This window comes from Paraburkholderia silviterrae (genome assembly GCF_004353915.1).
Classification (GTDB): Bacteria; Pseudomonadota; Gammaproteobacteria; order Burkholderiales; family Burkholderiaceae; genus Paraburkholderia; species Paraburkholderia silviterrae.
Map to the genome: position 1 here is coordinate 1 of NZ_SMRP01000013.1, position 57,671 is coordinate 57,671.

General features: G+C 65.3%; 46 protein-coding genes (1 of these 46 running past the window's edge). 19 read left to right on the forward strand and 27 right to left on the reverse strand.

Features of this window, described 5'->3' with window-relative positions; translation table 11 throughout:
* Positions 1–79 precede the first annotated feature (79 nt).
* Positions 80–2,977 (reverse strand): ATP-binding protein, encoded by a 2,898-nt coding sequence (locus EYW47_RS23480; RefSeq protein WP_133197236.1) that lies wholly within the window; start codon positions 2,975–2,977, stop codon positions 80–82.
* 175 nt (positions 2,978–3,152) lie between these two features.
* Positions 3,153–4,058 carry a LysR family transcriptional regulator gene (locus EYW47_RS23485; protein WP_133197394.1) on the reverse strand — a complete coding sequence of 302 codons (906 nt, stop codon included), beginning with the start codon at positions 4,056–4,058 and terminating at the stop codon, positions 3,153–3,155.
* A gap of 101 nt (positions 4,059–4,159) precedes the next feature.
* Here EYW47_RS23485 and EYW47_RS23490 point away from each other — a divergent pair, with 101 nt between their 5' ends.
* The gene (locus EYW47_RS23490; RefSeq protein WP_133197237.1) at positions 4,160–4,819 is read left to right on the forward strand and encodes a DsbA family oxidoreductase; all 660 of its coding nucleotides are present in this window, start codon (positions 4,160–4,162) and stop codon (positions 4,817–4,819) included.
* A 22-nt stretch (positions 4,820–4,841) separates the two neighbouring features.
* On the opposite strand, the gene EYW47_RS23495 is transcribed toward EYW47_RS23490, so the two are convergent.
* The 8 genes from EYW47_RS23495 to EYW47_RS23530 form a co-directional block, all read right to left on the reverse strand.
* The gene (locus tag EYW47_RS23495) at positions 4,842–5,279 is read right to left on the reverse strand and encodes a DUF3331 domain-containing protein (protein WP_165976658.1); all 438 of its coding nucleotides are present in this window, start codon (positions 5,277–5,279) and stop codon (positions 4,842–4,844) included.
* 268 nt (positions 5,280–5,547) lie between these two features.
* Positions 5,548–6,672 carry an alkene reductase gene (locus tag EYW47_RS23500; protein ID WP_133197239.1) on the reverse strand — a complete coding sequence of 375 codons (1,125 nt, stop codon included), beginning with the start codon at positions 6,670–6,672 and terminating at the stop codon, positions 5,548–5,550.
* Between the two features lie 139 nt (positions 6,673–6,811).
* A complete protein-coding gene (locus tag EYW47_RS23505) occupies positions 6,812–7,954 on the reverse strand; it encodes an FAD binding domain-containing protein (RefSeq protein WP_133197240.1) in 1,143 nt (380 codons plus the stop codon).
* Positions 7,955–8,086: 132 nt separating this feature from the next.
* Entirely contained in the window at positions 8,087–9,208 is a 1,122-nt protein-coding gene (locus EYW47_RS23510) for an amidohydrolase family protein (RefSeq protein WP_133197241.1), read from the reverse strand.
* A gap of 48 nt (positions 9,209–9,256) precedes the next feature.
* Entirely contained in the window at positions 9,257–10,903 is a 1,647-nt protein-coding gene (locus EYW47_RS23515; RefSeq protein WP_133197242.1) for a cation acetate symporter, read from the reverse strand.
* Entirely contained in the window at positions 10,900–11,262 is a 363-nt protein-coding gene (locus tag EYW47_RS23520) for a DUF485 domain-containing protein (protein ID WP_133197243.1), read from the reverse strand. The genes EYW47_RS23515 and EYW47_RS23520 overlap by 4 nt, the downstream gene beginning before the upstream one ends.
* Positions 11,263–11,375: 113 nt before the next feature.
* Entirely contained in the window at positions 11,376–12,599 is a 1,224-nt protein-coding gene (locus EYW47_RS23525) for an FAD binding domain-containing protein (RefSeq protein ID WP_133197244.1), read from the reverse strand.
* Position 12,600: 1 nt separating this feature from the next.
* On the reverse strand, positions 12,601–13,086 hold the full coding sequence (locus EYW47_RS23530; protein WP_133197245.1) for a VOC family protein: 486 nt from the start codon (positions 13,084–13,086) through the stop codon (positions 12,601–12,603).
* Positions 13,087–13,363: 277 nt separating this feature from the next.
* On the opposite strand from EYW47_RS23530, the gene EYW47_RS23535 reads away from it, so the two are divergent.
* Entirely contained in the window at positions 13,364–14,521 is a 1,158-nt protein-coding gene (locus EYW47_RS23535) for an FAD binding domain-containing protein (RefSeq protein ID WP_133197246.1), read from the forward strand.
* Between the two features lie 62 nt (positions 14,522–14,583).
* Here the strand turns inward: EYW47_RS23535 and EYW47_RS23540 are convergent, their stop codons facing one another.
* Complete coding sequence (locus EYW47_RS23540; protein ID WP_240763878.1) at positions 14,584–15,459, reverse strand: AraC family transcriptional regulator; 876 nt, start codon at positions 15,457–15,459, stop codon at positions 14,584–14,586.
* Positions 15,460–15,755: 296 nt separating this feature from the next.
* Between EYW47_RS23540 and EYW47_RS23545 the strand changes: the two genes are divergently transcribed.
* Together EYW47_RS23545 and EYW47_RS23550 are read left to right on the forward strand one after the other, a co-directional pair.
* Entirely contained in the window at positions 15,756–16,601 is an 846-nt protein-coding gene (locus tag EYW47_RS23545) for an alpha/beta fold hydrolase (protein WP_205710139.1), read from the forward strand.
* A 342-nt stretch (positions 16,602–16,943) separates the two neighbouring features.
* On the forward strand, positions 16,944–18,086 hold the full coding sequence (locus EYW47_RS23550) for a hypothetical protein (RefSeq protein WP_133197249.1): 1,143 nt from the start codon (positions 16,944–16,946) through the stop codon (positions 18,084–18,086).
* A 125-nt stretch (positions 18,087–18,211) separates the two neighbouring features.
* On the opposite strand, the gene EYW47_RS23555 is transcribed toward EYW47_RS23550, so the two are convergent.
* From EYW47_RS23555 to EYW47_RS23570, 4 genes are read right to left on the reverse strand one after another with little or no spacing between them, the layout of a single operon-like run.
* The gene (locus EYW47_RS23555; RefSeq protein WP_133197250.1) at positions 18,212–20,476 is read right to left on the reverse strand and encodes a xanthine dehydrogenase family protein molybdopterin-binding subunit; all 2,265 of its coding nucleotides are present in this window, start codon (positions 20,474–20,476) and stop codon (positions 18,212–18,214) included.
* The gene (locus EYW47_RS23560; protein WP_133197251.1) at positions 20,473–21,021 is read right to left on the reverse strand and encodes a (2Fe-2S)-binding protein; all 549 of its coding nucleotides are present in this window, start codon (positions 21,019–21,021) and stop codon (positions 20,473–20,475) included. Before EYW47_RS23560 ends, EYW47_RS23555 begins: the two co-directional genes overlap by 4 nt.
* Positions 21,018–22,361: a c-type cytochrome gene (locus EYW47_RS23565; RefSeq protein ID WP_133197252.1), complete on the reverse strand. Its 1,344-nt coding sequence runs from the start codon at positions 22,359–22,361 to the stop codon at positions 21,018–21,020. Before EYW47_RS23565 ends, EYW47_RS23560 begins: the two co-directional genes overlap by 4 nt.
* Positions 22,362–22,380: 19 nt before the next feature.
* Positions 22,381–23,595, reverse strand: a complete 1,215-nt coding sequence (locus EYW47_RS23570; RefSeq protein WP_133197253.1) for an MFS transporter — start codon at positions 23,593–23,595, stop codon at positions 22,381–22,383.
* A gap of 457 nt (positions 23,596–24,052) precedes the next feature.
* Here EYW47_RS23570 and EYW47_RS23575 point away from each other — a divergent pair, with 457 nt between their 5' ends.
* Entirely contained in the window at positions 24,053–24,970 is a 918-nt protein-coding gene (locus EYW47_RS23575; RefSeq protein WP_133197254.1) for a LysR family transcriptional regulator, read from the forward strand.
* Positions 24,971–25,128: 158 nt separating this feature from the next.
* Here the strand turns inward: EYW47_RS23575 and EYW47_RS23580 are convergent, their stop codons facing one another.
* On the reverse strand, positions 25,129–26,718 hold the full coding sequence (locus EYW47_RS23580) for an MFS transporter (protein WP_133197255.1): 1,590 nt from the start codon (positions 26,716–26,718) through the stop codon (positions 25,129–25,131).
* A 77-nt stretch (positions 26,719–26,795) separates the two neighbouring features.
* Here EYW47_RS23580 and EYW47_RS23585 point away from each other — a divergent pair, with 77 nt between their 5' ends.
* The 3 genes from EYW47_RS23585 to EYW47_RS23595 all read left to right on the forward strand — a co-directional run bounded on the left by EYW47_RS23585 (position 26,796) and on the right by EYW47_RS23595 (position 31,198).
* Positions 26,796–27,812: an HlyD family secretion protein gene (locus EYW47_RS23585; RefSeq protein ID WP_240763879.1), complete on the forward strand. Its 1,017-nt coding sequence runs from the start codon at positions 26,796–26,798 to the stop codon at positions 27,810–27,812.
* Complete coding sequence (locus tag EYW47_RS23590) at positions 27,809–29,269, forward strand: efflux transporter outer membrane subunit (RefSeq protein WP_133197256.1); 1,461 nt, start codon at positions 27,809–27,811, stop codon at positions 29,267–29,269. Before EYW47_RS23585 ends, EYW47_RS23590 begins: the two co-directional genes overlap by 4 nt.
* Before the next feature lie 234 nt (positions 29,270–29,503).
* Positions 29,504–31,198 (forward strand): FAD-dependent oxidoreductase, encoded by a 1,695-nt coding sequence (locus EYW47_RS23595; protein WP_133197396.1) that lies wholly within the window; start codon positions 29,504–29,506, stop codon positions 31,196–31,198.
* Positions 31,199–31,933: 735 nt separating this feature from the next.
* On the opposite strand, the gene EYW47_RS23600 is transcribed toward EYW47_RS23595, so the two are convergent.
* Positions 31,934–33,514 (reverse strand): Na+/H+ antiporter, encoded by a 1,581-nt coding sequence (locus EYW47_RS23600; protein ID WP_133197257.1) that lies wholly within the window; start codon positions 33,512–33,514, stop codon positions 31,934–31,936.
* A gap of 49 nt (positions 33,515–33,563) precedes the next feature.
* Positions 33,564–33,839: a XapX domain-containing protein gene (locus tag EYW47_RS23605; RefSeq protein WP_133197258.1), complete on the reverse strand. Its 276-nt coding sequence runs from the start codon at positions 33,837–33,839 to the stop codon at positions 33,564–33,566.
* Positions 33,840–34,133: 294 nt separating this feature from the next.
* Here EYW47_RS23605 and EYW47_RS23610 point away from each other — a divergent pair, with 294 nt between their 5' ends.
* A complete protein-coding gene (locus EYW47_RS23610; RefSeq protein WP_133197259.1) occupies positions 34,134–34,820 on the forward strand; it encodes a hydrolase in 687 nt (228 codons plus the stop codon).
* Positions 34,821–34,911: 91 nt separating this feature from the next.
* On the opposite strand, the gene EYW47_RS23615 is transcribed toward EYW47_RS23610, so the two are convergent.
* Positions 34,912–35,835 (reverse strand): LysR family transcriptional regulator, encoded by a 924-nt coding sequence (locus tag EYW47_RS23615; protein WP_133197260.1) that lies wholly within the window; start codon positions 35,833–35,835, stop codon positions 34,912–34,914.
* 143 nt (positions 35,836–35,978) lie between these two features.
* On the opposite strand from EYW47_RS23615, the gene EYW47_RS23620 reads away from it, so the two are divergent.
* The 7 genes from EYW47_RS23620 (at position 35,979) to EYW47_RS23650 (ending at position 47,233) form a co-directional block, all read left to right on the forward strand.
* The gene (locus EYW47_RS23620) at positions 35,979–36,146 is read left to right on the forward strand and encodes a DUF1427 family protein (protein WP_133197261.1); all 168 of its coding nucleotides are present in this window, start codon (positions 35,979–35,981) and stop codon (positions 36,144–36,146) included.
* A 53-nt stretch (positions 36,147–36,199) separates the two neighbouring features.
* Positions 36,200–38,092 carry an amidohydrolase gene (locus EYW47_RS23625; protein ID WP_133197262.1) on the forward strand — a complete coding sequence of 631 codons (1,893 nt, stop codon included), beginning with the start codon at positions 36,200–36,202 and terminating at the stop codon, positions 38,090–38,092.
* 84 nt (positions 38,093–38,176) lie between these two features.
* Complete coding sequence (locus tag EYW47_RS23630; protein ID WP_133197263.1) at positions 38,177–38,623, forward strand: DoxX family protein; 447 nt, start codon at positions 38,177–38,179, stop codon at positions 38,621–38,623.
* A gap of 43 nt (positions 38,624–38,666) precedes the next feature.
* Positions 38,667–39,581, forward strand: coding sequence for a VOC family protein (locus EYW47_RS23635; protein WP_133197264.1), 915 nt, complete (start codon positions 38,667–38,669; stop codon positions 39,579–39,581).
* Positions 39,578–40,273 carry a YoaK family protein gene (locus tag EYW47_RS23640; RefSeq protein ID WP_133197265.1) on the forward strand — a complete coding sequence of 232 codons (696 nt, stop codon included), beginning with the start codon at positions 39,578–39,580 and terminating at the stop codon, positions 40,271–40,273. Before EYW47_RS23635 ends, EYW47_RS23640 begins: the two co-directional genes overlap by 4 nt.
* 110 nt (positions 40,274–40,383) lie before the next feature.
* A complete protein-coding gene (locus EYW47_RS23645; RefSeq protein WP_240763892.1) occupies positions 40,384–42,003 on the forward strand; it encodes an alginate export family protein in 1,620 nt (539 codons plus the stop codon).
* A 25-nt stretch (positions 42,004–42,028) separates the two neighbouring features.
* Positions 42,029–47,233, forward strand: coding sequence for a trifunctional serine/threonine-protein kinase/ATP-binding protein/sensor histidine kinase (locus tag EYW47_RS23650; protein ID WP_165976659.1), 5,205 nt, complete (start codon positions 42,029–42,031; stop codon positions 47,231–47,233).
* Positions 47,234–47,289: 56 nt separating this feature from the next.
* On the opposite strand, the gene EYW47_RS23655 is transcribed toward EYW47_RS23650, so the two are convergent.
* On the reverse strand, positions 47,290–47,958 hold the full coding sequence (locus EYW47_RS23655) for a response regulator transcription factor (protein WP_133197267.1): 669 nt from the start codon (positions 47,956–47,958) through the stop codon (positions 47,290–47,292).
* A 348-nt stretch (positions 47,959–48,306) separates the two neighbouring features.
* Between EYW47_RS23655 and EYW47_RS23660 the strand changes: the two genes are divergently transcribed.
* Positions 48,307–49,005 carry a hydrolase gene (locus EYW47_RS23660; RefSeq protein ID WP_133197268.1) on the forward strand — a complete coding sequence of 233 codons (699 nt, stop codon included), beginning with the start codon at positions 48,307–48,309 and terminating at the stop codon, positions 49,003–49,005.
* A gap of 168 nt (positions 49,006–49,173) precedes the next feature.
* On the opposite strand, the gene EYW47_RS23665 is transcribed toward EYW47_RS23660, so the two are convergent.
* Positions 49,174–50,166 (reverse strand): hypothetical protein, encoded by a 993-nt coding sequence (locus tag EYW47_RS23665; RefSeq protein ID WP_133197269.1) that lies wholly within the window; start codon positions 50,164–50,166, stop codon positions 49,174–49,176.
* A gap of 124 nt (positions 50,167–50,290) precedes the next feature.
* A complete protein-coding gene (locus EYW47_RS23670) occupies positions 50,291–51,649 on the reverse strand; it encodes an MFS transporter (RefSeq protein WP_133197398.1) in 1,359 nt (452 codons plus the stop codon).
* 322 nt (positions 51,650–51,971) lie between these two features.
* Between EYW47_RS23670 and EYW47_RS23675 the strand changes: the two genes are divergently transcribed.
* Positions 51,972–52,511: a MarR family winged helix-turn-helix transcriptional regulator gene (locus EYW47_RS23675; RefSeq protein ID WP_133197270.1), complete on the forward strand. Its 540-nt coding sequence runs from the start codon at positions 51,972–51,974 to the stop codon at positions 52,509–52,511.
* Positions 52,512–52,555: 44 nt separating this feature from the next.
* Here the strand turns inward: EYW47_RS23675 and EYW47_RS23680 are convergent, their stop codons facing one another.
* Entirely contained in the window at positions 52,556–54,295 is a 1,740-nt protein-coding gene (locus EYW47_RS23680; protein WP_133197271.1) for an FAD-binding protein, read from the reverse strand.
* A gap of 299 nt (positions 54,296–54,594) precedes the next feature.
* Here EYW47_RS23680 and EYW47_RS23685 point away from each other — a divergent pair, with 299 nt between their 5' ends.
* A complete protein-coding gene (locus EYW47_RS23685; RefSeq protein ID WP_133197272.1) occupies positions 54,595–55,125 on the forward strand; it encodes a MarR family winged helix-turn-helix transcriptional regulator in 531 nt (176 codons plus the stop codon).
* Between the two features lie 45 nt (positions 55,126–55,170).
* On the opposite strand, the gene EYW47_RS23690 is transcribed toward EYW47_RS23685, so the two are convergent.
* The 4 genes from EYW47_RS23690 to EYW47_RS23705 form a co-directional block, all read right to left on the reverse strand.
* Positions 55,171–55,407 carry a hypothetical protein gene (locus EYW47_RS23690; protein WP_133197273.1) on the reverse strand — a complete coding sequence of 79 codons (237 nt, stop codon included), beginning with the start codon at positions 55,405–55,407 and terminating at the stop codon, positions 55,171–55,173.
* 95 nt (positions 55,408–55,502) lie between these two features.
* Positions 55,503–56,615 (reverse strand): Gfo/Idh/MocA family protein, encoded by a 1,113-nt coding sequence (locus EYW47_RS23695; RefSeq protein ID WP_133197274.1) that lies wholly within the window; start codon positions 56,613–56,615, stop codon positions 55,503–55,505.
* Positions 56,616–56,710: 95 nt separating this feature from the next.
* Complete coding sequence (locus EYW47_RS23700) at positions 56,711–57,220, reverse strand: nuclear transport factor 2 family protein (protein ID WP_133197275.1); 510 nt, start codon at positions 57,218–57,220, stop codon at positions 56,711–56,713.
* A gap of 132 nt (positions 57,221–57,352) precedes the next feature.
* A protein-coding gene (locus tag EYW47_RS23705) for a 3-keto-5-aminohexanoate cleavage protein (RefSeq protein WP_133197276.1) crosses the window boundary here: on the reverse strand, positions 57,353–57,671 show its final stretch. 629 nt of this gene lie beyond the right edge of the window; the window shows 319 of its 948 coding nt (coding positions 630–948); its start codon lies off the right edge, out of view — the gene reads right to left on this strand; it ends in the stop codon at positions 57,353–57,355.

Below are 57,671 nucleotides of genomic sequence, written 5' to 3' on the forward strand. Positions count from 1 at the left end.
TGCCGCCCCGCACAGGGGCAACACTCATATACCTACATGAAAACAAGGAAAGGCCAACACTCTACATAGAATCGCCACTCTAACCACTATGAACCGCACGCACACGCGCGGAGCACACAGCATTCACCCTGCGGCGCATACGAACAAGACGCTGGATATCAGGCGCTGACGAATTCAAATCAAACACACCTTCGAACCCCGAAATCATCATCGCGGCCTCGCTTGCCGCGTTCTTTCCGATAAGGTGCGCAGCCAGATCGAGCGTTGCTCGCAACCGCCATATCACGGCGCCGTGCCCACTTCCAAGCGCAATTGCGGCGCTCATAAATCGACGACCATCCGCCTCATACCAGGCCCGCACTTCAGCCCCCGCGCCGTCCTGCACGCGCGCACGTTGCAACGCCACCCATCCGCGTGCCCGCAGAAGTTCAGGCACAAAGCACTGTTCACCGTGCGTTTCACCGCGCTGTATCGCCTCGTCTAGTCTAGCGGCGGCGGCCTCGAATCGGCCTGCTTCGACGAGCAATTCGGCCCACGAGACGATAAACGGCGCGATCGCGCCACGAAAGCCACGCGCAACCAGGCGCAGCAATGCCGGCTCGAGCCGCGCGAGCGCCGCCGCGCCATCGCTATCGCTATCGCGCAGACCGCACTGAACCGCCAGACATTCCGCGTAATCCTCCCAGATAACGAATCGATGGGTCGCCACCTGCGAACGCAACAGCGCGAGATAGCGCGACGCCGCATGCGTGTCGCCACATTGCAGCGCGACAGGCACCGCGACCGTGGCAAGCAGATAACTGAGCGAAGGCTCCAGCATCTCGCGGCGCACGGGCGCGAGCGCTTGCTCGATGAGCTGCAAGGCGCGCGCGGGCTTACCCTCGAGCCACGCGATTCGCGCCAGCGCGCCATGACAGAAACTCAGCGGATCGACATCCGGCGTGGCGCACGAGCGCTCCGTGCAACCGGCCTCGCCCAGCGCCGCAACGGCATGCTCGAGACGCTCGCGGGCCTGCCCGTGCTCGCCGAATGCATGCAGCGAGACCGCCACCATCGCGCCGGCGAGCGGCTCGTGCCAGCGCGGTCCGGCGCGCCGCGCGGCCTGCTCGAAACGCGTGGCGTAGCGGATCGACGCGTGAATGTCGCCCGTGGCCAGCGCCGCGTTCCAGAGGCCGCATAAGGCGCGCGCAGCGAACGCGTCGTCCTGTGCCGACCGTGCGAGCCGCCATACGCGTTGCCAGAGCGACATCGCCCGCTCGACGTCGTCGCCCGCGTGCATGAGCGTCGACGCGTAGGCGCTGCACAGCCGCATTTCGCAGACGATGTCGATTGAGCCGGCGGGCAAGGTGTCGAGCACGGCGAGCGCGCGCTTTGCCCGCTCGCAGCATTCGCTCACGAGCGATGCGTCGAGCAGCGTGCCCACCAGCGCCCCGGCAAGCGCCACGCCCTGGGCGGGGTCGCCGTCGTCGGAGAACGCCCATTCGTAGGCGGTGCGCGCGTCGTCCAGCGAAAAGCGCGCTTGAACGTCGGCACCGGCACGGCTGTCGGGCGCGAGCACGAGGCCGCTTGCCTCGATCCGCGTTTGCATGTAGCGCATATGCCGCGCCGCGATCACATGGAGCTCGCCTTCCTCGCGCAGCTTGTCCAGCGCATAGGCGCGCGCGCATTCGGTCAGCCGGTACGTCGCGACAGGCCCGTGAAACTCGACATTGAGGAGCGACTTCGTCGCCAGATCGCCCAGGCTCGACACGATCACCGGGATCGACATGCCCGGCTCGGTGGCGACCGCGCAGACGGCGTCGAAGGTGAACGTGCCGGTAAAGCACCCAAGCCGCCGGAACAGCACACGCGAAGCCGCGTCGAGCAGCGCGTAGCTCCACTCGAAGGTCGCGCGCAAGCTCTGGTGCCGCGGCAGCGCCGAGCGCAATCCTCCGGCGAGCAGATCGAGCCGGTGATCGAGCCGCGCCGCGACGCCCTCGACACCGAGCGTCGCCACCCGCGCGGCGGCGAGCTCGATGGCGAGCGGCAGGCCATCGAGCCGGCGGCAGATATCGGCCACGAGCGCGATGCTGCTTTCGTCGCCCGCGCAATCGGTCGCGAACGATCGTGCGTGGCACAGGAACAGCTCGACCGCCGGATGCGCGAGCAGCGCTTGCGTCGACAGTCCGCTTGCGGGCACGCCAAGCGTTTCGAGGCGCAGCACCGATTCGGCGCGGATGTGCAGGGTTTCGCGGCTCGTCACGAGTATGCGTGCCGACGGGTTGCGCGCCGCCAGCGTCTCCACGAGCCCGGCCACGATGTCGATCACATGTTCGGCGTTATCGAGCACGAGGAGGCACCGCGATGCCGCCAGGGCCTCGGCTACGGCGCTCGGCTGCGCGTCCACCAGGCGAGGCGCGAGCGCGTGCGCCAGGGCCGCGAGGACTTCCTCGTGCGATGAGGCATTCGCCAGTTCTACGAAGTAAATCGGCAGGCCATAGCGGCTGTGCATCTCGCTCGCGACGTGCAGCGCGAGCGCGGTTTTGCCGATGCCGCCCGCGCCGACCACGGTGGTGACGGGCTCGCGTTCGAGCTGGGCGATGATCTGCTCGATCTCGGCGTGCCGTCCGATCAAGGGCGAGACGAGCGGGGGCAGTGCCGCATGCTGCGGCGAGGGTTCGGCGTGCGCAGGCGCTTCGACGGCGGGCGTGCGTTGCGCGACCAGAACATAGCCCCGGCCCGGCACGGTCTTGATCAGATCGCGCTCTGCGCCAAACAGCTTGCGCAGCGACGCAATATGCACTTGCAGGCGATTTTCCTCGACAATCAGACCCGGCCACACTTCATCCATGATCTGGTCTTTCGACAGGATGGCGCCATTGGCGCGATGCAGCACTTCGAGAATATCGAAGGCGCGCGCGCCAATGCGCAGCGAAACGCCGTTCCGCTGGATGTTTCGCTGATCGAAACTGACCTGCAACGAGCCTAACTGAACCATGGTCGTCTCCAGGGGCGTGGGCGGGATCGCAATGCCTGGAGTGTACGCAAACGACCTCGGGGCGTCTTGTACAAAAGTTCACAACGCCCGGCCAATGCGTGCTGGGAGACAGATGCAGCGGCGGCTGCCGGCTGGTACGAATGTCACTTTGAATGGGAGGCGAATCGAAGCCCGCCTAGGGCAGCAGGTCCGCCGCCTTCGTGACAAGCTCGATGAACGCACCTATGCGCCTCGACCCGCGCTGATTGGGCAGATAGAGCGCCGTGACCGCGGAGCGCGCGTGATTCGGATTCACCTCGTAGCCTTCGAAGAGCTTCGTCAAGCGTCCGCTTTGCACGTCGGGGGCCACGAGCCAGCTCGGGAGCAACGCGATGCCCGCGCCGCTCAAGGCTGCTTCGCGAAGAATATCGGAGTTGTTGGTCTTCAGTCTGCCCGTGACGGCAACCTCCGTCTGCACGCCGTCCTTGCTGAATGTCCAGACTTGCCGGTCGGCCCCGTATGAAAAACGCAGACTCCTATGCGCGCTCACGTCGGCGGGCTCGACGGGCGTGCCGAACTCGCTCAAATAGGCCTCGCTGGCAACGACGTATCGCTTGAAGGTGCCAATGTGCCGGCTGATCACACCGGCATCGGGCGGCGGCGTGCCGAGGCGTATGGCGAGGTCGATGCGCTCGGAGACCAGATCGGAGAACGTGTCGCTGAGCGTGAGGTCCAGGTCGAGCTTGGGGTAGCGCGAGAGAAACGCGCCCAGATGCGGGCTGATGCACTGGCGCGCGAATTCCACCGGCACCGAGACCCGCAGCGGCCCCGAGGGCTCCTCGCCGCGGTCGCAGACGGCCGCGTCGGCTTCGGCGAGGTCTTCGAGAATTTGCCTCGCGCGCGCGTAATAGGTCTTGCCGGCATCGGATAGCGTGACCTGGCGCGTCGTCCGGTTGAGCAGCGCCGTGCCGAGCGCTTCTTCGAGGCCGTCGACCGAGCGCGTGACCGACGAGGTCGCCAGTCCGAGTATTCTCGCCGCGCCCGAAAATCCGCCGCTCTCGGCCACTACTACGAATGCGCGAAGCGCCTGAAGCTTGTCCATTACGTTGCCTCCCATGCAATGCGCCATTGCGTGCCGTTGCCATTCTAGCTTTGGGCAAGCGGCCCTATCTTCGGTGCAGATCCCCCTGAAGGAGAAGTGTGATGGAACCGCTTGAAATTCGTATCACCCATGATTTCATTTGCCCGTGGTGCTGGATCGGCGAGACGAAACTCGATGAAGCCCTGCGCGAGGAAGGCACCAGCGTGCGCTACGTGTTCGTCCCGTACGAACTGAATCCGGATATGCCAAAGGAAGGGCTGGACCGCAAAGCGTATCGCACGGCCAAATTCGGCAGTTGGGCGCGCTCGCAAGCCATGGATTCTCACGTGGTGGACGAAGGCCGGCCGCACGGGCTGTCGTTCAACTACGACCGCGTGAAGCGCACGCCGAATACGCTGGCCGCTCACCGGCTCGTCTGGTTCGCTCAAAACGAGGGACGCGATGCGCGCGCGCTCGTCGACGCCATTTTCCGGGCCTACTTCTCGGAAGGGCGAGACATTGGCGACACGGGCGTATTGACGGACATCGCAATTGCGGCGGGCCTCGACGCGGCGCGGGTACGCGAGCTGTTCGCCTCGGCAAACGGGGGCGCCGAAGTTCGCACGCTTGAAGCGGCATCCGCACTCGAAGGGGTCAACGCGGTGCCGTTCGTCAAGATCGGCGCTGAAGCCGTGAGCGGTGCGCAGCCTGTCATCGTGTTTCGCCGTGCCTTGCGTGCGGCCGCGCGGGCGGAAATGGAAGCGCATGCGCTGACTGCTTGATGCTTCACGCGGGCCGCATGCGTTAGCCTTCGCCTTGCGCCTCGCGGGCTTCCAGGGCCGAGGCGAGAATCGAGCGGTCCGCGTTGGCCGGGCGTTGACGACGCCGTCCGCCCGGACGGTAGACGGCGTCGCCCCGGTTGATGGCCTTGCCCGTGAGGCTGCAGATGGACTTGCGGCGGGCATGCGTGCGCGTCCAGAGCTGATCCGAATAGTGCCCGGACGTGGCGTCATTCCAGCAGAGCGAAATGGCGGTGCTGGAGAGGCGTTCGAGGATCCGGATATAGCCGGAAAACGGGCCGTCCGGTTGCGCCCGCGAGGCGCGGCGCATAGCGAGCGCGGGGCACCCATCGAGCAGCACGCCTCTCGGGCCCGAGACCGGTGTATTCGCTGGCGGGCACGAAGCGCGCTCAAGCCAGTCGATGGTTTGTTGCCACGGTCCGTTGTTTGCAAAGCATTCCATCGCGCTGCTCCATGATGCATGCATGGGGGCGGCGCCGTGCGCCGTCATGCATGGGCGTTCGAGTGTCGGGCGTGGCGCGCAAGGGCGCCACGCTTCGCTGGGACTCAGGCTTGCATTGTGGAGCGTCGCGGCTAAAACGTCCTTGGCGGGGGCGTGAAAATTCCTGAAACGTTCGAAACCGGGAGGGATGAGCGAGCGCTGGCGCAAAGCAACGGGCGGCAGGCGAAATACGCCTGCCGCCCGTTGCACATTGCCCACTGCCGTGGCATCAGTCCGAAATGGAGGTGAAATCCGGATAGTCGGTGTAGCCTTCGGCGCCGCCGCCGAAGAACGTGCTGGCGTCGGCGTCGTTGAGCGGCAGCGCGTCGCGCAGCCGTGCGGGCAGGTCGGGGTTCGCAAGGAACGGGCGGCCGAAGGCGATGAGATCCGCGCGGCCCTTGTCGAGCGCCTGCCTCGCGGATTCGAGCGTATAGCCGCCCGCGAGCATCAGCACGCCCTTGAACTGCTTGCGCATGAGCTCGATGATGGCGTCCCAGCGCGGATCGAACTGCTCGTCCTTCACCGTGCCGACGATCGCGGGCTCGACGAGGTGCAGGTAGGCCAGATCCCAGTCGTTCAGGCGCTCGGCGATATGGCCGAAGGTGGCTTCGGGCGTATCGTCGCCCATGCCCATGAAGCGGCCCATCGGCGTGAGGCGCACGCCCACATTGATCGCGCCGACTTCGTCGCTGACCGCCTGCACGACTTCGAATAGCAGACGCGTGCGGTTTTCGATGCTGCCGCCATAGGCGTCAGTGCGGTGGTTGCTGTTGCTGTTGATGAACTGATCGAGCAGATAGCCGTTGCCGGCGTGAATCTCGACGCCGTCCATGCCCGCTTCCAGGGCGTTGCGCGCGGCGGCGCGAAAGTCGCTCACGACCTGCGCGATGCCTTCGAGCGTGAGCTCCTGCGGCACCGGTACCTCGGCCCACGCGCCGTTGCCGTTGTCGTCGATGATGAAGGTCTTGCCCGGTACCGCCATGGCAGTCGGCGCGACCGGCAGGCCGCCGTCGGGCTGGAACACCGGGTGCGAGACGCGCCCGACGTGCCAGAGCTGCAGGAAGATTTTTCCGCCCTCGGCGTGGACGGCTTCGCTCACGGCGCGCCATCCTTCGATTTGCTCCGCAGTATGGATGCCGGGCGTCCAGGCGTAGCCCTGGCCCTGCTGCGAGATTTGCGTCGCTTCGGTCACGATCAGCGCCGCGCTGGCACGCTGGCGGTAATACTCGACGTTCATGGGCGTCGGCACGTTGCCGGGCTGCCCGGCGCGCGAGCGGGTGAGCGGCGCCATGGCGACGCGATGCGCAAGCAGGAAGCGGCCGAGGCGAAGCGGTTTGAAGAGGGTGTCGGACATTGAAATCTCCGTTCAAGAGGGGAGTGGGATGGCTGCAACGATATCGATGACCGGCACGGGAGAGAATCCATCGCCTGCGCTATGCAGTTTTGCGTCGGACGCTACGACGCGCTTTGCCATGCTCGCGTTGCAGGACGTCTCAGAGCGGCTGGCCGAGGCCGAACGATGCGGCGAGTTGCGGGCCTCGCGCGAGGAGCGTTGCCACTTCCTCGCGCCGCTGCGCGGACCACTGCGCCAGCCGCTGGACGACATTGGCTGCATCGGTTGCATCGGCTGCGTCCGGCGTCAGCGCCTGGGCGAGCGAAACGGCGTCGTGCGCCGCCTTCGATGTGCCCGACGCCGTGTGCGGGCGCAGCGTGCAGGCCGCATCGCCGATCAGGGCCACGCGGCCGTGTGCGAAGCTGGGGCTCAGTGCGTCGAAGATGGCCTGAACAAAGGGCGCGCGCGTGGCCATAACCAGTTGTGAGAGGACCGCCGGCAGCCGCTCGCTGGCGAGCTGGCGCAGCGTTTCGACGGAGCGCTCTGAAAGCTCGCCTGGGTGGATCGACGCGTGATGGACGGTTCCCGCCCGATCGGTCAAATGGCGGCGCAATGATTCGGAGTCCGTTTCATTGCGATACCAGAGCCAGTTGAAACGCCGCGCGCCTTGTGCAAGCGAGCCGTCGAGCGCGGGAATCAGGAATGCCATGAAGAGCTCGCCAGGCGCCTTGTGCAGTGTCATATACTCGACCAGCGTGGCGATCGCGGCCGCGTCGAAATCGGCTTCGTCGACGATGCCGCGCCATGCGATGTAGCCCGCAAACGACGGCGCGTAGCCGGGGAAGATCTGCGCGCGCAGCGCCGAGCCCGTGCCGTCCGCGGCAACGAGCACGTCGGCGCGCTCGGTGTGCTCGCCGAAATGGACATCGACACCCTCGGCATCCTGCGAGAATCCCGTGACCTGACGGCCGTAGTGAATGCGCTGCGGCGGCAACATGCTGCACAGCGAGCGATAAACGGTATCCCAGGACGAGAACGGCAGGAGCTCCGGCTCGTCGCGCGCGAGCGCGCCGTCACGGTCGATCCAGTGGCGGCGGTGCGTGGGTACGCTGATCATGTCGCGGCAATGATGGCCATGCTGCTCGAGAAACGCCATCATGCGCCGCAATACCGCCACGCCGCCGCCCTGGCCGCGCAGCGGGGCAGCGGAGCGTTCGTGGATCTGCACATCGTGCCCGATGCAATCGAGCGTCAGTGCGGCCGCAAGACCGGCTATCGAGCCTCCGGCAATGATGATTTTCATGGTGGCTGACTCCCCTCGCTGGCAGGCGCGAAGCGTTCCCGATATTGCCTCGTTTCGCGCCTCAGGTGCGGCCGCTTCATAACATTTCAGATTTTCACGGCAAGGCACGGGGACGCCGCGCGCCGTGCCGCGCTAGATGCGAAGCAGCTTGCCTGCGTTGCCGCCAAGGATCATGGCGCGCTGCTCCGCGCTCAGGTCGAGACGGTCGAGGAAGCGCACCGGCTGCTCGTAGCCCATATCGAAGCAATAGTCGCTGCCTAGCACCAGACGATCGACGCCGATGTTCTGCATCAGGTAGTCGAGCACCGGGCCGGAATGGGAGACCGTGTCGTAGCTGAAGCGCCGCAGATAGCTGCTCGGCCTTTGCGCGAGGCGCCGCGTTTCGGGCCGCACGGTCCAGCCGGCGTCGAGACGGCCGATAAGGATCGGCAGCGCGCCACCCGCGTGCGGCAGCGTGACCTCCAGATTCGGATAGCGGTCGAGGACGCCGCCAAGGATCAGATGCGACCCGGCGATCGCCGTATCGAAAGGATTGCCAAGCAGGTTGCTCAGGTAATAGTCGCCGAGTCGCGCGCCGCCGACCGTCTGCTGCGGGTGCAGAAAGACGGGCAGATTCAGTTGCTCGATGCGCGCGAAGACGGGCGAGAACAGCGGGTCGTCGAGGTCGCGGTTGTCGATGTTCGTGCCCATGTAGACGCCGCGAACGCCCGGCAGTTGCGACGCGCGTTCGAGCTCGTCGATGGCGTCGTTGGCATTGAGCATCGGCAGCGTGGCAAGCACGACGAATCGTGACGGATGCTGCTGGTACACGCGCGACGCCTCCGAATTCCACTCGCGGGCGAGCTTCGCGTTGAACTTGCGCTCGCCCCAGTACGCCATCGGCACGCTCAGCGAGAGGGCTTGCACGTCGACGCCCGACGCGTCCATGTCCTTGAGCCGCTCGTCGACGTCGATGAACTTCATCGGCAGGGGACCGAGGCCGCCTGCGGGCGTCTTGAAGCTAAAGGTCTTGTCGTCGCAAACAAACGAGCCGCCGAACTGCTTGCCCTCGCCGCCCACCAGGTTGCAATAGCTCTCTGGATAGTAGTGGGCGTGAATGTCGATCGAGCGGACTTTACCGGGCAGCGAGCCGGTGGCCGCGCGCTGGGGCTCGCTTGCCGAGGCGGTGCCTCCGGCCACGACGGCGCCCGCCAGCGCGGTGAGCGCGCCCAGCATACGCCGGCGGCCGGGTGAGGTGCAGCACGAGCAATTCATGATTGATCTCCGGAGACTTTTATGGGTTGATTCGTAGTCTTGAGCGTTTTATCCACGGCGCGCCGTGCCCAGCTCGCACTCCACGAGCTGCGGATCGAACTGCGCACGCTCGCGCGCCGCGCGGGCCGAACTGTCGGTAAGGGAGAACACGACGATTCCTGCGAATGCGGCGGCCATGGAAAAGAGCGCGGGGTATTCATACGGATAGATCGCATGGGCGTGGCCGAGCACCTGCACCCAGACGGTGGGGCTCAACACGGTCAGCGTCACGGCGGTGCCGAGGCCGATCAGGCCGCCCGCGACCGCGCCGCGCGTGGTGAGGCCGCGCCAGTAGATGGAAAGCAGGAGCACGGGGAAGTTCGAGCTGGCCGCGATCGAGAACGTCAGGCTCACGATGAAGGCGATATTCTGCTTCTGGAACGCGATGCCGAGCAGGATCGCCAGCACGCCCAGAACGAGCGTGGTCACGCGCGCCACGCGCATTTCCTCGCGGTCCGACGCCTTGCCGCGGCGCAGAACGTTCGCATAGAGATCGTGCGAGATCGCGGAAGACCCGGCCAGCGTCAGGCCGGCGACCACGGCGAGGATGGTCGAGAACGCGACGGCGCAGATGAAGCCGAGGAAGATGTTGCCGCCGACGGCGTGCGCCAGATGGATCGCCACCATGTTCGCGCCGCCGATCAGGGCACCCGAGGCGGTGTGGTACTGCGGATCCGTGGCGACGAGGGCGATGGTCCCGAAGCCGATCACGATGATGACCGCATAGCCGGCGCCCACGATGCCCGTAGCGTAAAGAATGCTCTTGCGCGCGGCCTTGACGTCGCCGACGGTGAAGAAGCGCATCAGGATGTGGGGCAGGCCGGCCGTGCCGAAGATCAGCGCGAGACCGAGCGAGACCGCGGAAACGGGATCCGAAACGAGTCCGCCGGGGCTCATGATGGCGAGGTGCTTCGGATGCGCGAGGATTGCCTGGGCGAACAGCGCATTGAGGCTGAAGCCGAAATGGGCCAGCACCATGAACGCCATGAACGCGGCGCCGGCGAGCAGCAAGACGGCCTTGATGATCTGAATCCACGTGGTCGCGAGCATGCCGCCGAAAAACACGTAGACGACCATCAGCAAGCCAACGATCACGACGGCGAGCGTGTAGTTCAGGCCGAACAGCAATTCGACGAGCTTGCCCGCGCCGACCATCTGCGAGACGAGGTAGAGCAGGACGATGACGATCGAGCTCGATGCCGCGAAAGCGCGGATCGGCCGTTGCTCCAGCCGGTAGGACACCACGTCCGCCAGCGTGTACTTGCCGAGATTGCGCAGCGGTTCGGCGATCAGGAACAGGATGATCGGCCAGCTTGCGAGAAAGCCAACCGAATAGATCAGGCCGTCATAGCCGCTCGTGAACACGAGCGCGGAAATGCCGAGCAGCGAGGCCGCCGACATGTAATCGCCCGCGATCGCCCAGCCGTTCTGGAGCGCGGTGATCTTGCCGCCGGCGGCGTAGTGGTCGGCCACGCTGTGATTCTTGCGGGCGGCCCAGCGCGTGATGAACAGCGTCGAGGCGACGAAGAGCAGGAACATGCCGATGGCGATCGGGTTGTGTCCGTGCGCAATGGACGAGGGTGGCGACGAGACTTGCGCCGCGAGTGCGGGCACGGCGCCGAGCGCGAGCGCGGCCACTAACAGAAGGCGTTTCATTTGCCCGCTCCTTGCCGGATGGATTCGACGATGCCGTCGTGAACCGAGTTGGCGCGCCAGACATACACGGCGACCAGCGCGAACGTGACCACGAACATGCCGAAGCCGACGGGGATGCCCCACGTCATCGGCTCGCCGGCCACGATCGGCTGTCCGAGCAGTTGGGGCGAGAACGCGAGTGTGAGGATGAACGCGAAGTAGATCGCGAGCATGAGGAGGGTCAGCGCCCACGCAAATGTCCTGCGCTTTCTGACCAGATCGCGAAAGCGCGAGTCGTTGAGTAAAGGATGCGGTGCGATGGCGGATGCCGCCATGTTTTCCATGACGGCGCTGGCGGTTGCCGGGACGGGTTGTTCCACGATGTCTCCTTCGTGTCGAATGTCTCGAATGTGTCGGGTGTGTGGCGTCTGGGCGATGGGACTGGCGGGGGACGCCAGTGCCCATCCGTGAACCAGGCGCAAGCAAAGCGAGGTCAAAAATGGGGGGGCACGGCGGTTTCGCGCATCACGGCTTCCGGCGTGCGATACAGTTCGGCCATTTCGCGTTCGGTTTCGTCCTTGAGCTGCGCCTGCATATAGGCGCCGAGATGGCGCGCATGCTGGACGATGGCGGCGCCGAACTGCGTGCGCTCGTCGCTGTATTGCGCCAGGGCATCGAGCGGGTTGGCGTGTCGCGCGAGCGCCGCGACGAGCGCCATGGCGTCACCGGCCGCCTTGGTCACGCCCATGCCGCAATGCGGCCGCGCCACGAAGGCGGCGTCGCCGAGCAGCGCGATCCGGCCGAACGCCATCTGCGGGACTTCCAGATCGAAGATCGGCTGAAACAGCGGCTGCGTCGCGCGGGTGACGACCTCCGCGAACTGGGGCGCCAGCAGGGTGCGTGCGGACGCTTGCATGTCGGCGAGCACGTCGCGGCGGATCAGCGTCGGCGGGATGCCGCCGGACCAGCGCTTGCCCGTGTCGTCGGTCAACAGATTCGGCAGGTCCTCGTCTTCGCTGGTGGCCCGGTACCAGACGAAGTTGTAGCGCCGCTCGCCGGGCTTGGTGCTATTGCTCTCGCCCGCGACCGGATAGCCGATCATCTGCTCGCGGGGCGGTAGGCAGAAGGCGAACTTGTCGAACAGGGCGGCGTGCGTATCGCTCGAGAGCGCGAGCTCGTCGACAAGGCCGCGCCAGGCGACATAACCCGCGTACTGGAGCTGGACCTCGGGCAGGAACTTCTCGCGCACGGCCGAGCGGAATCCGTCCGCCGCGATCACGAGATCGGCATGCACGCGCGAGCCGTCGGAGAGCGTGATGGTGGCGTGTTGCGCGCCGTCCGCGATGTCGGTCACGACCGCGCCGCAGTGGTAGTGCTGATTCGGCAGGGCCGCGCGCAGCACGTGATACATCTTGCTCCACGCCGTGAGCGTCTGGGGCAGCTCGCGCGTGGAGAGCACGGCGCCATCCTGCGCTAACGTCACACGCGATTGCACCGGGACGCCAATCGATTCGTCGATGCGCACGCCCGCGGCCTGCATCACATCAAATAGTTCGGGATGCGTAACGATACCCGCGCCCCGGCCGGAGAGCTCCTCCGGCACGCGCTCGAATACGTCCACGTCCCAGCCGCTGCGCAGCAGGAGATTTGCGGCGAACAGGCCGCCAAGGGAGCCGCCGACGATGGCCGCTTTCCGGTGGGTCGTTGTGGGGTTCATGTCAGTCTCCGAAGGCTGCTGCGTTGTGCGTTTGGGCTGCGTCCGGGAGCGCGAGGCCGGCCACTTCGGCAGCGGGAAAATTGAGTTCGATCGTCACGCCGGACGGATCTTCGATAAAGATCTGGTGCAGACCGAGGCTGGGCACCGTGCGGTCGCGCCATGCGATGCTTTCGGCGCGCAGCGTGTCCCACATCGCTTGAACGCCGGTGGCAAGAAAGGCGATATGGTCGACCGTGCCTGTGCCCGTGGCGGGCAGTGCCTTGTCGCCCAGATAGGCGTTCAGGCCGTCCGGATTCTCGGGGTCGACGCCGATGATGTGGACCGTGCCGTAATCGCCTTCGTCGCCGCCCATGTAGAGCCATGCGCCTGGAAAATCGAACGGCGGGCGGTAGCCACGTTTGAAGCCGAGCACGCGCTCGTAGAACCGGCACGACCGCTCGAGATCGAGCGTGCGGATCGAGTAATGCGCGAGTTTGCTGACTGGCATGGTGCGCTCCTTGTATTTATCGAGTGATCATTGATCGGTTGATAAACTATAGAGGAAAGATTTCGCCCGGCAAAGCAGGCCCAAAACGGTGTTAACCCTGGAGCGGCACGGGCGCGAGCAGTGGCCAGGCCCGGGAAAGCCGCGCAAACAGGGGCTCCGCGCGGTTTGGCTAAGCGCCCTTGCTCGCGACGCAACGCTGATTTGCGTGCGGACCGTGTTCTGCATCGCCACGCGCGCGCATACGCTATGCACAAACCCGAACTCAAGGAGCAATGTCATGGCTGATCAAAAACCGCATCGCGCAATCGTCATCGGCGGGTCGCTGGGCGGCCTGTTTACCGCGGCGTCCTTGCGCGCAATTGGCTGGCAGGTCGATGTGTACGAGCGCTCGGTAAACGAGCTGGACAGCCGGGGCGGCGGCCTCGTCATGCAGCCCGATCTGCTCGAAGCCTTCCGCTTCGCCGGCATCGCGCATGCGCCGCAGCTTGGCGTGCCATCGCGCGACCGGCAGTTTCTCGACGCGAGCGGCGCCGTGCTGTTTCGCCAGCGCATGCCGCAGGCCCAGACGGCCTGGAGCGTGCTGTACAACACGTTGAGGGCCGGGCTGCCCGACGACATCGTTCACTCGGGCATTGCGCTTTCGGACTTCAAGCAGGACGGCGACATGGTCGAAGCGATCTTGTCGAACGGGCAGCGCGTGCGCGCCGACCTGCTGATTGGCGCGGACGGCCCGCATTCGGCGACGCGCTCGCTCGTGCTGCCCGACGACCATCCCGACTACGCGGGCTATGTGGCGTGGCGCGGACTCTTGCCGGAGCGCTCACTGGACGCGGCCGCCACGGCGCAGCTCGTGGACGCGTTCACGTTCCAGACCGGCGATGCGCACCAGCTGCTGACCTATCTGATACCGGGAGAGGACGGCTCGACGCAACCGGGCGAGCGGCGCTGGAACTGGGTCTGGTATCGGCCGCTGGCCGTGGGGGCGCCGCTCGACGCGGCGATGACCGACCGTGCAGGGGTGCAGCGCACGCTTTCGGTTCCCCCGGGCGCGCTCAGCGATGAGCACCGCGAGCGCCTGCGGGCGGACGCCAGCAAGCAGCTCGCGCCCGCGCTGGCGTCGCTCGTGCATGCAACCGACGACCCGTTCCTGCAGATCATCCAGGACTATCGCGCGCCGCGTCTCGTGTTCGGGCGGGTGGTGCTGCTTGGCGACGCGGCGTTTATCGCCAGACCCCACACCGGCGCGGGTGCTTCGAAGGCCGCCGCGAACGCAGTGGCCCTGGCGCGGCGGCTGCGCGAGGCGTCTGGGACCATAGACGAAGCGTTGGCGCAGTGGGAGGCACAGGAGTGGCGCAGCGGCACGCGCCTGGCCGAGATCGGGATCAGTCTCGGCGCGCAAATCATGGGCAACATCGGCCGCCACGCGGCCGCTTGAGTGCGGCTCGCGCCGTCGTCAAGGCGAGCGCGCGCGGTTGGCGGCGCGGCGGCCGTAGCGTTTCATCGCGGCGGCCGGCGCCGCCATGCGCCCGGCGGCGCGCCGACGAGCTTGAGAAATACACGGCTCAAGTGACTCTGGTCCGCGAAGCCGCAACTCTGCGCGATGGCCGAAAGCGTCATGTCCGTGTTCTCGACGAGCTGTCGCGCCTGCTCGGCGCGCTTTTCGAGCAACCATTGATGCGGCGTCTGCCCGGTGGCCTTGGCAAACGCGCGTATGAAATAGCCGCGCGAGAGGTTGCATTCGCGTGCAACGTCGGCAATCGAGAGGCCCTCGCGCGCGCGATCGAGCAGCATGTCTTTTGCGCGCGCCGCGCTGGCGGCGGACAGCGCGCCCTTGATGCGCTCGTCGGCGGGCCGCAGATCGCCGTAGCGGCGGGCGAGATGGGTGCCAATCGCGAGACCGAGCTGCTCGATCAACAGCGTGTCGAGCGGGCCGGATGCCTCGAGGCTGGCCGCGAGCGCGAGCGCGAGATGGCCGAGCACGGCGTCCTCCTGTTCGGCGCGGCAGGTCAAGCCCCGCACGGCGGGCACGTTGTGCTCGTCGGCGAGCCGGGTCAGGAACGCATGAGGCAGCTCGACCAGCAGAAAATCGAAATTGCCATACAAATCGGCCCGGTAGTCTTCGGAAAAGTCGCGAATGTAGATCGAATGGTCATGAAAGCGCCTGTCGATCGAGTGCGCGCCGCGAAAGATCTTGCGGCGGTGACCGCTATTCAACGAGACGCCCACCAGAAAGCCGCGTTCGCAAGCGGGCATGGCGATGCGCTCCAGCTCCGGCTGGTCCATGCATTTGCGATAGAACGTGATGTCGCTGCTCTCGACCTGAAGATCCTTGCGCAGCAGGTTAGAGGCACACCCTAACGAATCTTTCTTCATGGTTACGGGGTTCGGTGTGAAGACTGACGAAGCCATGAAAGCCCCTCGGGCCGGGCGCGGCCCAGCATGATATTTGCAAACACTTTACGCCAAGGCGTGCTGGGATAGACACGTGTGCAAGACCACTGGCTGAAACAATTAAGGTCTTTTAAGCGCTGGAACAGGACATTTTACCTTTCCCGCACTACGCTTGAGCACGATGCGAAGCACTGTTTTTTTTGCTTCGCAGAATACGGCAACGTGAGAACGCATCGCGCATCTTGCCGCGTATGAAAATGCCACGACGGAGATCAGGGATGAACGTGCAGCAAAACCACGGCGGCAACTACGTAGAGGCCAAAGACGGCAACGGAATTTACTTCAAGGACTGGGGCACGGGCACGCCGGTCGTCTTCTCGCACGGCTGGCCGCTGAGTGCGGACGCGTGGGATCCGCAGATGATCTTCCTCGTGAATCAGGGCTACCGCGTGATCGCGCACGACCGCCGCGGGCACGGGCGCTCGGGGCAGTCATCGGGCGGAAACGATATGGACACCTATGCGGACGATCTGGCCGCGGTGCTCGATGCGCTCGATGTGCGCAATGCGATGCTGGTTGGCCACTCCACGGGCGGTGGCGAGGTTGCGCATTATATTGGCCGCCACGGCTCGAAGCGGGTGGCCAAGGCCGTGCTGATCGGCGCGGTGCCGCCGCAGATGGTCAAGAGCGCGAACAATCCGGGCGGCCTGGCCATGTCGGTGTTCGACGGCATTCGCGACGGCGTGGCCGCCAACCGCTCGCAGTTCTACCTCGATCTCGCGACGCCGTTTTATGGCTTCAACCGTCCGGACGCGAAGGTGTCGCAAGGGCTGATTCAGGAGTTCTGGCGCGAGGGCATGCAAGGGTCGATCAAAGGCCAGTACGAGTGCATCAAGCAGTTCTCCGAGGTCGATTACACGGAAGACCTGAAGAAGATGGATGTGCCGACGCTGATCTTGCATGGCGATGATGACCAGATCGTGCCGATTGATGAGTCGGCGCGCCGGTCGGTGGAGATTGTGAAGAACGCCACGCTCAAGGTGTATCCTGGCGCGCCGCACGGCATGTGCAGCACGCATGCGGCTCAGGTGAACGCGGACTTGCTGGCGTTCCTGAAAGGGTAAGGCACTGCTGTGCGAGAAAGCCGCCCGGCGCCGATCAGGCGCCGGGCGGCTTTTATTTTGAGCCACGTGCCAGCGGTGCTGGGATATCGAATTCAGGCATTGGTTTCGTTGTTCACGCGCAGTGTCGTTTCCCAACCCACTTTCCACTTTGCGTCCACGCGAGACGTGGCTTTTGGGTTGCCCTATGCCTCTTGCATGAAACGCGTGCGGCAAGCGCTCGCTACGTGTTGCGCTCGATTCTGGGACGCAGTACGTCTTGGACCGTGTGAAAGTGCGCGTGATAGTCTAGACTGAGTGAACCTCGTCGCGCATTGAAACTCAGTTTTGCAAATCGGAGAGTTCATGTCAACAATCACAGGGATCAAACAAATCGCTTCCCGACTTGGTACGGGCATGGGCTATAAGGCGACCAAGAAGGTAAATAATCAACTTGCAAATCACGAAACGCTTTTAAAGCGGTTATTGGGTAATAAGTGGTCTCATTGTCCGCCTGGAAAATTCACTCCCGATTGGCTTGACAAATTGCCGACCCGTAATCTCCTGTTTTCCTTGAATCTGGATCCCGCAGGCGACGACGATATCGGTGCTGTGATGCCATCTTGTGTCGTGCAACGCACGCTTGCAATGATGTCGACTATCAATGACCTGTTTGCTATTCATTCCGCATCGACACCAATGGAATTCGACGGTTCCGTCGATTTATTGGCTCCGATCGATGTGGCGCCAAAGTATTGGAGCGATAGTCAGGTTTTGATACTCCCCCGTACCTATCGAAACCAGATCAACTCGGTTCCAGTGATGCAGCAGCAAGCCGCCTTGAACGTGGCGCTATTGGCTTATAGCCGCCTTCATCCGGAAAGCGAAATAGCACAATTGGCCAATGCTTATGGAATGGGAGTAGGTAAAAGGTGGGAAGACCTGAACAGCCTGGTTTTCGCTGGACCGGCACTGAATACCGTGTTCTCCCAAGCTGGGCTGGTACATCTGATGGGCGATGTCCCCGCTGTCGTGGTCGAAGAATTTGCTCCGTTGCTCACTCAACAGAAACGGCCGCTGGCGCCAGAGGAGATCATCAAGGGCATCGAGTTGGTTGGCGGTGCGGCCGCGCTTGCCGCGTCCGCAGCCAGGGGAGCGGCCAAGAGTAGCCGCGAATTCGCGATCTCAGTGGAAAAGAGCTTTTCCCCTCAGTACGGCTTGACCGGGATGCAGGCGGCGAAATGGTTCTTGAGTACCGAGGCCATCAATGGTGCGGTCGAACAGCGTGATAGGTATGTCGCCGATGCTCTTTATGAGTTTCTGCTTGCGCAGAAGACAAATGTGAGCCATCAAGACATCTTCGATTCGCTGCAACGTGGCAGTAAGGCAGCGGCGAGGGAGGCGAAAGACGTAGAAGCGCTCGCCCTCGCAACGACAGACCAGTTTGCCGAAGAAAACTTGGAGTTGGCCAGGAAGCGGGCGGATACCAGCGACCAACTGTTGAGTTGATTGACAGGGGCAATGAGCTTTCCCTGAAGCTTCGGCTTTCGGCAAGTCGCAAATGAACTCGACCCAGAGGAAGGAAAGCAGCACTGCCGCCACCCGCGCAAACCGGGCCGAAACCCGGTCCCTCGTCACGCTTCAATCAGCTTCCTCAGCGCATCGCCCGAGAGCGGCATGTCGCGCACGCGCTTGCCGGTGGCATCGAGAATGGCATTGCCGAGCGCGCCCGCCGTGGGCCCCATCGATCCCTCGGCCACGCCGAGGAACGGCGCGCCCGGCCGGTCGATCAAATGCACCTCGATGCTCCTGGGCACCGACGAATAGCGCAGGATCGGATACGTGCCCCAATCGAAACTGCGAATGCGGCTCGTGTCGTAGCGCAGCTCCTCGTGCAGGGTCCAACTCGCCGACTGCACAATGCCGCCTTCGATCTGGTTGCGCAAGCCGTCGGGATTCACGATCTGGCCTGAATCGACGGCGGCGACTGCGCGTTCGAGCGTAACCTGTCCCGTCTCCGGCTCGACCGAGATTTCCACGGCGAGGGCCACATAGGCCATCAGGTTCTTGTACTTCGCGAACGCGAAGCCCACGCCGCGGTTGCGCGTGCGCGGCGGCCGCGGCCAACCGAACTGTTTTGCCGCCAGCGCGATCACATCCTTCGCGCGCGGATCATCCATATGGCGCAGCCGGAACTCGACCGGGTCGATGCCGGCCATGTGCGCGAGATCGTCCATCGTGCTCTCGATCGCAAACACGTTGGTGTGCGCGCCGAGCGAGCGCATCGCCGAGGTCTGCAAGGGCATCGTCGGCGAGAAGTTGTTCATCACCTCGATGTTGGGCAGCGTGTAGAGCGGAATCCCGTTGCGGTCGCCGCCGCCCTCGGGTTGCGGCATCGGCGTGGAAGGCGCGGAAACGAAGGGCTTTTCGAGCATGCGCGCGGGCAAGAGGCGCCCCGCGTTGACGATGCGCTCGTTGTGCGAGCTGCTCCAGAGCGCGTATTGCCAGTCCACGATGCGCCCGCCCGCGTCGATCGATGCCTTCACCTCCGTCACCATCGCGGGCGTGAAGTGGTCCCACGTATGCTCCTGCTCGCGCATCCATTGCACGCGGACCGGATGCCCCGGCATGGCGGCGGCGATCAGCGCGGCGTGGGCGGCAACGTCATCGGCGCCGTTGTGGCCATAGCAGCCGGAACCCTCGGTGTGGATGCAGCGGACGTTTTCCTTCGGCATCGACAGCATTTCGGCCAGCGCGTCGCGCAGCGGGTAGACGCCCTGCGAGTGGGTCCAGACCGTGAGCTGGGCGCCGTCGAGGTGCGCGACCGAGCAGGACGGCCCGATCGAGCCGTGCATCAAATAGCGCTTGATGAACCGCGCGTTGAGCGTCTTCACGGCGGGCGCGGCAGGCGCATGGTGATCCGCGATCTTGATCTGCTGCGTGCAAAGCGGCTTGAGATCTCGATGCACGGTGGCGGGATCGGGCAGTGCGCGTCCCGGCGACCATTGACTGCTGGCCGCAAGCGCGCGCTGTGCGACCACGGCTTGCCATTCCCCTTGCGCCACCACGGCCAGCATGCTGCCGTCGCGCACGATCTTGAGCACGCCCGGCATCTTCATGATGGCGGCTTCGTCGTAGCCCTGGAGCTTCGCCTCGTACACGGGCGGCATGACAACGCGCGCGTGCAGCATGCCCGGCAACTGCATGTCATGCACATAGCTCACACCGCCCGTGACCTTCGAAGGGATGTCGAGGCGCGGCATCGGCGTGCCGATCGTGCGGAACGTCTTTGGGTCCTTGAGCGGCGAGCTGGGCGTCGCATTGCGATGGAGATCGACGAGGCCGACTGCCTCGCCGTAGCTCATCGTGCGGCCGTCCTGGGCGCGGATCACGGCGTCGTTGGCGCTGAGCGTGGCGGCGTCCACGCCGAAGTGCTGCGCGGCGGCATCGACGAGCAGCCCGCGCACCTGCGCGGCCGCGTTGAGCAGCGCGCTGCCGCTATCGGCGATGGTATGGCTGCCGGCCGTGAGCCCTTCGTCGGGCGAGGCGCCCGTGTCGGCGGTGAGGAAGGTGATGAGCGATGGCGCCATGTCCAGCTCTTCGGCCGCGACCTGAAGCAGCGCCGTACGCACGCCCGTGCCCAGCTCCACCTTGCCGGTGAAGACGGTGACCTTGCCTGCGGGCGTGATCTTGATCCACGCGTCGAGCAGCGGATTGGTCTTGAGGCTGCCGGCAAGCGTCTGGGTGGCCTTCGCTACGTGCACGGCCGCGCCTTCGTCGGCGATCACTTCCTGGGCCAGCGCGTCCGCGCCCTTGACCATGCTGAACGCCACGAACAGCGCGCCCGAGATCATGAAGCGCCGGCGGCCCTCGTCGATGAAATCGTCTTGTTCGCTCATGATGCGCTCTTTGCGGCGATGGCGGCGGCGTTGACGGGTTGCGCGGACGGCATAGCGGACGCCGCAGCGGCCACACTAGCGCCCTGCGGTGCGGGCATGCCCGCGACTTCGCGGATCGCCGCAAGAATGCGCATGTGCGTGCCGCAACGGCAAAGGTTGGGCTCCATGTGCGCGCGCAGCTCCTGCTCGGTGGGATGCGGGTTGTGGTCGAGCAGCGACTGCGCGCGCATGATCATGCCGGCGATGCAGTAGCCGCACTGAGCCGCTTGATGCTTGATGAACGACTGCTGCAGCGCGCCCGGATGCTGGGCGTTGCCGAGGCTCTCGAGCGTGCGCACGCGCCGCGCGCCAATCGCGCTCACCGGCACGAGGCAGGAGAACGTCGCTTCGCCGTCCACGATGACGGTGCAGGCGCCGCATTGGCCGAGCCCGCAACCGAACTTCGCGCCGTGCAGCTTGAGATCGTTGCGCAGCGCATAGAGCAGCGGCGTTGACGGATCGATGTCGAGCGCGTGCTGCACCCCGTTGACGTTCAGTGTGATCATTGCGCGCTGTCCTCCTTTCTGAGCGTGGCGACCAGTGGCTCTGCGTCGGGCCAGGCGGGTCTTGTCGAGTAGGCGCCGCGCACGTAGGCCACGAGGTCGGCGACGTCGCGGTCGTTGTAGATGCCGGAGAACGCGGGCATGTAGTTCATCGAATCTTCGCCGTGCCAGGTAATGCCGTTGAGGATCATCTGGACCGCGTTGCGTGGCGTTTGCCCGTTGACCGCCGTGCTGAACGCGAGCGTGGGACGCTCGCCGATCACCTGCATCGGCGAGCCGGTGCCGTGGCATTGCGCACACGACGCGTTGAACAGCACGGCGCCGCGCTGTTCGGCGGGCGTGGCTTCGCGCGCCGCGACGCGCTCGACAGCGGCGCTGGCCGGCGGAGCGCCCTCTGGCGACGCGCTCTTTGACGGCGCGCCCTGTGGCGGAGCGCCCTCTGGCGGCGTGGCCTTTTGCAGCGAGAGGATATAGGTGGCTATCGCCTCGACGTCTTCCACCGGGACTGTCGCGAGGTCGCGCGTGACCGGCAGCATCGGGCCTGCGGCGGCGCCATGCTCGGAGGCGCGTCCGGTGCGCAGGTAGGTGACGAGCTGCTCCTTCGTCCACGGCTTGGCCGCGGCGTCGAGCTGGTTCAGCGGCGGCGCTTCCCAGCCATCCACGACGCCGCCGTCGAACGCGTGTCCCGCCTTCTCGCCGCCGATCGCATTGAGCGGCGAATGGCACGACGCGCAGTGGCCGAGGCCATCGACGAGCAGCTTGCCGCGGCTCAACTGGGCGTCTTGCGAGGCGTCCGCTTCGCGCGGGCCCGAGCGCAGGAACAGCAGGTTCCAGAAGGCGAGCGGAGGCCTGAAGTTCAGCGGAAAGATCAACTGATTGGCCGGCGCGCTGGCGTGCACGGGCTCGCGGCTCATCAGGTACGCGTAGGCCGCAGAGATGTCGTGGTCGGAGATGCGCGTGAAATGCACGTAGGGAAACGCGGGGTAGAGCAGATGCCCATCGCGCGAGACGCCTTCGCGCACGGCGCGCGCGAAGGCCGCCTCGGACCAGGTGCCGATACCCGTCTGCGGGTCGGGCGTGATGTTGGTCGCGAAGATCGTGCCGAACGGCGTCTTGAGCGGCAAGCCGCCCGCGAACGGGCGCCCGTCCTTCGCGGTGTGGCACACGATGCAGTCGCCGAGCGCGACCACGCGCGCGCCTTCGCGTTTGAGATCGCCGTCGAAGCTGTCCGGCGACGGCGTTGCGATGGGCGCGATGGCGGGCTTGTAGATGAGGGCCGAGGCGACAGCGAGACCCGCGATGACAACCACCGCCGCGCCGATCCAGATACGTCTTCGATTCATGTGTGCTCCCGAGGCGGGATCAGGCCTTGCCGTGCGCGTGCGGCCGGCCGATCAACAGAAAATGTACGAACGAGATGAGCGGGAAGGCCAGCGCCACGCTCGCCACGAGCGTCCAGCCGCCGTGCTCGTAGAGCGTGCTCGCGAGCGCCGAGCCAATCGCGCCGCCCACGAAGATGCTCGTCATGTAGAGCGCATTGAGGCGGCCGCGGCTGGGCGCATGCAGTGCGTAGATCTCGCGCTGGCCGAGGACCATGTTCATCTGCACGGCGAAGTCCAGCACGATGCCCGTGACGACGAGGCCATACACGCCGAAGGCCGGATGGAGGAGCGCGGGTGCGAACGACAGCGCGCCGGCGAGCAGGGCGATGAAGGTGGCCCGCACGGAGTGGCCCGCATCCGCGAGACGGCCCGCGACCGGCGCGGACGTGGCGCCGATGGCGCCCACCAGCGCAAAGAGCGCGATGGCCGACTGCGACAGGCCGTAGTGGCGCGTGAGCTCGATGGGCACGGCGGTCCAGAACAGGCTGAACGAGCCGAACATCAGCCCTTGATAGAGCGCGCGATGGCGCAGCACCGGCATCGTGCGCACGAGATGCAGCAGCGAGCCGATCAGCTCGAAATAGGTCGCCTTGTGCTCGGGCTGGCGCGGCGGAATCGTCAGGGCGAGGATGCTCGTGACGAGCGCCATCAGCACGGCGGCGGCGGCGAACACGAAGCGCCAGCCGAAGTGGTCCGCGACGAGGCTCGAGATCGGGCGCGCGAGCAGGATGCCGAGCAGCAGGCCGCTCATGATCGTGCCGACGATGCGCCCGCGCGCATGGTCCGGCGCGAGGTGCGCGGCAAGCGGGATGAGGATCTGCACGGCCACGGAGCTAAAGCCGATCAGAAACGACAGCGCGAGAAACCAGCCCGGCCCATGCGCGAGCGAGGCGGCGCCGAGACTCGCGATCGACACGAGCGCGGTCGTGACCATGAGCTTGCGGTTTTCGAGCAGATCGCCGAGCGGCACGATGAAGAACAGGCCGAGCGCATAGCCGATCTGCGTGAGCGCGACGATCAGGCTCGCCGAGCCGGCGGACATGTGCAGCGACGGGCCGATCAATTCGGTGATCGGCTGCGCGTAGTACAGGTTCGCGACGATCGCGCCGCAACTGAACGCGAACAGCGCGATGAGGCCCTGGGTGAGCTTGACGGCGTGCTTCTTGCCGCCAACCGTGCTCGAGGGAGTGGACATGATGGCTCCTTGAACGATGAGGTCACTGTGGCGGGGTGGCCCGGCCGATGCTGCGGCGCGCCGGGTTGGTTCGGCTGCAACCGCGACCGGGGCCACGCCCCCGCGACACCGGTACGCCGGCCGCCGGACCGCCGGAAACGCTGGTGCGATGTCGATTGCGCAAAGCTTAGGCATCGTCGAGCGCGGGCGGAATCCATCCGTGGCGCAATCGCCCGTTGCCTGCTGCGCAACGTATTGAAGATCGCCCGCCCGCCCGCCCGTCCAGCCTGCCGGGCGCGAGCGCACGCCGTGGCCCCGTGGCGGCTCGCGTTGCCGCGCCAGGTTTTACGCCGCGCTTGCAGGTCCGCATGCATTCGCAATGCTGGAAGACTGTCATGGCGCGCCTGAAAAGTCTTGAATTCGGCCTTTAATTTTGGGGCGGTCTTCCCGCGCGGGCCGCGCTGGCATAATCGCGCTCATGGACAAGCTTCTCGCGCTCAATACGCTGCTCGAAGTCGCCGACGCGGGCGGCTTCGCCAAAGCCGCCCAGCGCCTGGGCGTGGCGACCTCGTCGGTCACGCGCCTGATGGACGCCCTCGAAGCCTCGCTCGGCACGGCGCTGCTCACACGCACGCCGCGCCGCGTCAGCCTGACCGACGCGGGGGCGGCCTACGTGGAGCAGATCTCCAAGGTGCTCGACGACCTCGCGCAAGCCGACGAAAGCGTGCTCGACAGCGGCGACGTCCCGGCCGGCGCATTGCGCATCACCGTGCCCTCCGTCTATAACCGCATCGTGCTCGCACCGCATCTCGCGGCGTATCTGCGCGAATACCCGCGCGTGGCCCTCGACGTCGTGGTCACGGATCACTTCGTGGACCTGGCCATCGAGCGCATCGACATTGCCGTGCGCATCGGACTGCCGGCGGGCGACCCCAATCTCATCGTGAAGAAGCTCGCCGACAACCCGCGTTGCGTCGTCGCGAGCCACGACTATCTCGAACGCGCGGGCATGCCGCGGCATCCCGCCGAGCTCGCGGAGCACGAATGCGTGCGCATCGCCTACGGCGGCAGCTATCGCGCGCGCCAGGTCTGGACGTTCGCGCGCGGTGAGATCGAGGAGAAGGTCAACGTGCGCGGCCGCCTCATCTCCAACAACCTCGACATGCTGCTGGAAGCGGTGCTGGCGGGCCAGGGGCTCGCGCTGCTGCCCGCCTGGCTCGTGAGCGCGCACGTCCAGTCGGGCCGCCTGATGCATTGCTTTGCCGATTGGCGGGTGACGCCGCATAACGCCGACGCCGTCGCCTATGCGGCGTATCTCCCCAACCGGCGCCATTCGACCAAGGTGCGTGCCCTGCTCCAGTTCCTCGAAGCGCGGGTGGGGCAGACGCTCGCCTAGGGCCTGTCATTTGCGTGTGCAAGCCCTAAGCCCGCGCGCGAATTCAGAACAATTCAGATGCGCTTAATGTGCACACGCGCCGCGTGCTGTCACTATGAAGGGCCGCGTTGCATGCGCGCATTGAATGATCCCATTGCACGACCCCATGTCGCGCGGCGTCAGCCGCCGGGCTTTCTGGCGAGCAGCAGCGCGAGCGCGATGCCGGCGAGCGCGCATGCCGCGGCCAGCCGGTAGTTGTCCGCGAGCGCAAGGGTAACCGCCTGGGTGCGCACGGCATGATCGAGCAGCGCGAGGCTGGCGGCGGGCGCGAGCGCTGGATTGCTCGCGAGCCAGGCGCCGCCCGCAGGCGGCAGTGCGAGCAGCCGCTCGAGCGTGAGCGGGTTGAGCGTATCGACATGCGCGCCGAGCAGGTTCGAATGCACGGCTTCGAAGATGCGTTGCGTCACCGCGAGCGAAGTCGTGCCGAGCTGGCCGCTGAAGAGCCGCGTCGTCTGCACCACGGCGCCGAAGGTCAGGGCGTGCTCGGCGGTGATGTGCCTGCCGAGGAAGTAGATGACCGAGGTGAGCACCATGGTCTGCCCGAGCGCCTGCAGCAGTTGCGAGGCAATGAAGTCGGGCTCGGCCCAGGCGCTCGTGATGGCGGTGCCGAGCGCGAAGGCGAGCGCCACGGCGGCAAAGCCGATCTTGATGAGGCGGCGCGCGTCCAAGCGCAGCAGCAAGAAGGCGACGGCGGGCGCGAACAGCGCTTGCGGCAAGGCGATCCAACGCAGCGTGTCGCCGACCTGGAGCGGCCGCAGGCCGTGAACGCTGGCGAGAAAGACGGACGGAATGAAGCTCGTATTCAGCACGCAGAAGCGCACGAGCCCGATCAGGACGATCAGGATCGTGATGTTGGGCTGCAGGAACCAGTCGAGGCGGATGGCGGGGCGCGCCGAGCGCAGCTGAATGGCAACCGAGCCGCCGAGCAGCATGGCGCCCGCCCCCAGCATGAAGACGATAAAGGGCGACTGAAGCCAGAACAGCCGCTCGCCCTGGTCGAGCGCGATCACGAGCGCCGTGAAGCCGCAGGCGCCCAGCAGCAGGCCCGCGTAGTCGGGCGGCGCCTCGCGCTCGTGGGTGGGCTCGTCCTGCATCGCGACGAGCAGGCAGAGCATGAACGGCACGCAAAGCAGCGCGTTTTGCCAGAACAGCCAGTGCCAGCTCAGGTGTTCGCTATACCAGCCTTCGAGCGTCGCGGAGAGGTTCAGCGAGGTTTCGAGGTTCATCGCATAGGCCGCTATGCCGAACGGAATCAGGCGCGGGGGCAGCGCGCGCACGATGAAGCTCACGGTGGTGGGCACGAAGGCGCCCGAGGAGAGTCCCGCGCAGGCTTGCAGCAGGATGAAGACGCGAAAATGCGTGGTGAGCGGCAGCAGGAGCTCGGTGACGAGAAAGATCGACGCGGCGACAAGCAGCACCCGGCGCACCCCGAAGACGAAGGCGGCCCACACGGCGATGGGCCCGACGAACATCTGCGCGGCGGTGAACGCGGTGTTGATCCACGAGCCGTCGTCGAAGCTCACGCCCAGCGCGCCGCGAATGTCGGCGAGGCCGAGCGAGGTGATGCGCGAGGTCAGCGTGGAGATCATGGCGCCGAGCAGCACCGCGCCGATGGCCGCGAACGAGCGCCACGTCGGGATGGGCGTGGCGCTCGCGGGAGCCGCAGCGGCCGGGGCGAGACAGGCGTGGGAGGAAGAGGTATCCGGCATCGCGGGAAAGAATCGAAGAATGGTAGTAGTACGAAGCAGATGACGATGGATTATAGCCAGCCTTGCCGGAGTGCGATGTGGAATCCGTAACGCCGAACGATAGCGCCCTGAAGAAAAAGCATCTGCTCGTCATCGTCGGCTTCGCCGTGTTTGCGTTGCTGGTCGCGGCGATGATGGTGCTCGCGTATTCGGAAGGCAGCCACAGCACGGACGATGCGTACGTCACCGGGCACGTCCATCTGATTTCGCCGCGCGTCAACGGCACGGTCGCGCGCGTGGTCGTGGACGACAACCAGTTCGTGCGCGCGGGACAGGTGCTCGTCGAACTCGATCCGCGCGATTTCGACGTGCGCATCGCGCTCGAGCGCGCGCGCATTCTGCAGGCGCAGGGGGCACAGCGCGGCGCACAAGCCGCGATTGCCGAAGCCGAGGCCGCCATCGTCGCCGCCACAGCCGACGCGCGCAAATCCACGCTCAACTACGAGCGCGCGAAGTCGCTCGTCTCGCAGACGCCGCGCGCGCTCTCGCAGCAGGAGTACGACAGTGCCAACGCCGCCTGGATTGCCGCGCGCTCGCAGGTGGACGCCGCCAACGCGCGTCTTGCGGCCGCGCGCGCCGCGCTGCTCGCGGCGCAGGCGCAGGAGGCCCAGGGCCACGCGAATCTGCGCGATGCGGACCTGCAGCGCGAGTATGCTTCGGTGGTCTCGCCCGTGGACGGCTATGTGGGGCGCAAGACCGTCGAGTCCGGGCAGCGCGTATCGCCGGGCCAGCCCTTGCTCGCCATCGTCGAGCCCAACGTGTGGGTCGTCGCGAACTTCCGCGAGACGCAGCTCGAGCGCATCGCCGCGGGCGACGCCGCCGACGTGACGGTGGACGCCGTGCCCGGCGTCACGCTGCACGGCCGCGTGGACAGCCTCTCGCCCGCCACCGGCGCGCAGTTCGCGCTGCTGCCGCCCGATAACGCCACCGGCAATTTCACCAAGGTCGTGCAGCGCCTGCCGGTCAAGATCGTCTTCGACCAGCCGCTGCCCGTGCGGCTCGCGCCGGGCTTGTCCGTGCACGCGAGCATCCGGCCCGCGGAGCACGCGCGATGAGCCGGGGCGCCAGGGCCGCGGCGCTGGGCGCGCTGCTGGCCGCGCTGCTTTGCGCGTGCAGCGTGACACGCCACGAGGATCTGTCTGTTCCGATGGCGCCTGGATCATTCCGGCACGCCGCCCAGGCGAGCGGCACGCAGGCGCTCGATAGCGGCTGGCCAGCCATGTTCGGCGACCCGGAATTGGCGCGGCTCGTAGCGAAGGCGCTCGAGCAGAACCTCGACATCAAGCAGGCCAACGCGCGCATCGATCTCGCGCGCGCCGCCGTGACCGCGAGCCGCGCGGACCTCATGCCATCGGTCGATGCGGGCGGCGGCTATTCGCGCAGCCGCGTTTCGGGCACCGTCGACAATGCGTTGCCCAAGCGCATGATGCGCACGTGGGCGGTGGCCGCCGACGTGACCTACACCGTGGACTGGACCGGCGCGCTGCGCGGCGAAGCGGCGGCGGCGGAATCGAACGCCGTGGCCGCCGAAGCGGACGCCGACGCCGCAAAGCTGCGCGTGGCCACGGAAGTCGCGGCCGACTACCTGACGGTGCACTACGTGGACGAGGACATCGCCGCGCTCGAACGCAACGTGACGCTGCGCGAGACTGCCTTGAAGCTTGTGGAGGCGCGCGCGCAAGTGGGCAGGTCGAGCGACCTCGACGTATTGCGTGCGCGCACGGAATGGCAGACGACGCGCGCCGAGCTCACGGAAAGCCGGCGCTTGCGCGAAAACCTCGTCGATGCGATGGCGGCATTGCTCGGTCAATCGGCGGCGTCGTTCGCGCTGACCCGCGCGAGCAGTGGCGTGCCTGCACCGGCGATGCCGGCCGTTCCCGTGGGCCTGCCGGCGGACGTGCTGGCGCGGCGCCCGGATCTCTACGCGGCGGAACGCCGTCTCGATGCGGCGGCGTGGACCGTCGGCGTGGCGCGCACGGCATGGCTGCCCCAGTTGACGCTAACGGCCGATGGCGGATTCGCGAGCCGCAGCCTCGCGGACTTTCTCGAACGCAACAGCTCGCTGTGGGGGCTGGCCGCATCCGTTGCGCTGCCGCTCTTCGACGGCGGACGGCGCGACGCGGCGCTGGCCTCCGCGCAGGCCCGCTACGCGCTGGCCGAAGCGTCGTACCGCAGCGTGGCGTACGATGCGCTGCGCGAAGTCCAGGACGCGCTCAACGATATCGCCGCCGAGCGCGAGCGCATTGCGGCCTACGACGACGCGGTCGCGACCTCGGATCAGGTCGCGCGCCTGTCACGCCGGCGCTATGCGCTGGGCTATGTCGACTACTTCGAAGTCGTCGATTCGGACCGCGATGCATTGTCGATCGAACGCGACGCCATCCATGCGCGCCAGGCGCTGGCGGTGGCCACCGTCGGCCTCGTGCGCGCGCTGGGCGGCGGCTGGATCGTGCCCGCCCGCGCCGGGACGGCCGAGGCTGACACGGTTTCCGCGCGCCGGACAATGGAGTGAGGGTACGCGCGAAGCCACCGCGGTAGAAGACGTTGCAAACGCAAGCGCGCCTTGCGCGGCACGCAACGAGAACGTGAGGAACCGGCGCTGTGCGCATCGTATCGAACGGGAGTTCTCTTCAGAACAATTCAGTCTTCGATAGCGCCTTTCGCGCATGACGTCGCTACCATCGAGACTCGAACTGAACATGGCCGGCGGGCACGAGCGTTACCCGCCCGGCAGGCGAGGTGTCAAATGATAGACCCAGGCAACACCGGCGTGAGCCCGCTTGAATCCGAAGCTCCGTTTTCGTCCCTCGAGCATCGGCAGCACCAGATGTTTCCGCGCCTCTCCCGCGCGGAGATAGAGAGCGCGACGCGCTTTGGGCGCCCGAAATCGTTCAAGGCCGGCGATTCGATATTTCAGACCGGGCGCGTTTCGGATGGACTGTTCATTCTGTTGCGCGGCTGCGTGCGCATTTATTCGCGCGACCCGCAAGGGCGCATGACGCTCGTGACCGAGCACCACGACGGGCATTTCATGGCCGAAATGGCCCAGCTCACGGGCAAGCCTTCGCTCGTGGACGCCATTGCCGTGACCGATTGCGAAACGCTGGTCCTGAAGCCGGACCAGTTGCGCTCGCTCATCATCGCCGACGCGCAGCTTGGCGAGCACATCATGCGCGCGTTGATCCTGCGGCGGCTCGGGCTCATCGAGCAGGGGCTCGGGCCCATCATCGTCGGACATGGCGACGACGCACGGCTGGTTCGACTGCAAGGGTTCTTGCGGCGCAACGCCTATCCGGCAGCGGTGATCGATGCCCGAAACGATTCGGAGGCCGTACGGTTGCTCGCGGGCTTGACCTCGAAGCCCGACGACTTTCCGCTGGTATTTTGCCCAGACGGGTCGATTTTGAGAGCGCCGGACGAAGCGGAACTTGCTACGCGGCTGGGCTTGATGCCGACCTTCTGCGCGTCGCAGTGCTATGACATCGCGATTATTGGAGCTGGCCCCGCGGGTCTCGCGGCGGCGGTTTACGCGGCATCGGAAGGGCTATCGGTTGTGGTGTTCGACCGGCGCGCACCTGGAGGCCAGGCGGGCGCGAGCGCGCGCATCGAGAACTACCTGGGATTTCCCACTGGGATATCGGGGCAGGCGCTGGCCGCGCGTGCGTTTCAGCAGGCATTGAAATTTGGCGCTCACGTGGCGATACCGACTGAGGTCGCCTGTATTGAGCGATCGGCGGACCGGTTTGTGCTGGAGCTTTCCGATGGGCAGCGCGTGCGTGCGCGCGCGGTTGTGGCTGCGAGCGGTGCGGCGTATCGGAGGCCCTCGGTGCCTGGATTCGAGCATTTCGAAGGGTGTGGGCTCTATTATTGGGCTTCGCCTATTGAGGCGCGGCTTGTGAAGGGCCGTGACATTGTGCTCGTGGGTGGCGGCAACTCGGCAGGGCAGGCTGTTGTGTTTCTCGCGAACTTCGCGAGGAGTGTGCGCGTGCTGATACGCGGGCCTGGCCTGGAGGCTACGATGTCGCGTTACTTGATCGATCGGATCAGTGCTCTGCACAATGTTTCGGTTTGTCCGGATTGCACGCTCGAGGCGCTTGAAGCTGATGAGGGCGGACTTGCCCGGATTCGGATCCGGCATCGGGAGACGGGTAGTGAGGTTGTTGAGACGCGGCATCTTTTTTTGTTTATCGGTGCGGATCCGAAAACCGACTGGTTGGCGTCGAGTGGTGTGCAGCTGGATGAGCGTGGGTTTGTGATTACGGGGGAGTCTGGTGAGATCGAGGGTGCCGGGCGCTTTCCGTTGGAGACTAGCGTGCCGGGGTTGTTTGCGATTGGGGATGTGAGGTCGGGGGCGCCGAAGCGCGTCGCCGCGGCTGTAGGTGATGGCGCTGCCGTGGTGGGGCAGATTCATGCATGGCTGGAGAAGGAAGAATGCATGTGAATCGGTATGGTGTGTCGTGAATGGGTGTCGTGGCGACGACTGCGCTATTTTTTTGCCAGGTTTTTTTGCGGCGTTGGCATTTCCTTGTTTTCATGTAGGTATATATGTGTTGCCCCTGTGCGGGGCGGCACCTACTTTTCTTTGCAGCGGCAAAGAAAAGTAGGCAAAAGAAAGCCGCTCAAACCGCCAGTGTGACGCAGTGGGCCACTAACCTTATATCGGAGCGGCTCCGGGGCGTCTGTCACCACTCGCCGTCACCCGGAGTGACTAAGGGCTCATCCATCCGGCGGCGCTACGCGCACCGTGGGGCATAACCAAAACCGGTGGGACGCACGCGTTTTCGTAGGACTCCCGTGTATTTGCTCGGCAGTACTACCGCGTATTCGCTGGCAGCACGCCCGATTTTCCTTGCAGACCCTTCCGCCCGCGCGTAGCGCGCAGCGGGAAGAATGAGTCCTTTGTCACTAAGGCAGAGTGTGCGAGGTGACGGATGCCCCGGAGCCGCTCCGATATAAGTCGAGTGGTGTACTGCGTCACACTGGCGGTTTGAGCCGCTTTCTTTTGCCTACTTTTCTTTGCGGCTGCAAAGAAAAGTAGGTGCCGCCCCGCACAGGGGCAACGCTAATATACCGACATGAAAACAAGGAAAGGCCAAGGCACTTGGCACTGCGCCAAAATCCACGGCGTAACACACCACCCCCCCCAAAAAAAACCCACCCAGCGGGCATCCAAAAATCAAGGCTCTAGCAACCTCAACAACCTCAACTCTTCAAAATCGAGCTCAGACTCAATACGATGCAGGACGGCATCGTCAACTTTCCCATCACGATGCAACCCAAGCAGCGCCTCCCTCGACACACCAACGAGCTCAAGCTCGACCCGCAAAAATCTAGCACGATGCTCGACCCGCTCGGCGCCCGACGCATGGGCGCCCTTATTAGCGGAGACACGAATCCGATACTCAGCGAATAGCCGCTCGAGCGTAGTGCGCTCGACCCCGGAAGCACGCTTGCCGATCTCCTCGAGCGCAGAAAGCGACGCCCCAAACGTATGCGCCCGCGCCTCATGCTCCGACATGGTGTCCCGCGCGGCGGGCCGCAACTTGAGCACCCTGATCAATGTCGCAAGACTACCGCCCTGCAACACAAGCGTAGCGATAATCAGCAAGAAGGTACTAAAGATAATCAGATCGCGCCCCGGAAAGCCAGCTGGCAACGCCAGCGCCGCAGCGAGACTCACGACGCCGCGCATGCCGGCCCATCCCAACACGACGGCCTCACCGAACGACCACACCCGCACCCCCGATCGTTTCGCCCTGAGGCGCCCCGGCAACCAGAGCGCCGCGAACACCCACACGAGCCGCGCAACAATCGCCGCCAGCGTAGCCGGCAACGCAACCCGCAAGCCCGCAATCAACACGGTGCTTTCATGATTGACGCGCGCAAGAATGCCGTGCAACGCAAGGCCGATCAAAATGAACACGAGCGCGTCGAGCACGAATACGATCGCCTCCCAGGTGGCCTTGGCCTTGATGCGCATGCCCGCATCGAACACGCGATGCTGCCGCACGCCGAGCACGAGCCCGCAGGTCACGACCGAGAGCACGCCCGACCCGCCAAGCGCCTCCGCGATGCCGTAGCTCGCCCACGCCATCACAAAGGTCACGACGATACCGAGCATCGCGTCGTGCAGGCGCGGCAGCACCCAGCACATCGCCTGGCCGCACACGAGGCCGAGCGCGACGCCAATCAGCGTCAGCGAGAAGAACAGCCCGGTCGCGCCCGTGACCGTGAGCGTGGTGGCAAGCGCCGCCGAGACCGCCATCTGGTAGAGCAGCAGGCCCGATGCGTCGTTGACGAGACTCTCGCCTTCCAGCACGGCCACGAGCCTCGCGGGCAGCGGATAGCGCTGCAAGATCGCCTTCGCGGCAACGGCATCGGGCGGCGAGACGATCGCGCCCAGCGCAAAGCAGGCGGCCCACGGCAAGCCCGGGTTAAAGGCATGCACGACAACGGCCACCGCGCCGGTCGTGAACGCCACCGCGCCCAGCACGAGCGAAACGATCGTGCCAAGCTCGTCGCGGAATTCCTTCCATGCCGTATAGAACGAACTCGACATCAACAGCGGCGGCAACACGGCCGCAAGCAGCAGGTTCGGGTCCATGTCGGGCACGCGCTTGCCCGCAACGGCAATCACGCAGCCGCCAAGCAGCAGCACGACCGCGGGCGGGATGGCAATGCGCTCGGCAAGCCAGGTCAACGCGCCCGCACCGCAGATCAACAGCAACAGGTAGTGAAACAGCTCGACGTTGCTCATCTGCGTGCGGGCAGAGTGTGCAACGCGCCAGCCGGTGATTGAGGATGCCTCACGATGATTGCTCGTCCCGTCGGGCGACATCGGGCACGTGCGCGCCCGGCAGCGAGCCGAACATGTGCTGGCTGCACTTGGCCTCGCGCCACGCCGCGCCGGGCTTCAGGCCCGATAGCATGCGCCGCGCGAGAGGCAGGATCTGCTCTCCGGCCAGCATGCCGAGCAGCCCCACCAGCGCAATGGTGGGCGGGGCCGGCGATTGCACGCTGATCGTGGCGTAGACGACGCCGGCAAGGATGCCGGCACAGAGCGAAAGAATATACGGTTTCATGGTGCGGGCTTCGTTGATGACCGACGGGTGACAGACACAACACGGCAATTTTGCCCAAAGCGTATCGGGTTTCGCTAATTAAGAAAAGGCTAATTAAGGTCTTTTAAGGCGATTTAACGGGCAACTTTTGGAATCGTATTAATTCCATTTCTTGGGTGTTCTTTCGCCGTGTTTCCGTGTCAAATGGCGGCAGCTGGATGAGCACCCCCCCCCCAGCGCAATGCACTATGGACCCAGCGTCGTCACTGCGACGAGGCGGTCTCATTTCTCTTCGATTCATAGGACATACGCGTCATGAGCAATCCGAAGCTTGAAGTACTCACCCCCCAAAACAGCCAGTTGATCATCATCGATCAGCAGCCGCAGATGGCCTTTGGCGTGCAGTCGATCGACCGCCAGGCGCTCAAGAATAATGTCGTCGGTCTGGCCAAGGCGGCCAAGGTGTTCGAGATCCCGACCACGATCACGACGGTCGAGTCGGAGAGCTTCTCGGGATTCACGTATCCCGAGCTGCTCGACGTGTTCCCGAACCAGAAGACGCTCGAGCGCACCTCGATGAACTCGTGGGACGACCAGAAGGTTCGCGACGCGCTAGCCGCGAATGGCCGCAAGAAGGTGGTCGTGGCGGGCCTGTGGACCGAGGTCTGCAATACGACGTTCGCGCTGTGCGCGATGCTCGAAGGCGGCTACGAGATCTACATGGTGGCCGATGCATCGGGCGGCACGTCCAAGGACGCGCACGACTACGCGATGCAGCGCATGATTCAGGCGGGCGTCGTGCCCGTCACGTGGCAGCAGGTCCTGCTCGAATGGCAGCGCGACTGGGCGCGCCGCGAGACCTATGACGCGGTCATGGCGATCGCCAAGGAGCACTCGGGCGCATACGGCATGGGCATCGACTATGCCTACACGATGGTCCACAAGTCGGCGCAGCGCACGGCCACGACCCATGAGTCGCAACCGCCGGTGCCCGCGCGCTAAGCGCGTGTCGCGCGTCTGCACGAGCCGTTGCGGCGTGTTCCTCGCGAGCGCGTCGCAACGGCAGCCCCATACGGCATGCCGCCGCGCGTTCTCAACGCTCGGACATGGCCCACGGCGCGTGGGCCAGATGCTCGACGAGGTAGTCGAGCAGCGCGGTCACGCGCGCGGTGCGCAACATGCCGGGCGGGGTGAGCAGGTGCACATCGATGTCGGCAATGGCCCAGTCGCGCATGACGTGCTCGAGCTCGCCACGCTGCAGCGCCTCCCACACGAGAAACTCCGGTTGCAGGGCGAGGCCGTGGCCGGCGATCAGCGCAGGCACGATGGCGTCCGCATTGTTGGAGCGGATGCGCCCGCGCACCGGCACGGCGTATTCGTCGCCCGAGGCCGCGTTGTGAAAGCGCCAGAACTCCGGCGTCGGCATGTTCGTATAAGTGAGGCTCGCATGGTGCTCGAGATCGCGCGGGTGAGCCGGACGTCCATGCCGTTCGAGGTAGGCGGGCGCCGCGACGAGTGGCCGGCGCACCGCGCACAGGCGGCGCGAGCGCAGCGTGGAATCGTCGAGCTCGGCAATGCGGATCGCCACGTCGAATCCGCCCGCCACGACGTCGATCAGCTGATCGGTGAGCGTGAGCTCGACGTCCACGCCAGGGAAGCGCTCGATAAAGGCCGGCAGCAGCGGCGAGAGATAGCGCAGGCCAAACGACATCGGCGCATTCACGCGGATGACACCGTGCGGCTCGATCGCCAGCGCGGACGCCTCGCTCTCGAACACCTCGGCATTCGCGAGCAGGTCGACCACGCGCTCGCGCAACAGCTCTCCGGTTGGCGTGAGCGAGAGCCTTCGCGTCGTGCGGTACAGCAGCATCGTGCCGAGCCGTTGCTCGAGGCGGGCAATGGCCTTGGAGACGGTTGGCTGCGAGATGCCGAGCAGCTCGGCGGCTTTCGCGAACGACCCGGTCTCGGCGACGCGCGAAAAGATGGCCCAGGCTTCAAGGTCAGGAAGATTTTGCATGTTGGCAATCGAGTCGACAGAACGTCTGATGGGCCTGCCGCGGCACTGGGGACAACCCCATGCCGGCGGGGGCGAGCAGATGGACCCGGAGGCGCAAACCGGGCTGCAATGACCTGCATTCTAATCGTTCGGAGACCGATCGTATGCAAGCGTATTTGGTATCACTCGGCGCGGGCGTGCTGATAGGCGTGATCTATAGCGTGATCAAGGTCCGCTCGCCCGCACCGCCACTGATTGCCCTCGTCGGCCTGTTCGGCATGCTGGTCGGCGCGCAGGCCGTTCCGCTAGCCAAACAGTGGCTCGGCTTTTAATCGAATTCAGAGAACGTGGCGAATTGAGCACATTTAGCCCAGTGAGGAAACACATGAGCGCACCCGGCACCCAACCCGATCTCATTCTGCACAACGGACGATTCACGACACTCGACCGTTCGAACCCGATCGCCTCAGCCGTGGCGATCGCCAATGGCCACTTCGTTGCCGTAGGCAGCGACGCCGACGTCATGCCGCTCGCGGGACGCGCGACCCGCGTCGTCGACCTGGGCGGCCGGTCCGCATTGCCCGGTCTGATCGACAATCACTTGCATTTGATCCGCGGCGGCCTGAACTACAACATGGAGCTGCGCTGGGACGGCGTGCGCTCGCTCGCAGTAGCGATGGAGATGCTCAAACAGCAGGTGGCCATCACGCCCGCGCCGCAATGGGTGCGCGTGGTGGGCGGCTTCACCGAGCATCAGTTCGAGGAGAAGCGCCTGCCGACCATCGAGGAGCTCAACGCGGTGGCGCCCGATACGCCCGTGTTCATCCTGCACCTCTACGATCGCGCGTTGCTCAACGCCGCCGCGCTGCGCGTGGTCGGCTATACGAAGGACACGCCGGAGCCTCCGGGCGGCAAGATTCTGCGCGACGGCTCGGGCAATCCCACGGGCCTCTTGCTCGCGAATCCGAATGCATCGATCCTGTACGCGACGCTCGCGAAAGGCCCGAAGCTGCCGTTCGAGTATCAGTACAACTCGACGCGCCACTTCATGCGCGAGCTGAACCGCCTGGGCGTGACCGGCGCGATCGATGCGGGTGGCGGCTCGCAGAATTACCCGGACGATTACGAAGTCATCCGCAAGCTGCACGAAGCGGACGAGATGACGGTGCGCATCGCGTACAACCTGTTTACGCAGAAGCCGAAGGCCGAGAAGGAAGACTTCCTGAACTGGACCAGCACCACCAAGTATCACGACGGCTCGGATTACTTCCGCCACAACGGCGCGGGCGAGATGCTGGTGTTTTCGGCGGCCGACTTCGAGGACTTCCGCGTCGCGCGTCCCGAGCTGCCGCCCGAGATGGAAGGCGAGCTCGAAGGCGTGATACGCGTGCTCGCGCAGAATCGCTGGCCGTGGCGTCTGCACGCGACCTATGACGAGACCATCAGCCGCGCGCTGGACGTGTACGAGAGGGTCAACAAGGACATCCCGCTCGAAGGGATCAACTGGTTCTTCGACCACGCGGAAACCATTTCCGAGCGCTCGATGGACCGCATCGCCGCGCTTGGCGGCGGCATCGCGGTCCAGCACCGGATGGCCTACCAGGGCGAGTACTTCGTCGAGCGCTATGGCGCCGAGGCGGCGCAAGCCACGCCGCCCGTCGCGAAGATGCTGGAGAAGGGCCTCAAGGTCTCGGCCGGCACCGACGCCACGCGCGTGGCCTCGTACAACCCGTGGGTTTCGCTCGCGTGGCTCGTGAGCGGCAAGACGGTCGCCGGCCTGCGCCTGTATCCGCAGCGCAACCTGCTCGACCGCGAGACGGCCCTGCGCATGTGGACCGAGTACGTCACCTGGTTCTCGAACGAAGAAGGCAAGAAAGGCCGCATCGCGGTCGGTCAGCTCGCCGACCTGATGGTGCCGGACCGCGACTTCTTCTCGTGCGCCGAGGACGATATCGCCCACACCACCGCATTGCTCACGGTGGTGGGCGGCAAGATCGTCTGGGGCGCGGGCCCGTTCTCGCAGCACGACGCGCCGATCCCGCCCGCGATGCCGGACTGGTCGCCGGTGCGCCAGTACGGCGGCTACGGCGGCTGGGGAGCGACTCAGCGCGAGGGCGCGCCGCTCCAGCGCGCCGCCGCGGCAGCAGCGATGTGCGGCTGCGCGAGCGCGTGCAACGTGCATGGCCACGCGCACGCAACCGCATGGAGCAGCGCGTTGCCGACTGCGGACGCGAAGGGCTTCTGGGGCGCCTTCGGCTGCGCCTGCTGGGCCGTTTGAGATGAAAGAGCCCCCACGCTCGCTGCGCTCACTGCCCCCCGAGGGGGCGCTCAGCCTCCTTGGGGCGGCCCGGCGGAGGCTGAGATGGCAGCATTGACTGGCCGCCGCGACCCGGCATGGGTCCGCGCGCTCCTCGCGCAGCCATGGGTCGCGCCACTCGTGCGCCTGGCGCTCGTGTCCGCCTGGTTGATCGGCGGCGTCGACAAGGCGCTGCACTTCGATGACGCGATCGCCGAGCAGGCGCGTTTCGGCCTGCATCCGCCCGCGCTCTGGGCGGCGTTGGCGGTCGCGGTCGAGATTGGCGGTTCGCTATGCGTCGTGTTGCGCCGCTTCACGTGGATCGGCGCGGGCGGCCTCGGTATGCTGACCGTCGTCGCGATGCTGGTCGCCAATGACTTCTGGAATCAAACCGGCGCCGCCCGCTTCATGGCGCTGAACAGCTTTTTCGAGCATCTGGGCTTGATCGCGGCACTCGTGCTTGCGACCATGCTCGGCAATGCTAACGGCGCGGCCGGCGACAGCCGCGCCTGATCGATCGAACAACACGATATTGAATCAACAAGGGAAACCCGCTATGAAAGCCATTCGCTCTGCATTGCTCGCCGTGATGATCGCGAGCGGTCTCGTCGCCGCGCCCGCGGCGTTCGCGAAGCCGCCGGTGCCGGCGGTCGAGGCGCCCTACGTCGCCGTTGGCGCGCAGTACGACACGACGCACGTGTACGTCGCACCCGAAGACTTCGACAAGTTCACGGACAGCTTCGTCGCGACGTTCGGCGGCAGCAAGTCGAAGGAGGGCGTATTCCAGGTCACGCCCACGCCTAGCCAGACCATGTCGCAACTCGTGTTCACGCCGTCGGGCACGATCTCCGTGTTCGGCTTCAAGACGCCCATTCCCTGGCCCTTCGGCGAGGAGCGCACGGGCTATCTCGTGACCGACATGGACGCGGCGGTGAAGTCGGCGCGCGCACTGGGCGCGGATGTGATCGTCGACACCTTCCCCGATCCGATCGGGCGCGACGCCATCGTCTCGTGGCCGGGCGGCCTCAAGATGCAGCTTTACTGGCATACCCAGGCGCCGCACTACGACGCGCTGCAGACCATTCCCGAGAATCGTGTCTACGTCTCGCCGCAGAACCTGCACAAGCTGGTTCATGCCTTCGTCAAGTTCTCGCACGGCAAGGTGGTGTCCGATGTGGCCAACGCGCCCGGCGTCGAAATCGGCCGGCCGGGCGACACCTATCGCCGCATTCGTATCGAGTCGGGCTTCGGCAAGATGACCGTGCTCGTGACGGATGGCCACCTGCCGTATCCGTTCGGGCGCGAAGTGACGGGCTACCAGGTCCCCGATCTCGCCGCGACGCTGCAAAAGGCGCAGGCCGCGGGTGTGAAGGTGCTCGTGCAGCCGTTCACGTCGGACGGGCGCGATGCGGCGATCGTCGAGTTCCCGGGCGGCTACATCGCCGAGATTCACGCCATCGCAGCGAAATGAAATCGGAGGATACGATCCTCGCCGCCATCGCCGGCTTCGTCGACACGCTGAGCTTCGTCGCGCTGTTCGGCTTGTTCACGGCGCACGTGACCGGCAACTTCGTGCTGATCGGCGCCGGCGTCGCGGGCTTTGGCCGCGGCGTGCTCCTGAAGCTCATCGTGTTTCCGGCCTTCATCGGCGGCGTGGTCCTCAGCAGTTTGCTGATTCGTTCGTTGTCCGTTCGACATGCGCGCCACGGCGCGCGCCTGCTCCACACGGTGCAGGCCGCGCTCATGTTCGGCTTTTGCCTCGCCGGTGTCTGGGCCGCGCCGGTTAGCGAGCCCGACAGCCTGCCGGTCATCGTGGCCGGCATCGTCGGCGCATTCGCGATGGGCGTGCAGAACGCACACCCGCGTCTGATCCAGCGACCGGGCGTGCCGAATACCGTGATGACGGGCAACGTCACGCAAGCGATCCTCGACGTGGTCGACATGCTGAGCGCCAGCGTTGCCGAGAGCGTGCGCGCGGCGGCGCGCGAGCGCTTCGCGAAGATGATGCCGGCCATTGCCGCATTCGCGCTCGGCGCGATAGCGGGGGCGCTGGGCTGGCGCTACGCGGGATTCTGGGCGCTGCTCGCGCCGGCTGGCGCGCTCGCGGGTCTCGCGCTGGGCACGGGAGAATGCGAGCGCGCGGCCCCTGCGGGGCACGTATGAAGCGCTGGGGCGGCAAAGGGGAGCGCGCGCGCCGCGCCCGCCACATGGGCAGGGCGCGCGCGGATAAACACAAGCCGATAACGGCCATTGCAAGGGAATACACGGTGTCGATGACGATACACGGGAGACGATTCGAAAAAGCGGCGCGCGTCACGGCCATCGCCGGATTGATGTGGACGGCCGCCGATGCGGCGTGCGCGGATACGCTTGCGCAAAGCACAACCGGAGTGAGTGTCGTGGCGGGTGCCGCGAATGGGCCCACGGATATGGCCACGAGCACGGCCACCAATGCGGCCACGAACACGGCCAGCAATGCGGCAACCGATACGGCCACGACTGCGGCCACCGGCACAGCTACGAATACAGCCGCCACCACGGCGGCGCCCGCGAGCGGCAGCACGGCGGCAAGCACCTGCAACGCCAAGCGCCCCGCCGTGATGTTCAACCGCTGGCAGGAAGACTGGTCGGTGCTCGCGAATCCGTGCGTGCCGCGCAAGCCGCTCGACAGCCTCAAGTACATCCCGCTCGGCGGCGATCCCTCGTCATACCTGTCGCTCGGCGTGAACCTGCGCGAGCGCATGGAAACCAATAATGCGCCGCTGTTCGGCATCGGCTCCGCGCAGTCGGATACGTATCTGATCCAGCGCGTCGAGGTCCATGCCGACGCGCATCTCGCCGAGCACTGGCAGTTCTTCTTCCAGCTCGAGGATGCGCGCGCGTGGGGCAAGAACGTCATCACGCCGGTGGACAAGAACCCGCTCGATATCGAGCAGGCGTTCGTCACCTACACGAACTCGCTCGGCGGCGGCACCGTCAAGTTCCGCGTGGGCCGCCAGGAGATGGCCTTCGACTTGCAGCGTTTCATCTCCGTGCGCGACGGCCCGAACGTGCGCCAGGCCTTCGACGCGCTCTGGGCCGACTACGAGTACCACAAGTGGCGCTTTATCGCCTACGCAACCCAGCCCGTGCAGTACCGCTATGCGACCCCGTTCGACGACGTGTCGAACCGCGATCTCACGTTCAGCGGCGTGCGCTTCGAGCGTCAGTCGGTGGGGCCCGGCGACTTGTCCGGCTACTGGTCGCGCTACAACCGCAGCAATGGGCAATACCTCGACGCGCACGGCCCCGAGCGGCGCGATGTCTGGGACCTGCGCTACAGCGGCACGCATGGGCGTTTCGATTGGGACGTCGAAGGCATGCTGCAGACGGGCACCGTCGGCAACAGCACGATTGCCGCGTGGGCAATGGGCTCGATCGCGGGCTACAAGCTCGACACGGCGTGGTCGCCGCGTGTTGCCGTGCAGATCGACGCGGCCTCGGGCGACCCGCATCCGCATGACGGCCGGGTGGAGACCTTCAATCCGCTGTTTCCGAACGGCTACTACTTCACGCTCGCGGGCTATACGGGCTATACGAACCTCATTCACATCAAGCCGTCCATCACGCTCAATCCGACCAGCAATCTCGCGCTGCTCGGGTCGCTGGGCTTCCAGTGGCGCGAGACGACCGGCGACGCCGTGTACCAGCAGGGCATGCAGGTCGTGCCGGGCACCGCGGGCAAGGGCAGTTTGTGGACGGGCATGTATGTGCAGTTGCGCGCCGACTGGACGATTGCGGCGAACCTGATCGGCTCGGTCGAAGCCGTGCACTTCCAGGTGGGGAACTCGCTGCGCCAGGCGGGTGGGCACAATGCCGACTACGCTGGCGTCGAGCTCAAGTACGGGTGGTAGCGAAGCATGTGACAGGTATCCGGCGATGGCGGAAAGCGAACACTATCGTGCTGAGGACGGCGCAGTCTGGAACGAAGCGCGCTATGCGCGGGCTCAGGCGCGCTTTCTCGGCGCGTCGGGCAACGTCGCGGAGTTCAGCCTGGTCGAGCCCGGGGCCGGTGCGCAGTGGCGCGCGCGGCAAACCACGTGGGCGTTCGGCGCCCGCTGCCGTCAGTTCGAGCTCGAGTACGGCCTGCGCAGCCGGCTAGGGCCGGACTGGGCCGTGAGGCCATGCGCGCTGATCCGCGCGAGCGACGGACCGGTGCTGATCTACGCCGAGCCCTTCGGCTCGACACTCGACGAACTCGCACGCGGCGGACTGTCGATTGCGCAAGTGCTGCGCTTCGCATCGGGCATGGCGCACGCGCTTGCGCAGCTGCACGCGCTTTCGTTCGTGCATGGCGACGTGCGGCCCGCCCAGTTCGTTCAGGCCGCGAATGGCGCCATTCGCATTCGTTCCTTCCTGAACACGCACTCGCCGCACGAGAACGTGCCGCCCGAGCAGCAGCTCGATGCCGTTGCGGCACCCTACGCCGCGCCCGAGCGCACGGGCACCGGGCAAGCCTACGTGGACGAGCGCAGCGATCTCTATTCGCTCGGCGTCGCGATCTTCGAGCTGCTTGCGGGGGCGCTGCCGTTCAAGGCCGACTCTGCAGCGCAATGGCTGCATGCCCATCTGGCGATCCAGCCCGCGCCGTCGTGGCAGTTCCGCGCGGGGGTGCCGGCCATGCTCGACGAAGTGATTGCCAGGCTGCTCGCGAAGGAGGCCTGCGAGCGCTACCAGACGGCCGAAGCGCTGCGCCAGGACCTGCTCCACATGCAGGCGCAATGGGATGCGTCGGGAACCATCGCGCGCTTCGAGGTCGCCCGTGGCGAGCGGCTCGTGCGCGCGGAGAACGAAACCTCGCTCATCGGCAGGCAGGACGAGCTCGCGCAACTGGTCAAGGCCTACCGTGCGGTCGCGCAGTCGGCCCAGGCGCGTATCGTGCTGATCGAAGGCGCGCCCGGGGCGGGCAAGACCGTGTTGGCAACGGAGTTCAGAAAGCGGTTGCTGCCCTCGTCATGGTGGGCGGCGGCGAAGGCGAATCCGTACCAGGCCGCGCAACCGTACGCGCCGGTCGTGCAGGCGTTGAAGTCGCTCTGCCTGAACGTGGTCGGCAAGGGCGGCGCCGCGCTTGCCGAGTGGAGCGCACGCCTGAGCCGCTACGCAGGCGATTACCTGAACCTGCTGGCGCGGCTCGTCCCCGAAGTGGAGCTCGTGGTGGGCCGTCGCAACGCCGGCGGCGATCCCGGCGACGATGCGCCGGCGCGCCGCGTTCAGCTCGCGCTGATTCAGGCGTTGCGCGCGTTCGCGTCCGAGGGCGCGCCGCTCGTCGTGATGCTCGACGACCTGCAATGGGCCGATGAAGCCACGCTCGACTTTATCGTGACCCTGGCCGCCGAACGGCCGCCGAATGTGCTGCTCGTTGCGATGTGCCGCAACGAAGATCCGACCCGCAGCGGCCCGTTCCGGGACTTCGTCGCGTGTGCCAAGAGCCGGTACTCGCTGGCCATCACGCTCGCGCCGATGACGGCGCAAGACGTCGCGCAGATGATTTCCGCGCTGATCGGCGAGCCGCAAGCGCGCGTCGAGCGCCTGGCCCGCATCGTCCGGGCGAGAACGGGCGGCAATCCGTTCCATGTCCGGCAGCTCATGCGCTCGCTGTTCGACGAGCGCCTCATCCGCTTCGACGGCATGCGGCGCGAATGGACGTGGGACGACGCGGGCATCGAAGCGCTGCGGCAAGCGCAGAGCGTCGTCGACCTGATCTCGGCGCGGCTCGATCGACTCGCGCCGGACGTGCGGGAGGTCCTGACGTGGCTGGCCTGCATGGGCGCCCAGACCGACGAAGCCCTGCTGCGCCGCGTGTGCGCGCTGCCGGCGGCGGAGCTGCACCATCGGCTCGATGTCGCGCGCCGCGCAGGCGTGCTCGAGCCGGGCGACGGCGGCTGGTCCTTCGTGCACGACCGCGTGCTCGAAGCGGTGCAGGCCCAGGCGGACCCTTGCGCCTCGCCCGCGCGGCATGCGGCGGTGGCGCTTGCGATGATCGATCTCCATGCCGATCGAATCGGGCCGGCCGCACTCGAGATCGCCGCGCAGATCGAGCTGGCCAAAGGGGCGCCGCTGAGCCGCGCACAGGCCCAGGCGTTTGCCGGCGTGCTGGCCGAGGCCGCCGGGCGAGCCATCGCGGCCGCCGCGCGCGATCGCGCGCTGGCCTTTCTCGCGCACGCCGCCGAGCTGCTCGGCGAGGGCCGCTGGGCCACGCACTACGAACTGGCGAGAAGGATTGCACTGTTGCGCTGCGAGAGCCTGCTCGCCGTGGGCTGTCTCGACCTCGCAGCACCCGAGATCGACGCGCTCATGGCGCACATGCGCTCGGACATCGATCAGGCGGAGGCGCATCGCCTCAAGGCGGCCATGTTCACCGTGCGCTCGGACTACGCGGCAGCGGTGGACGTCGCGCTCGCGGGACTCGCGCGTCTGGGCGTGCATCTTCCGCTGCGGCCCACGGCGGACGACCTGCTCGCGGCGCGCGACGCGGTCAGGCAAGCACTCGATGGCCGCCCGATCGCGGATCTCGTTCATCTGCCGCGGATGGAGGATGCGCGCATCGAAGCCGTGATGGCCTTGCTGACGGCACTGGAAGCCGCGATGTTCGAGCCGAGCGGCCTCGCGTTGCTGCATTTCGCCACCGTGGTCCGGCTGACGTTGCAGCACGGCGTGACCGGCGCTTCCGTGCAGGGCTTGTCGTGGTTCGGCGTCTATATTGCGCAGACCTACGGAGACTACGAGGAGGGTTTCGAGTACGCGCAGGTGGCCTTGGCGCTTGTGAGCCATCACGGCTTCGAACGCTATCGCGCCGCGACGCTGATCGCGCTGGACCAGGTGAGCGTGTGGACGCGGCCGCTTTCCTGGGCGCTGGCGAGGGCGCGCGAGGCGAAGGCTGCGGGCAACCTCAGCGCCGAGCTGCGCTGGATGTGCTACAGCTGCAACCACATCGTGTCGGATCTGATCGCCTCGGGCGAACCGTTGCCGATAATCCGTGAGGAGATCAAACCGCTTCTGGACGTGGCGCGCGGCGCAGCGTATCGCGACATCGTCGATCTGCTGGCGACGCAAGCGGAATTCGTCGCGTCGCTCTGCAAGGGCAAGGGCACGCCGGTCGGCTCATGGCAGCTTGCGGACGGCGACGGCCGGGCCGCATCGAGCGTTGCAGACGCATCGGCCCCATCGGTTCCATCGGCTTCATCGGCACAAGCGCCGGCGCGCATGCCCGTGCTCGCCTTCTGGACGCTCGTGCTGCGCGGTCAGTCCGCATTCCTGTTCGAAGACCTCGAGGTGGCGCACGCCTCGTTCCGGGAGGCGAGGGCGTTCGCATGGTCGACGCCGGCGCACATCATGCTCTCCGATTACCGGCTCTATGGCGCGCTCACGCTCATCTACGCCCATCCGGACTCGGCAGGCGAGGCGCCTTTGGCGGCCGCGCTCGAGGACCATCGCGACCAACTCGCCATTTGGGCCGCGCTCAACCCCGGCACGTTCCAGAACAAACTCACGCTGATCGATGCCGAGTTCGCGCGCATCGCGGGCAATCATCTGGAGGCCATGAAGCAGTACGAAGCATCGGCGAACATGGCCGCGGCGGCGGGCTTCGTTCACGAACAGGCGCTGGCGCACGAGCTGGCGGGACGCCATGCGGTCGGCCTCGAATTGACGGGAGTGGCGCGCTACCACTTGCGGCTCGCCAACGCCTGCTACAAACGCTGGGGCGCGCTCGCCAAGGCCGCCCAGCTCGAACAGAAGTACGCATTTCTCGCCATCGACGACGTCACCGCACCGCGCTTGCATACCGCTTACGGCAGGGACGACCTCGATTTCATGGCCGCGATGCATACGGCGCAGTCGCTCTCCGAGGAGATCATTCTCGAGCGGCTGATCCAGAACCTGATGAAGGGCATGATCGTGCATGCGGGCGCCCGCTATGGGCTGCTCCTGCTGATGCGCCGGGACGCATTGCAAATCGAAGCGACGGGCAGGGTGGTGAACGGCGAAGTGCTCGTCGATATCGGCACGGCGCCGCCGACCGACCGGCATATTCCGCTCTCGATCTTGAATACGGTCGTGCATACGAAGAAGCCGCTGGTGTTCGACGATGCGCAAACGGAGGGCGAGGCCGCGCATGCCGGGAGCCTGGCCCTGCACCCGGCGCGCTCGGTGTTCTGCTTGCCGCTCCTGAAGCAGGGCACGCTGATTGGCGTGCTCTACCTGGAGAACGCCCTCGTGCATCGCGTGTTCACGCCCGCGAAGACGGCCATGCTCGAAGTGCTCGCGCCGCAGGCGGCCAACTCGCTCGAAGCCGCGCGGCTCTATGCCGAGCTCGTGGAGGAAAACGCGCGCCGGCAGGAGACCGAGGCGGCGCTGGGCCGTGCGCGGGCGACACTGGCGCGCACGGCGCAGATGACGGTGCTCGGCGAAATGGCGGCCTCGATCGCCCATGAGATCAATCAGCCGCTCACCAGCATTATCTCGAGCGTGGGCGCCGGTGTCCGCTGGCTCAAAAGCGGCAAGCCGGATTGTCTGGAGGCGGTGCTGTCGAACCTGGAGGACATCCGCACCGCGGGCCTGCGCGCCGCCGACATCGTGCGCGCCTTGCGATCGCTCGCCAAGCAGGCGCCGGTGACGCTCGTGCCCGTGAGGATAGACGACGTGCTGCGCGAAATGCTCGAGCTGACCGCGATGGAAATCGACACGAAGCGCGTGGTGCTGCACACGGAACTCAACGCGGATCTGCTGGAGGTGCTCGCCGACCGCACGCAGATCCAGCAGGTGGTCTTGAATCTGATCACCAACGCGCTCGATGCGATGGACGGCGCGAAAGTCACGAAGGGTGTGCGCAAACTGCAAGTGACGTCGCAATGCGAAGGCAGCTGGGTCGTCGTAAGCATTTCCGATAGCGGTAGCGGCATTGCCCCCGACATTGCCGAAGCCATTTTCGAGCCGTTTTTCTCGACCAAGGAGCGCGGCATGGGCATGGGTCTCGCCATCTGCCAATCGATCATGGAGGCGCATGGCGGCACGCTGCATGTCCGCGACCATGTACCCGCCGGGTCGACCTTCGTGTTCAGGCTGCCGATCGCGTACTCGGGTTAGTGCGCTGAATTGAGGCGCTGGCGGGCGCGGCGCGCGCAACGCCAGGCGGACGGCGCTTACGCGCCGTGGGGCTTGATCCCAAGGGCTTCGGCCTGGCGAACGAGGTCGGGGAGCGTGCGCGCCTGCATTTTGCGCATCACTTGAGCGCGGTGCACTTTCACCGTGATCTCGTGAATATTCAAGTCTGCCGCGATCTGCTTGTTCATCATGCCGGTGATGACGAATTCCATCACTTCGCGCTCACGGGCGGTCAGCAGTGCGTATGCACTGCGCAGGCCGGCCAGCGAACGTTGTGCGTCCAGACGCTTTGCGTCGGCACGCAGCGCTTCGGTGACGGCATCGACCATGTCCTCCTCGCGATACGGCTTGGTGAGGAAATCCACGGCGCCGCGCTTCATGGCCTTGACCGACATCTGCACGTCGCCATAGCCCGTCATGAACAGAATGGGGATCGAAAGGCCGACGCGCGCGGCTTCCTCCTGAAACGCGAGGCCGCTCTCGCCGCGCAGGCGCACATCGAGAACGAGACAACTCGGAATCTCGGGCCGTGCGAACGCGAGGAACTCACGCGGTGATGCAAACGCCTCGACCCGCAGCCCCTCGGAGCGCAGCAGCGATCCGAGCGAGCGGCGCAGCAATTCGTCGTCGTCCACCACGTAGACGATGGACGCGCCCTCGCCGGGCTGCGAGCCGTTTGCCGGGTGCGATGGGCTTGCGCCATTCATGTTTGTTTCCTTCGCCAGGGCCCAGCTGGGCCCTATCACGTTGACCTTGTGGAATTCTAAGTCAGTTCCGTGAAGCGCGGATGCATGCGCTCGTGGAATTCGGTAAGGGCTTTAAGCGATTTACCGTGGTTTAAGCCTGTTAAGCGCATTAAACGATCTGGTCATCGACATATTATTGGCCTGAATTAAGAACGATTTACTACTGGATTCGGGATGCGGCTTCCTAAACTCAGCGTTACGGTGGACACGCGCTTCGCGCAACTCCAACCCGCCGAGTACCGCGCGACGCCACGATGGGTGGCATCGTCTGGTTCCCACGTGAATGAATCCTTGAAGAGGGGTTGAGTCATGCGCAATCCGAAACTGGAAGTTTTGACGCCGCAAAACAGTCAGATGATCTTTATCGATCAGCAGCCACAGATGGCGATGTGCGTGCAATCGATCGACCGCCAGACGCTAAAGAACAACGTCGTCGGGCTTGCCAAGGCCGCGAAGGTATTCAATATTCCGACCACGCTCACCACGGTCGAAACCTTGAGCTTTTCCGGCTATGCATTTCCGGAGCTACTCGATGTGTTTCCCAATCATCCGCTGCTCGAACGCTCGTCCATGAATTCGTGGGACGATCAGAAGGTGCGCGACGCGCTCGCGAAGAATGGCCGCAACAAAGTGGTGGTGGCCGGCCTGTGGACGGAAGTGTGCAATGACACGTTCGCACTCTGCGCCATGGACGAAGGCGGGTACGAGATCTACATGGTCGCCGACGCCTCAGGGGGCACGTCGAAGGACGCTCACGAGTTCGCGATGCAGCGAATGATCCAGGCCGGCGTCGTTCCCGTGACCTGGCAGCAGGTGATGCTCGAATGGCAGCGCGACTGGGCACGCCAGGAGACCTATGCTCCGGTGATGGATATTGTCCGCGAGCACTCGGGCGCGTACGGCATGGGTGTCGACTACGCGTACACGATGGTCCACAAGCGAGATCAGCGCACCAAAGTAAAGCATGAAATGCTCGCCCCCGTGCCGGCACCGATTACGAAGAAATAGCCGGCCCGGCGCGCAATGCACGAAACCCGCGTTGGCGTCAGGCCGCGCGGGTTTTTTGTTTCTGGGGTGGGCCTCTTCAATGGCTCAATGACGCCGCCTCACTTGAAACCGCATGAATGACGTTGGGCCGTGCCGCCTCAAGTGCGCGCCGCCTTCGTCACGCGACGCTCAGTAGTACACCCACCGGCCATACTGCGGCGACCAGTACACCCAGCGAGCTTGCCGCTGTGGCTGATACCGTGCGTCCCATGGCGCGGGTGGCGCATAGTAGGCGGGCCGGGGCGGCGCGTACACCGGTTGTTGCGCATACACGGGCTGCTGCGCATAGTCGGGCCGTTGTCGCGCATACGCCGGCTGCTGGGAATCGCCATACTGCAGGGCATACGCCGGCTGCTGGGAGTCGCCATACTGCTGGGCATACGCCGGCTGCTGGGAGTCGCCATACTGCTGCGCATCGCGATACTGCTGGGCATCGCCATACTGCTGCGCATCGCGATACTGCTGCGCATCGCGATACTGCTGGGCATCGCCGTACTGCTGCGCATCGCCGTCCTGCTGGGCACCGCGGTACTGCTGGGCATCGCCATACTGCTGGGGCGGCGGCCGCGATGCCACCGCTGGCGGCGCGTACTGGCCCTGTGGCTGGGCGTATTGCAGATCCTGTGTCGAATACGCCTGTGCAGCGCGGGGCGGCGGCGCGTCGTCGACGGCTTCGTTGTCCGCCATGGACTCCTGCGGAGCAACCGCCTCCTGCGCAGGCGGCAAGGCCCGCGCCCCGGCGGTGGCGGGCACGGGTGCGCTCTGGGCGTCAGGTAGCGGCTTGACCGTGATCGGCAACGTCATGACCTGCTGGACATCCCCTGCATCGCTATAGACGTGCTTGACGTCAAGGATGGGCTGGGGAGCGGCCGGGCCGGCAGCCTTCTTCTTCGCGGTGCCTGACGCACCCGCGGGCGCGTTGGCTGCAACCGTGGCGCTCGCCGCCGCTGTGCGCGCCATCTCCTCCCTGGCGGCCTGATAGCCGCGGTCGTAGGCCGCTTTGACTTCCTGGTCCTGTGCCTCGGCGTCTTCTGCCGTGCCATAGGCGTGAGACGCGGCCGAAAATCCACAGCCCACCGTGAGCAGTGCGATGGCCGTCGCGTGCCGTACGCTCGTGTCCATGGGGCTACCTCAATTCCTGTTGATCCATGCTGTGATCGTACACCGCAAGCCGTGACATTCAAGCGGCGGCATAGCCGATTGGTTTGCCGGCGAACGCAAGCAGGGATCGGGAATGGGGAGCCCCTCAATGACTCAACGACGTTACCTCACTGGAAACCGTATGCACGACATCGGGCCGCGCCGCATGCTTGATCAAGAGCGCGACGCATGCCAGTCCCCCCGCCACAGCGATCACGGTGAAGATTTGGGAGAACGTGAAATGCCTGCGTACCAGCTCGGCGACAAGAAACGAACCCGCGATGCCGCCAAAGCGGCCCACCCCAAGCATCCATGCCACGCCGGAGCCCCGTCCCTCTGTTGGGTAGAACGTGGCCGCGAGCGCGTTCATGGATGATTGCGCGGTGTTCGCGAGCACGCCGGATATCAGCACGATGGGGACGAGCAACGCGACTTTGCCCTCCGTTTGCCCAATAAAAAACAGGCTGATGGCGGCAAGCGCATAGCAGCCCGCGATGACGAGATTGGCGTTGAACCGGTCCATGAGCGCTCCGCAAAACACCGCGCCGATACCGCCGAGCGGGAACAGGGCGGAGATCAACGCCGCCCGGCTCGCACTGAGCCCCGCGTCCTTGAGGAGCACGGGCATCCAGTTGATGGATGCATAGCAGATCACGAGGCCCATGAGCGCAGCGAGCCACAGCATGAGCGTGCCGACAATGTAGGTGCGCGACATGACGAGGCCCAGCCCGCTCAGCTCGGTCTGCCGCTCGCCTTCGACCAGCGCGAACCCGCGCGCCTGGTTTGCGTCGTGCGAAATGCGCAGCAGAACCGCACGAATCTGCGCAACGGGTCTGCCCTTATTGACAAGAAAGCGCACCGATTCCGGCAGCCTGAAAAACAGCAAGGCGCCGTGCAGGATCGGCATCGCGCCGCCGAGCAGAAGGACGGCGCGCCAGCCCGCGTGCGGAATCAGCCACGCCGCAATGAGGCCGCCCAGGGCGGCGCCGAGTGGAAATCCACAGCACATGAGGCTGGTGACCGTTGCCCGGCGCGAGGTCGGGCAGAACTCGTCGATCATCGTCACCGCATTGGCCATGGCCGCGCCGAGTCCGACACCCGTGACGAAGCGCAACAAGCTCAGTTGCCCGACGCTCGATGAGAACGCCGACACCGTGCAGGCCGCACCGAGGACAAAGACGGATCCCACCACGAGGGGCCGCCGTCCGATGCGGTCGGACAAGGGACCAAACAGGAGGGCGCCAAACGCAATGCCGAACAGCGCGGCGCTCAGGACCGGTGCGAGGGCGGGCTTGGCCAGATGCCATTCGGTCAGCAGCGACGGCGCGATATAGCCGATCGCCGCGGTGTCGAAGCCATCGAGCAGCACTATCACGAAGCACATGAAGAAAACAAACTTCTGGAACCGTCCGAACGGGTGCTCATTGATGAACGCCTGGACATCGGCAATGGGGTGATCTTGCATCGGTCGTCTCCTGCCATGGATGAAGCGGCATATCACGGAGGGGAATCCATCCCTTGCGAACTTCCCGGGGAATCCCCTGGCATCCCTACCATATCGATTCGATATGGCATGAATTGATGACGTATGATTTGCGATAAAATCATATAAGTCAAGCGCGCGTTGTCCCGATGCGATGGACCGGATCATCAATGCAATGGCGGCGCTCGGCCGCCCGCCGTCCATAGAGGACATGCAAAGACTGCGGTATCATTTCACTTTGGCTAATTCGATTTGCACCGATAGTACCGACCGATGGCCCGGTCCCATGCCAAGGAATGAGTGAATGCCCAAACCCAATTCGTCTGCAGTCAAGGCAGCCGCCGCCGCTCCGAAGTTAGCGGAAGCCTCGGAGCAGCGGCTATCGGATGTATTTGATGATCGCGGCAGAACCGTTCCGTGGATCGCGCGAACCATACACCGGCTCTACGACGCGCAAGGGCAAAAGCTCCTCGACAAGGAGAGCATTCCCATCGCGTACTGGTACTACCTGCGCGTGCTGGCCGAGCGCGGCGAGATCAACCAGCTCGAGCTCAGCAAGCGCGTGGGCATCGCATCGACGACCGCGGTGCCCGCGCTCGACTATCTGGAGAAGCGCGGCCTCGTGAAAAGGGTGCGCGATCCCAACGACCGGCGCAAGTACTTCGTCCAGCTGCTGGATGAAGGCAAGCGCCTCGTCGACGAATTGCTGCCCGAGCTCACCGACATGATTTCGGCATCGCTCGACGGCATCTCGCAGAAGGACATGCGCGTGTTCTGGAAGGTCATGCACCGGATCGAAACCAACCTGGTGCAGATCGCTCAGGGCGACACGGTCGTCGACTGATTCGTCCACGGCTTGATCGCGCGCGTCGACGGCCGCGTCCTCCGCTACGTCGAAGAGGCGGTTGAAGAAGCGGCCACGCGAGCATGACTCGCCTGCGGCTGACTGCTGCCCTTTGCCAGCGCCATCGCCGCCAGGTAACCAAACGTGATCGCCGGTCCCAGCGTGATGCCCGCGCCAATGTAGTGACCGCCAACGGGCGAGTTCATGTCGTTGCCGCAGGCAAAGATGCCGGGAATCGGATGGTCGTTGCTGTCCAGGACTTCGCCGTTGGGGCCCGTCACGAGACCGCGGCTGGTGCCGAAGTCGCCCGGCATCAGCTTGACTGCATAGAAAGGTCCCTGCGCAATCGGACCGATGCATGGGTTCGGTGTGTGAGCGGGATCGCCCTTATAGATGTTGTAGGCCGATGAGCCCTTGCCGAAGTCCTCGTCGACGCCAGTTTGCGCGAACTGGTTATTGCGCATGACGCTGCGAGCGAGGCCGGCGGCATCGATCCCTGCCTTGGCGGCGAGCTCCGCGAGCGTCTTGCCGCTCAAGAGGTAGCCGGACGCCTCATAGCGACGCAGCGACATGCCCGGCAGGATCACGCCAATGCCGTACTTCTTCACGGCCGCTGCGTCGGCGACCAGAAACGCGGGGATCGCGCCGGCATCGAACATCCCTTGAGTGAAGGCGTGATATGACGCGGCTTCATTGGTGAAGCGGTTGCCTTCCTTGTTCACGGCAATGAAGCCGGGCTTGGGCCGATCGAGCATGAAGTGGCCCCACAGCGTATTGCCTTTCTCATTCTTGTACTGCGAAATCGGCACGTAGTAGCCCGTGTCGAGCCCGTTATGGTCGAGCCGGCCACCGGCTGCAAGGCCGAGTCGAATGCCTTCGCCCACATTGCTCGGCAAGCCAAGGCCGAGTTCGACCGTTGGCTGACGCGAATGGTCGCGCCGCATTTCAAGGTTGCCGTTGTAGCCGCCCGTCGCGATAACGACGCCACGGTGCGCGCGTACGCGAAACGTGCTGCCATCGCGCGTGACTTCGGCGCCGACCACTGCGCCGTTTTCGGTGATGAGCTGCGTTGCGTGAGCGCGTCGCCAAACCGGAATCTGCGCATCGAGGATCGTCTTGTACAGACGCCCGATGAGCGCATTGCCGCCCACGAGGCGGGTGCCGCGATGATAGCTGAGGCGGTCTTTGCCGTAGCGCGCGAAACGCTTCACGACGTGTGCGAACGACTTGAACGAGCGCGTGAAGGCCAGGAAGTGATTCAAGTCAAGCAGGTCGAGCATCATGCCGCCAAAGGGCGCGAATGCCGGCAGCGGTGCGCGCAGGTCCCTGAAGTGCGTACCGAGCTCGCGCCCATCGAATTCGAGCGGGGCGTGAGCACGGCCGAACATGCCGCCATCGGACTCCGGATAATAGTCTGGATAATGGACCGCCATGACCTCGAGCTCCGAATGGCGGACCAGGTAATCGAGGGCAACCCGCCCCTGGGTGATGTAGCTTTCCTGGAGCGGGCTACCCACGCTGGCGCCAACGGTCGCCGTAAAGTATCGACGCGCTTTTTCGAAGGAATCCTGAAAGCCTGCCTCCTGCATCGGCGCGCTATCGACGAACCACATCATGCCGACCGACCAGGCGGATGTGCCACCAACCTGGTCCGTTTTTTCGAGGAGGAGCGGCTTGAGGCCTTCGTTCTTCGCCACAATGGCCGCCGACATGCCGCCTGCACCGGCCCCCAGAATAATCACGTCGACTTCGAGATCCCAGCCTGCCGTCGTATCAGTGCCCATAGCGCTTGTCCTGTTTGAGAAGTCCGGGAAGACAGGCCGGGAAATGGCCGCTCCGGCATGCAAAAAATTCCGCTCGCTCCGCCATGGTTGCGTTCGGCGGGGTGCTTGCACATCCATTTTTCACATGCTGTATGATCGTCACGAAACGGATTATCTTTCAAGAGATGATTCCGATTAAGATCGATTCATGTAGGATGATGTGTTGTGGGATAAACAATGTCAAGCGTTGCGGGGAATTTCCTGTATCGAGCGCCTGGCCCGTGTGCTGGCGGCTGGACGACCCCAGTTGAGGAATGGTCATGTCAAAGTTGAGTTCGAATCAAGTGAGCGATGCGGTCGAGGAGCTGGCGGCGGAGGATAGCCGCCGCGCAGCCGTTTTTGACGACCGCGGCCGCACCGTGCCATGGATGACACGCACGCTGTATCGCCTCTACGAGACCGAAGCCCAGAAGGTGCTGGACAAGGAGGGGATTTCGGCTGCGCACTGGTTCTATCTGCGGGTGCTGGCCGAACGTGGCGAGATGAACCAGCTCGAACTCAGCAAGCGGGTGGGCATTGCGTCGACCACGGCCGTGCCGGCGCTCGACAGCATGGAAAAGCGCAAGCTCGTGCAGCGCACGCGCGACCCCATGGACAGAAGAAAATATTACGTCAGCTTGCAGGACGAAGGACGACGCGTTGTCGACGCATTGCTGCCCGGGCTCACCGAGATGATTGTGGCTTCGCTCGAGGGCATCTCGGAGAAGGACCTCCAGGTTTTCTGGAAAGTCATGCACCAGATCGAAGCGAACCTGACCCTGATGTCCAAGGGCGACGCCGCGATCGACTAGGCGCCGGCCGGCTGTCGCCAGGACGCCGCCAGCGCCGGGTCGCGCTCACACCACGCGCATGGCCGGGCGCTCCCGGCGCGGCGGGAAAATAGACCAGAGTCCGTCCGTGTGACGAAAGAAGAACATGGCTGCGGTTCCGGCGGCCCTGCGTGCTTCGACGCATACGTAGCATTGCCGCCTCGCACGCTGGTTCTTGAATTCGACCACATGCACCGTGTCCATCGAGGTGGGGGCCAGCCAGTGCTCCACCATCGCGTGCAACGACTTTTCTGCGCTTGCCATCATCCTCTCCTTCCCACGCGCATGGATCGCGTGACGACAAACCACTGAGCGGCCCCGCTCACGCAACGCACGCTCGCGTGCGCCGCGAAGCAGGCTTACGTGCCCACCTTGATCCGCTTGCCCGTTTCGCTCGACTGCTCGATTGCATGGAGCACTTCGTGAAGTGCACGTGCATGATCGAAGCTCGGCGCCGTATGCGTGCCATGACGCAGGTCGTCGGCGAGCAAGCGGTAGACGCCGGCGACATTGCGCGCCGCAACGGCATCGCCGGCATCGATCGGGAACGGATCGGGGACCTCGAGCTCCTCCCAGCCGTCTTGGCCTTTGCGTCCGAACTCGACACGCAAGGGCGAGATGTTGATCGCCGGGACGTATTCATTTTTGGCCGTGATGCGCAGATCGCCCTCGCTGCCGTTGATTTCCCACAGCAGCTTTGTTCCGCGCGGCACGCCACCGCGAAGTTGCAACGAGAGCGGCGCACCGGAGCGCAGAATCGCGTTCGCCATGAGGTGGTCGGGCGTCTTCATCTCGACGGCTTCGCCCGTTTCGATGACGCGCACGGTTGGCCTGCGTTGCGAGAGCACCGCGTCGATCTGGTCGACAGGGCCAAGTACGGCATCGATCGCCGCAATCGCATGCCCGCCGATCACGGAAAGCAGGGTGGCGCCGTTGCGGCCGTCCATGGCGTAGGCGTCGCCTTGCAGGACCTCGTCGCCCCAGCTGACGCCCGAGCCCACATACGTCGAAGACAACACATTGCCGATCTTGCCGTCCGCCACGAGCTTGCGGATGAACTGCACTGCGGGGGAGGCGAGCGCCTGTGCGCCAACCACGGCCAGGGCCTTTTTCTCGCGCGCGAGCTCGGCAAGCGCGATGGTCTCTTCGAGCCCATTGCCGAGCGGCCATTCGCTGTACACGCTCTTGCCCGCCCGCAGCGCCGCCGAAAGGACGTCCTTGTGGTGCTGAACCTTGACGGTGACGACGACGATGTCGATGTCCGGCGAAGCGGCCAGCGCAGCGGCGCTTTCGAATGCCTGCGGGATGCCGAACGCAGCGGCAGCGGCCTGCGCGCTCGCGAGGCTCGTATTCGCCACGCCGGCCAGCTCAAAGACGCCGGACAAGGCCTGCAGGGCCGGGAGATGGGCCATCGCCGCCCAGCCGCGTGCGGGGCTCAGGCCGACGATACCGACACGATATTTCTTTTCCATTGCTTCCTCTAACCAACGGGTAATTGCCGCAACCTTGAGCGCCTGAATTCGACGGCCGGCCTACTGGAGCCGGCCACCGGCATCGGCCGCACGCGTCATGCGATCCGGTACAGGTACGACGGGTCTTGCTTGTCACGGCGCCCGAGCGTGAAATTTTCGAGCGGCGCGAGATCGTGGGGAACCGGGTCCGACCGCTGGGAGTCGAGCACGACTACCCGATCGGCGATGCGCCATTCGCCGTTGCGCCGCTCCATGCGGTCCACGTAGCGGATGTTCACCAGCCAGTCCATCGCGGGCTTGTCGCCAGCGGGCTTCGTGCGGTGCAATGCCTGTGCATAGTGCTCGGCAAACGCCGCATCGCCGTGGACCTCGACATACTGGTTGCCGGTGAAGTGCTGTGTCGATTCGAAGCTTGGCAACAATTCGGCTGCCCAGTCGATGAAGCCTTCAACCCCGCCGTTGTACGCGCCGTGCCGGTCGATCGCATCCGGGTGATAGCACGAGCGCACGAGATCCCAGTCCATCCGGTCGATGCCGCGGCAATAGCGCAGATGCACGCGGCGAATCTCCGCTTCATCGAGTAGCTGCTGAAGTTTTGCTTCCAACTTAGGTCTCCTTGATTGAATCGTCGGGGCATCGAGCCGATGAGTGCATGTGATGCCATGCCTGCGCTGCTGACTGCTGACTGCTGACTGCTGACTGCTGACTGCTGGCGCGGGCATGGCTGCGCGCTTGTTTCAGTTGCGCGCTGGCTTGCCGACCAGTGCCCGGTACTCATTGGCCGAGGCCGGCGTGCGGCCGAGCAGGCCGGCGATGTCACGCGCCATGTTGAACATCTCCAGATTGTCCTTGAGGCGCTCGTCGCTGTTCGGATACTTCCACGGCGTGTCTTCGGTGCCGATGCGGATATGCAGGCCCATCATCGTGGCGAGCGTCGTCATGTAGAGCGTTGCCCGGCCGGCCGCACAGACGCTGATCACAGAGGTCGGATCGATCTGGCGGATCTGGTCGACCATCAGGAACAGGTGTTTCGTCATGTCCTGGGCGTTGCTCACC

Coding starts and splice junctions, on each gene's coding strand:
- EYW47_RS23540 (WP_240763878.1), bottom strand. CDS start 15,459: ATGAAGAAAGATTCGTTAGGGTGTGCCTCTAACCTGCTGCGCAAGGAT.
- EYW47_RS23630 (WP_133197263.1), top strand. CDS start 38,177: ATGGCAGCATTGACTGGCCGCCGCGACCCGGCATGGGTCCGCGCGCTC.
- EYW47_RS23530 (WP_133197245.1), bottom strand. CDS start 13,086: ATGCCAGTCAGCAAACTCGCGCATTACTCGATCCGCACGCTCGATCTC.
- EYW47_RS23560 (WP_133197251.1), bottom strand. CDS start 21,021: ATGATCACACTGAACGTCAACGGGGTGCAGCACGCGCTCGACATCGAT.
- EYW47_RS23545 (WP_205710139.1), top strand. CDS start 15,756: ATGAACGTGCAGCAAAACCACGGCGGCAACTACGTAGAGGCCAAAGAC.
- EYW47_RS23650 (WP_165976659.1), top strand. CDS start 42,029: ATGGCGGAAAGCGAACACTATCGTGCTGAGGACGGCGCAGTCTGGAAC.
- EYW47_RS23645 (WP_240763892.1), top strand. CDS start 40,384: ATGACGATACACGGGAGACGATTCGAAAAAGCGGCGCGCGTCACGGCC.
- EYW47_RS23485 (WP_133197394.1), bottom strand. CDS start 4,058: ATGGACAAGCTTCAGGCGCTTCGCGCATTCGTAGTAGTGGCCGAGAGC.
- EYW47_RS23665 (WP_133197269.1), bottom strand. CDS start 50,166: ATGGACACGAGCGTACGGCACGCGACGGCCATCGCACTGCTCACGGTG.
- EYW47_RS23635 (WP_133197264.1), top strand. CDS start 38,667: ATGAAAGCCATTCGCTCTGCATTGCTCGCCGTGATGATCGCGAGCGGT.
- EYW47_RS23685 (WP_133197272.1), top strand. CDS start 54,595: ATGTCAAAGTTGAGTTCGAATCAAGTGAGCGATGCGGTCGAGGAGCTG.
- EYW47_RS23610 (WP_133197259.1), top strand. CDS start 34,134: ATGAGCAATCCGAAGCTTGAAGTACTCACCCCCCAAAACAGCCAGTTG.
- EYW47_RS23655 (WP_133197267.1), bottom strand. CDS start 47,958: ATGAATGGCGCAAGCCCATCGCACCCGGCAAACGGCTCGCAGCCCGGC.
- EYW47_RS23555 (WP_133197250.1), bottom strand. CDS start 20,476: ATGAGCGAACAAGACGATTTCATCGACGAGGGCCGCCGGCGCTTCATG.
- EYW47_RS23675 (WP_133197270.1), top strand. CDS start 51,972: ATGCCCAAACCCAATTCGTCTGCAGTCAAGGCAGCCGCCGCCGCTCCG.
- EYW47_RS23535 (WP_133197246.1), top strand. CDS start 13,364: ATGGCTGATCAAAAACCGCATCGCGCAATCGTCATCGGCGGGTCGCTG.
- EYW47_RS23515 (WP_133197242.1), bottom strand. CDS start 10,903: ATGAAACGCCTTCTGTTAGTGGCCGCGCTCGCGCTCGGCGCCGTGCCC.
- EYW47_RS23595 (WP_133197396.1), top strand. CDS start 29,504: ATGATAGACCCAGGCAACACCGGCGTGAGCCCGCTTGAATCCGAAGCT.
- EYW47_RS23510 (WP_133197241.1), bottom strand. CDS start 9,208: ATGAATTGCTCGTGCTGCACCTCACCCGGCCGCCGGCGTATGCTGGGC.
- EYW47_RS23600 (WP_133197257.1), bottom strand. CDS start 33,514: ATGAGCAACGTCGAGCTGTTTCACTACCTGTTGCTGTTGATCTGCGGT.
- EYW47_RS23480 (WP_133197236.1), bottom strand. CDS start 2,977: ATGGTTCAGTTAGGCTCGTTGCAGGTCAGTTTCGATCAGCGAAACATC.
- EYW47_RS23590 (WP_133197256.1), top strand. CDS start 27,809: ATGAGCCGGGGCGCCAGGGCCGCGGCGCTGGGCGCGCTGCTGGCCGCG.
- EYW47_RS23575 (WP_133197254.1), top strand. CDS start 24,053: ATGGACAAGCTTCTCGCGCTCAATACGCTGCTCGAAGTCGCCGACGCG.
- EYW47_RS23605 (WP_133197258.1), bottom strand. CDS start 33,839: ATGAAACCGTATATTCTTTCGCTCTGTGCCGGCATCCTTGCCGGCGTC.
- EYW47_RS23680 (WP_133197271.1), bottom strand. CDS start 54,295: ATGGGCACTGATACGACGGCAGGCTGGGATCTCGAAGTCGACGTGATT.
- EYW47_RS23495 (WP_165976658.1), bottom strand. CDS start 5,279: ATGGAATGCTTTGCAAACAACGGACCGTGGCAACAAACCATCGACTGG.
- EYW47_RS23565 (WP_133197252.1), bottom strand. CDS start 22,361: ATGAATCGAAGACGTATCTGGATCGGCGCGGCGGTGGTTGTCATCGCG.
- EYW47_RS23640 (WP_133197265.1), top strand. CDS start 39,578: ATGAAATCGGAGGATACGATCCTCGCCGCCATCGCCGGCTTCGTCGAC.
- EYW47_RS23490 (WP_133197237.1), top strand. CDS start 4,160: ATGGAACCGCTTGAAATTCGTATCACCCATGATTTCATTTGCCCGTGG.
- EYW47_RS23505 (WP_133197240.1), bottom strand. CDS start 7,954: ATGAAAATCATCATTGCCGGAGGCTCGATAGCCGGTCTTGCGGCCGCA.
- EYW47_RS23660 (WP_133197268.1), top strand. CDS start 48,307: ATGCGCAATCCGAAACTGGAAGTTTTGACGCCGCAAAACAGTCAGATG.
- EYW47_RS23695 (WP_133197274.1), bottom strand. CDS start 56,615: ATGGAAAAGAAATATCGTGTCGGTATCGTCGGCCTGAGCCCCGCACGC.
- EYW47_RS23670 (WP_133197398.1), bottom strand. CDS start 51,649: ATGCAAGATCACCCCATTGCCGATGTCCAGGCGTTCATCAATGAGCAC.
- EYW47_RS23500 (WP_133197239.1), bottom strand. CDS start 6,672: ATGTCCGACACCCTCTTCAAACCGCTTCGCCTCGGCCGCTTCCTGCTT.
- EYW47_RS23615 (WP_133197260.1), bottom strand. CDS start 35,835: ATGCAAAATCTTCCTGACCTTGAAGCCTGGGCCATCTTTTCGCGCGTC.
- EYW47_RS23690 (WP_133197273.1), bottom strand. CDS start 55,407: ATGGCAAGCGCAGAAAAGTCGTTGCACGCGATGGTGGAGCACTGGCTG.
- EYW47_RS23625 (WP_133197262.1), top strand. CDS start 36,200: ATGAGCGCACCCGGCACCCAACCCGATCTCATTCTGCACAACGGACGA.
- EYW47_RS23570 (WP_133197253.1), bottom strand. CDS start 23,595: ATGTCCACTCCCTCGAGCACGGTTGGCGGCAAGAAGCACGCCGTCAAG.
- EYW47_RS23550 (WP_133197249.1), top strand. CDS start 16,944: ATGTCAACAATCACAGGGATCAAACAAATCGCTTCCCGACTTGGTACG.
- EYW47_RS23525 (WP_133197244.1), bottom strand. CDS start 12,599: ATGAACCCCACAACGACCCACCGGAAAGCGGCCATCGTCGGCGGCTCC.
- EYW47_RS23580 (WP_133197255.1), bottom strand. CDS start 26,718: ATGCCGGATACCTCTTCCTCCCACGCCTGTCTCGCCCCGGCCGCTGCG.
- EYW47_RS23620 (WP_133197261.1), top strand. CDS start 35,979: ATGCAAGCGTATTTGGTATCACTCGGCGCGGGCGTGCTGATAGGCGTG.